Source organism: Mesorhizobium loti R88b, from assembly GCF_013170845.1.
GTDB classification, from domain to species: Bacteria; Pseudomonadota; Alphaproteobacteria; order Rhizobiales; family Rhizobiaceae; genus Mesorhizobium; species Mesorhizobium loti_B.
Genome location: NZ_CP033367.1, coordinates 3,554,941 through 3,610,216 on the forward strand (window position 1 = coordinate 3,554,941; position 55,276 = coordinate 3,610,216).

Below are 55,276 nucleotides of genomic sequence, written 5' to 3' on the forward strand. Positions count from 1 at the left end.
TCGGGGCTCGTTTACCTCTTCGGCGGCGACAAGCTCGCACGCGACGTGTTTTCGCGCATGGTCTATGGCAGCCAGATCGTGCTGATCATTGCACCGGCCGCGACCGGCTTCGCGCTCATGGTCGGCATCACGCTCGGCCTGCCGGCGGGCTATTACGGCGGCAAGATCGATTCCATCCTGTCGTTCCTGGCCAACCTCGTGTTGGCCTTCCCGGTCATCCTGTTGTTCTACCTGCTGGTGACGCCGGGGATCATGGATACGCCGATCCCCTATGCGCTGGCCGGTGTCTTTTTCCTGTTTCCGATCATCTTCTTCAGCGTGCTGTTCTGGACACGCTACAAGAACCGGCCCGACCGGATCTACATCCTGCTCGGCCTGACGCTGATCATCGGCGGCTGGATCTATCTCGGCCTGGTCTTCGACAAGGACCCGCTGCATATCGTCCACATCGATCCCAACCAGCTCAACATCTTCGTGGCGGTGGTGTTCGCCTCCAGCCCGGGCGTGTTCCGCATCGTGCGCGGCCTGGTGATGGACATCAAGACGCGCGACTATGTGGCGGCGGCGCAGACGCGCGGTGAATCGCCCTGGTACATCATGCTGTGGGAAATCCTGCCCAATGCGCGCGGACCACTGATCGTCGATGCCTGCCTGCGCATCGGCTACACCACGATCCTGCTCGGCACGCTGGGCTATTTCGGCCTGGGTCTGGCGCCGGAAAGCCCCGACTGGGGTACCGCGATCAAGGACGCCAGCCGCCTGCTGCGCTCCTTCATACACCCGGCGCTTCCGCCGACATTCGCGCTGATGTCGTTCGTGCTGGGGCTGAACCTCTTGGCCGACTCGCTGCGTGAGCAATCGATGAAGGACTGATTGACGGGCTCCGGCCCGCGTCTGGTAAAATTTGGATTGGAGCGACCCATGAACGAGGCAGTTCGAAATCCCGCAGAACCCATCATAGAGATCGAAAACCTGTCGATCTCCTTCTTCACCCGCAAGGGCGAGATACCAGCCGTCATGGATTTCTCCTGTACGGTCATGCCCGGCGAGGCGATGGGCATTGTCGGTGAATCCGGCTGCGGCAAGTCGACCGTGTCGCTCGGCATCATGCGCGACCTCTCCAACATCGGAAAGATCGTCGGCGGCAAGATCAAGTTCCAGGGCAAGGACATGGGCGAGCTCTCCGACGAGGAGCTGCGCGCCATCCGTGGCAACAAGATCGCCATGATCTACCAGGAGCCGATGGCCAGCCTCAATCCGGCGATGAAGATCGGCCAGCAGCTGATGGAAGTGCCGCTGATCCACGACAAGGTGTCGAAGGAAGAGGCCTATAAAAGAGCGGTCGAAATGGTCCGCTCGGTCAAGCTGCCCGATCCCGAGCGCATGATGCGCTCCTACCCGCACCAGCTCTCCGGCGGCCAGCAGCAGCGCATCGTCATTGCCATGGCGCTGCTGTCGAAGCCGGCGCTGCTTCTGCTCGACGAGCCGACGACCGCGCTCGACGTGACGGTGGAGGCGGGCATCGTCGAACTGGTCAAGGGGCTGGGCGAGAAGTTTGGCACCTCGATGATCTTCGTGTCGCACAATCTGGGCCTCATCCTCGAGACCTGCGACCGCATCACAGTGATGTATTCGGGCGAGGCGGTGGAGACCGGCAAGATCAAGGACGTGTTCGACCGGATGCGCCATCCCTACACGCAAGGGCTGTTCCGTTCGATCCCGCTGCCGGGCGCCGACAAGAATTCGCGGCCGCTGATTGCCATCCCCGGGCAATTGCCGCTGCCGCATGAGCGGCCCAAGGGCTGCAATTTCGGCCCGCGCTGCCACCATTTCGTCGAGGGCGTCTGTAACGCCGCCGAAATCCCGATGATCGAGGTCGCCGGCCATGACGGCCATTTCTCGCGCTGCGTGCGCTTCAACGAGATCGACTGGGAAGCGCTGCCGCCCGGCGCTAAGAAGGTCAATGAGCGCGTCGTGCCCGGCGCGCCGGTGCTCAAGATCGAGGACCTCAGGAAATATTACAAGGTCGGCGGCGGCGAGGTGTTCGGCTCGAGCGAAGGCCGCGTCGTCAAGGCCAACGAGACCATCTCGTTCATGGCGCGCGAATCCGAGACGGTCGCCATCGTCGGCGAATCCGGCTGCGGAAAGTCGACGCTGGCCAAGGTCCTGCTCGGCCTGGAGACGGCAAGTTCTGGCAAGGTCACGCTGGGCAACAAGGAAATCCAGTCGACCGGCATCGAGAAGCGCAGTGTCGACACCGTGTCGTCGATCCAGATGGTGTTCCAGAATCCGTTCGATACGCTGAACCCCAGCCATTCGGTCGGTTCGCAGATCATTCGGACGCTGGAGAAATTCAACGTCGGCAAGACGGTCGCCGACCGCCGCAAGCGCATGCTGGAGCTGCTCGACCTGGTGAAGCTGCCGCGCGCCTTCGAGACGCGCAAGCCGCGCCAGCTTTCGGGCGGCCAGAAGCAGCGCATCGGCGTGGCGCGCGCCTTTGCCGGCGATGCCAAGGTGGTGGTGGCCGACGAGCCGGTCTCGGCCCTCGACGTCTCGGTGCAGGCGGCGGTGACCGAACTGCTGATGGACATCCAGCGCAAGAACAAGACGACGATGCTGTTCATCAGCCACGACCTGTCTGTCGTGCGCTACATCGCCGACCGCGTCGTCGTCATGTATCTCGGCTACATCGTTGAGCAGGGCACGACCGACCAGATCTTCGCGCCGCCCTATCACCCCTATACCGAGGCGCTGCTGTCGGCGATCCCGATCGCCGACACCAGCGTGGTGAAGAAACACATCGTGCTGGAGGGCGACATCCCGTCGGCGATGAACCCGCCATCGGGCTGTCCATTCCAGACGCGCTGCGGCTACAAGAAGCTGGTGCCGGACAATCTGTGCGAAACCAAGGTACCGCCGGTCAAGCATCTCGGCGATGGCCATATGAGCCTGTGCTGGCTGTCGGATGATGTGCTTTCGACGATGGAGCCGGTGATCAAGTTCGACAAGGACCACGCCGCGCATGAGGGCGTGCCGGAAGACGCGGCGCATGGCGAAGGTCCGGGCCTCGTCGGAACACCGCCCAACCGGCCGCATGGCAAGACGGCGAGTTCGGGGGCTGACCAAATCGGGGAGGCCACCGAGGAGAACGAGGCCGTCATGCGCGCCCGTCGTCACGAAGTCCGCGACGATGTTTCGGAAACCGGGGTCTCAAAGCCGAAAGATACGACAAGGCGGCATTAGCCTGGGCAGTGTGTCAGTTACCGCACTGCCTTAGCTGAGCGTCATAGTCGCGGGCCATTTTCTCCGTCGCCCGGGCATAGCCCTGGACGCCGGCGTCGCCACGGTTGCCCCGGCCATAGGCGGTCCAGCCGAGATAGTAGGCGAGATAGAGATTGTAGGTGTCGGTGCGGGCGACGCCGTAAGTGTCCGCGGTCTTGGAATGATACCAGCCGACGAAGTCGACAGCGTCGGCAAACTTGGTCCGCCGCGCCGCCCAATTACCGGTTTCGCGCTGATATTGCGACCAGGTGCCGTCCAGCGCCTGAGAGAAGCCGGTGGCCGTCGAGACGTGCTTCCAGGGAATGAAGCCGAGCAGCTTGGTGCGCGGCGGCCGGGCATTGCTCTTGAAGCCGGATTCCTTGCGCACCGTCGCCATCAGCACGGGCACGGGGACGCCATATGTCCGAGAGGCGCGTTCGGCGGCAGACTGCCAATTGTCGAACCAGCCGTCATTCTGGTCGAAGACGGCACAGACATTGTTGATGTGGCTGGGCCCGGTCGCGCAGGCCGAAAGAGCCAACAGCACACCAACCGCGACAATTTTACTAAAACTCGACCTACGCATTGGATGAGCAATAGGCCGAAATCATAAAAGGAATCTTGCTGTCTCCGTTAACGCTTCGTCCGCCCGAGCGCCAGGGAAAAGGCCATGTTGATATTCCGACGCTCCTTGTCGCTCCATATAAAATGATGCTGCCGAAATGCCGCCTTGGCTAAAATCACGCCTGTAAACGGCGTATTTCTGACAGCTCGCTTTGTTTGCCGAGGCTTTGATGCCTCACATGAACGAGCCAAGACGCAAGCGCGGCGCCGAGCGCACCAGCAACAGGGGGCCAGTGCCCATCCAGCAGCTGCCGCAAAGGCGGGTGACCAATCCCTATCCGCCGATGGCGTTGCTGTCATCAGACCAGATCGAGGCGATCCACCAGGCGTCGATGCACATATTGGAGAATTTCGGCATCGAGGTGATGAGCCCGCGGGCGCTGTCGCTGTTCGAGAAGGCGGGTGCAAAAGTCGATCACGCAACGGCGAATGTCCGCATCGATCGCGGCATGGTCGACGAGGCACTGAAGACGACGCAGTCCAACTATACGCTGACGCCGCGCAATCCGGCCAACACGATCCATCTCGGCGGCAACACCATCAATTTCACGCTCGTTGCCGGGCCCCCCAATGTACATGACATGGAACGCGGCCGCCGCGCCGGCAATCTGCGTGACTATGCGGACCTGACCCGGCTTGCGCAGCATTTCAACTGCGTCCACATGCTCGGCAACCAGGTCTGCGCGCCGGTGGAGCTGCCGGCCAACTCACGCCATCTCGACACCTACTTCACCAATCTGACGCTGACCGACAAGAGTTTCCATGTCTCGGCAATCGGCCGGGGCAGGGCGCTGGACGGCATCGAGATGATGGCGATCGCGCGCGGGCTGACGCTGGATGAGATGCGCGACGACCCCGGCATCGCCACCATCATCTCGGTCAACTCGCCGCGCCGCTTCGACGAGATGATGGCCGAGGGGCTGATGACGATGGCCGAGTTCGGCCAGTCGGTGGCGGTGACGCCGTTCACGCTGATGGGGGCGATGAGCCCGGTGACGCTGGCGGGTGCTTTGGCGCAGCAGAATGCCGAGGCGCTGTTTGGGGTGGTGCTGACGCAGCTGGTGCGCCCCGGCGCGCCGGTTATGTATGGGGCCTTCACCTCCAATGTCGACATGAAGTCCGGCGCGCCTGCCTTCGGCACGCCTGAAAATACCAAGGCCAACGTTGCGTCGGGGCAACTGGCGCGGCGTTACGGGTTGCCCTACCGGACGACGCCTGGCTCCGCCTCCAACGCTGCCGACGCGCAAGGCGCTTACGAAACGCTGATGGCGCTGTGGGGGGCGGTGCTCGGCCATGGCAATCTCGTCTACCACGCCGCCGGCTGGCAGGAGGGCGGGCTGACGGCCTCGTTCGAGAAATTCATCATCGATGTCGAGATGATCCAGCACATGATGGAGTTTTTGCGCCCGATCGAAGTCAACGAGGCTGAGCTTGCCGTCGAGGCGCTGGGCGCGGTGCCGACCGGCGGCCATTTCTTCGGCGAGCCGCACACGCTTGAGCGCTACGCCACCGCCTTCTACCAGCCGATGCTGTCCAACTGGCAGAATTTTGAGGCCTGGCAGGAAGCCGGCAGCCTCGACGCCACGGCACGCGCGACGCGGCTGTGGAAGAAGGCGCTGGAAGATTATGTCGAGCCGGTGATGGATATCGCCGTGCGCGAAGCGCTGGAGGCGTACATGGCCAAGCGCAAGGAAGCGATCGGGCAGGGCGAGCCGTGAAGCCTCCCATCTTGAATCCACTCACCCATCCAACTAACTGATATCAGAGAAAAATCCATGAAATCGCATGCAAAGGTCGTGGTCATTGGCGGCGGTGTCGTCGGGTGTTCCGTGCTGTTCCATCTTGCCCGCCATGGCTGGACCGACGTCGTGCTGCTGGAGCGCGATGAGCTGACCTCGGGCTCGACCTGGCACGCGGCCGGCGGCATGCACACGATCAATGGCGACCCCAATGTCGCCAAGCTGCAGAAATACACCATCAATCTCTACAAGGAGATCGAAGAGCTGTCGGGACAGGCGACCGGCGTGCACCTGACCGGCGGCGTGCTGCTCGCCGCGACCGAGGCGCGGCTGGACTGGCTGCGGGGTGTTGTCGCCAAAGGGCGCTATCTCGGCATCGAACTGGAAGAAATCTCGCCCAGGGAAGCGGCCGAACTGATGCCGCTGCTCGACCCCAAGCAGTTCGTCGGTGCTGTCAGAAACAAGGAGGACGGTCATCTCGATCCGTCCGGCGTCACCCACGCCTATGCCAAGGCCGCGCGGAAGCTTGGGGCGGAAGTGGAGCGCTTCACCAAGGTCGAGCACATTGTGCGGCGGCCCGACGGGATGTGGCGCGTCATCACCAATAAGGGCGAGGTGGTGGCCGAACATGTCGTCAATGCCGGCGGGCTGTGGGCGCGCGAGGTCGGCCGCATGGTCGGGCTCGAACTGCCGGTGCTGGCCATGGAGCACATGTACCTGATCACCGAGGACATGCCGGAGGTGGCGGCGTGGAACGCCAAGACCGGCGAAGAGATCATGCATGCTGTCGATTTCGACGGCGAGCTCTATCTGCGCCAGGAGCGCGGCGGCATGCTGATGGGCACCTATGAGAAGGCCAACAAACCGTGGTCGGAGTTTCAGACTCCGTGGAATTTCGGTCATGAATTGCTGGCGCCCGACATCGACCGCATCGCGCCTTCGCTGGAGGTCGGCTTCCGCCACTTCCCGGCCTTCCAGAACACCGGCATCAAGCAGATCATCAATGGCCCCTTCACCTTCGCGCCCGACGGCAACCCGCTGGTCGGGCCGGTGCGCGGCCTGCCGGGTTTCTGGGTCGCCTGCGGCGTCATGGCGGGTTTTTCACAGGGCGGCGGCGTCGGTCTCGCGCTCTCCAACTGGATGATCGAGGGCGATCCCGGCGCCGACATCTGGGCCATGGATGTGGCGCGCTACGGCGACTGGGCTGGCATGGCCTACACCAACGCCAAGGTGCGCGAGAACTATTCCAGGCGCTTTTCGATCCGCTTTCCCAACGAGGAGTTGCCCGCCGGGCGGCCGCTCAAGACGACGCCGGTCTATGACCTTTTGTCGGCCAAGGGCGCGCAGTTTGGTGTCGCCTATGGGCTGGAAGTGCCGTTGTGGTACGCGCCGGAAGGCATCAAGGACGAGTTCTCGTGGCGGCGTTCCAGCGATTTTTCCCATGTCGGCACGGAAGTTGCGACGGTTCGCAACGGCGTCGGTCTGTCGGAGATTTCGAGCTTCGCCAAATACAAGGTGACGGGCGAGGGGGCGGCTGCGTGGCTAGACCGCATGCTCGCCTGCAAACTGCCAAAGCCCGGCCGCATGACGCTGGCGCCGATGCTGAAGGAAGATGGTAGGCTGATCGGCGATTTCACGCTTGCCAATCTGGGTCCCGATGGCTGGTTCCTCGCCGGCTCCGGCATTGCCGAGCAATACCACATGCGCTGGTTCGAGGCGCATCTGCCTGGCGATGGCTCGGTCCATATCGAGGCGCTGGGCACGAAACTCACGGGCCTGGCGATTGCCGGGCCGAGGGCGCGGCAGGTGCTGGCCAAGGTCAGCCGCGCGGATGTCTCCAATGCAGCGTTTCCGTTCATGGCGGTTGCCAGGATGGATATCGGCATGGCGCCGTGCCTGGTCGGCCGCGTCAGCTACACCGGCGATCTCGGCTACGAGATCTGGGTGGCGCCGGAATACCAGCGCGCCGCGTTCAATGCATTGATGGCGGCCGGCGCGGAGTTCGGCATCGGCCTGTTCGGTTCGCGCGCGCTGAACGCGCTCAGGCTGGAGAAGAACTACGGCTCATGGGGACGCGAATACCGGCCAATCTATGGGCCGCTGGAGGCCGGGCTCGATCGCTTCGTCGCTTATGGCAAGGAGGCGGATTTCATCGGCAAGGCGGCGGCACTGGCCGAGCGCAAGCAGGGCGGCAAACTGCGGCTGCGTTCGTTCATCGTCGAGACTGACGACGCCGATGTCATCGGCGACGAGCCGATCTGGTTTGGCGGCGCCGTGCGTGGCTGGGTGACGTCGGGCGGCTACGCGCATCATTCGAAAAAGTCGGTCGCCGTCGGCTATGTACCGAGGGAGATCGCCGACGAAAGCGACGGCTTCGAAATCGAGCTGCTGGGCAAACGCCATGCGGCGCGCATCCAGGCGGCGCCGTTGTTCGATGCGAATTTCGAGCGGATGCGGGGGTGAAGGCTTACCCCCGGATGGGACTCTTTGCTTTGGAGCAATTCCGGACGGAAAACCGCTCACACTTTTCCTGGAATTGCTCTAGGCCTTGCTGCGATTGTCCAGCGCGAAGGCGCCCGCGCCGGCGAACACCAGATAGAGGAAGATGAAGCAGAAGGAGATCGCCGCATCGCCGCTGTTGTTGACCGGGAAGAAGTCGCGCGGCATGTGCGCCATGAAATAGGCGATCGCCATTTCGCCGGCGAGCAGGAACGCGACCGGACGGGTGAACAAGCCCAGCGCCAGAAGGATGCCGCCGGCGAATTCGAGGATGCCGGCGGTCGTGGTCAGCCCGTTGAGGGCATGAGGCTCGGCGCTGACGGGGAAGTTGAACAGTTTCTGGCTGCCATGCTCGATGAACTGCAGCGCGGTCATGATGCGCAGCACGCCGAGCGCCTGCGGCTGGTATTTGGAAAGGCCTTCAAAAAGCTTCATCTGAAACTCCATTTTCACCCTCCCGGCCCGGCCATAGATTATCGCCGGGCCATGGGACCATTCACTTCCCATGGCATGCTATCAACAATCGGTGATTGGAAATGTTCCCCGGTTCGACCGCTCATGGTGTTCTCGCCAGGGTTGCATTCATATCGCTATGGTTGTATTGACATGAGCGCTCTAAACATGTGGGGTTCGCTGCCATGAAAGTTCCCTTGCCATGAAAAAAATCGTCATCAGCCTGTTCGCACTCCTTGCAGGTACCAGTTTCGCCATGGCGGAGGACGCCGGCTGCGAGGCCTTCAAATGGCCGGTCACGCGCGAGCAGGCGCTGTTTGCCGCACCGCCCGCGACGCCGTCCGGAGCGACGCTGGCGGTGGGTGCCGCCGCGGATCTGGCGCTGGTCCCGACGGAGAAAGCCGGTTTCACGCTACCACCGGAACATGCTCCCCCAGCAGACACGTTCGGTGCCGTCGCCAGCGTGCAGGTGCCGCCCGAGGGCGCCATTCAGATCAGCCTGTCCGGTGAGGCCTGGATCGATGTCATCCAGGGCGGCAAGGCCATCAAGTCGGCCGGCTATAGCGGCGTGAAAACTTGCCCGGGGATACGCAAAAGCGTGCGTTTCAAGCTCGCGGCTGGCCCGGCCACCGTACAGTTCAGTGGCGCGAAAAAGGCTGAGCTGAAAGTCGCGGTGCTGACGCCGGAGTAAGCAGTCCGGGGTAGACGGAGAGCGCTGCTCTCGTGCCCGACGTCTCCCCCACCTTGGGGGAGACCGATTGTTGCGGTGGCTTTGCCGGGACAGTGTTATCGCACTGGCGCCAGAAGCGCGAAATACGCGCCTTGCGGATCTTGGCATTGCACGATCCATTGGCCGGTCGGCACGGCCATCGGACCCATGACGAGCTTGCCGCCATTGTCGGTGACGCGTTTGGCCGCGGCATCGATGGCGGCGACGTTGAAGTAGAACAGCCAGACGGGAACGGCGAGCTGCGGCGGTTTGTTCATGATGCCGCCGCCTGATTCAGGACCCGCCTTGAAGGTCTGGTAGACACCCATTTCACCGATGTCGAAATCACCTGCGCTGGTCCAGCCGAACTGGCTGGAATAGAAGTCGAACGCAGCCTGCCGGTCCGAGGCATAGAGCTCGTGCCAACCGACATGGCCTGGCGTCGTGGCCGGCAGGGTCGGCTGATCCGCGAGATTGGGCTGCAGGAACATGAAGGTCGCACCTTGCGGGTCCGCCACGACGGAGAAGCGGCCGACACCAGGGATATCGTCGGGCTGGCGGTGCACAGCCCCGCCTGCGGCCTGCACCGCCTCAGTCGAGGCATCGACATCCCTGCTGTGGATATAGCCGACCCAGGCCGGCGGCATACCCATCTTGGCGGCGTCATCGGGCAACGTCATCAGCCCGCCGACGCCGCGTTCAGCGGAATTTACAACGATATAGCGCGGCATGCCCGGCGCCTTGTCGAAAGGTTCGGCCGTCCAGCCGACAACCTTGGTGTAGAAGGCTTGGGCGGCGTCGAGGTCTGATGTCATCAGTTCGTACCAGAAGAAGGGCATCGGGGATTTCGGCATGGTCGGTCTCCTCACCGTTCAGCATCGATCGTTGTCCGATCCGTCCAAGGACGTTCCCCGGAACGGAAATCCGACAATCGCCCCAAAACAATAATCTCTGCCCACGACATGCGTTCCCCGGTTGCGTGTCTTGCGGTTTTCGATTTCTGTACGACAAGGGGGTTGTTCATGCGCCAGATGTCGCTCACGCCTGAGCTTGTTGCACTGTGCCATCGGCAAGAGGCGGATCCCGGCCCGGACCCGAGCTGGACCGAACTGACCGACGAGGATTTCCGGAGCCTTGCGATGCGGCTTGCCGTTGAGGCGGATTCGGGGCCGCTCTGGGTGTTCGCCTATGGCTCGCTGATCTGGAAGCCGGAATTCGAATCGGTCGAGCAGCAGCTCGCCACGGCCTTCGGCTGGCACCGCTCCTTCTGCCTCGACATGGTGCGATGGCGCGGCAGTGCGGCGCAGCCGGGGCTGATGATGGCACTCGAGCGGGGCGGGCGCTGCAACGGGGTGATCTACCGTTTGCCAGACGGCGAAAAGCCGGCCCAGATCGAAAGGTTGTTAAGGCGCGAGATCAGCGACCATGAGAGTATCAGCTCGGTCAGGTGGCTGCCGGTGCATACGGCGCAAGGCGCGCTGCGGGCGCTCGGTTTCTGGGTTGGAGTGAAGGGGCGGGGAACATCACCGAATCAGCCATTGGACAAGGTGGCGCGCGTATTGGCCAGGGCCTGCGGCCATATCGGCTCCGGCGCGGAATATCTCTACAACACGGTCAGCCATCTCGAAGCGTTCGGCATCCATGATCGCAATCTTTGGCGGCTGCAGGAGTTGGTGGCCGACGAGGTCCGGGCCATTCATGGCCACGCGCCCAGCCATTCGCCCGAGCTTCAGACGTAGCCTCAGCCACATAACATGAGTAAAAAAATCATGTTATTGTCGAAGGTTTTCAATGGTTTGCGCCGAAAATTGACCAATTGATAAAAAAATAAAACGTGCTAGCCTTCCCCAAAACGAAAACATGGGGAACTGACGATGCCAGAAGGCCAGTTCAAAGAGGGTATTGTCGGCGGCCGGCTCGCGGCCGACCAATACGCGGACAATTTTTCCGACCTTCATCCGCCGCTCGATCATCATGAGGCGCTTGTCGAATCCGACCGCTGCTATTTCTGCTACGACGCGCCGTGCATGAATGCATGCCCGACCTCGATCGACATTCCGCTGTTCATCCGCCAGATCTCGACCGGCAATCCGATCGGCTCGGCCAAGACCATCTTCGACCAGAACATCCTGGGCGGCATGTGCGCCCGCGTCTGCCCGACCGAGACGCTGTGCGAAGAGGTCTGCGTGCGCGAGGTGGCGGAGGGCAAGCCGGTGCAGATCGGCCGCCTGCAGCGCTACGCCACCGATGTCGCCATGGCCGAGAACAAGCAGTTTTATCCGCGCCCGGAGCCAACCGGTAAGACGGTTGCCGTGGTCGGCGCCGGCCCGGCCGGCCTTGCCGCCGCGCATCGGCTCGCCCGTCACGGCCATGACGTGACCATCCTGGAAGCGCGGCCGAAGGCCGGCGGCCTCAACGAATACGGCATCGCAGCCTACAAGAGCGTCGACAATTTCGCCCAGGCCGAAGTCGACTATGTCACCTCGATCGGCGGCATCGACATCCAGAACGGCAAGGCGCTCGGCCGCGACTATCAGCTGTCCGACCTGATCCGCAATTACGACGCGGTGTTCCTCGGCATGGGGCTGGGTGGCGTCAATGCGTTGCGCGCCGATGGCGAGGATGCCGCTGGCGTCACCAATGCGGTGGAATTCATCGCCGAACTGCGCCAGGCCAGTGATCTCTCCGGCCTGCCGGTTGGCCGCCGCGTCGTCGTCATCGGCGGCGGCATGACGGCGATCGATGCGGCCGTACAGTCGAAACTGCTCGGCGCCGAGGAAGTAACGATCTGCTACCGGCGCGGCCAGGAGCACATGAACGCCTCCGGGTTCGAGCAGGATCTGGCCGCCGCCAACGGCGTCACCATCCGCCACTGGCTGCAGCCGAAGCGGGTTGTCGCTGAAGGCGGCAAGGTCAGCGCCATCGAACTCGAATACACTGCGATGAACGGCGACAAGCTTGCCGGCACCGGCGAGACGCTGACGCTTGTCGCCGACCAGGTTTTCAAGGCGATCGGCCAGAGCTTTGTTCCGGCGGCGCTCAACGGCAGCGGTGCGTCGATCGACCTCGAAGCCGGCCGCATCAAGGTCGATGCCGAAGGGCGCACCTCGCTGGCCAAGGTCTGGGCCGGCGGCGACTGCATCTTCGGTGGCGACGACCTGACTGTCTCGGCTGTCGCGCAAGGCCGCGATGCTGCGGAAAGCATCAACAGGAGTCTGATGCAGGGATAGGGATCATGGCCACGGTGGAACCGGGCATCGCCCGTCACTACGAGGTATCGGACCTGGAGCAGCGGATCCTTTCCGTGCTTGCCGACAGGGGCGTGGACATTGCCAATCTGCGTGCCAGCGATCTCGAAGCTGTCGACGAATTCCACATTGGCGGTGTGGTCGCCACGAGGGAACTCGTCAATCAGATGGGGCTGAAGCCAGGGTCCAGGCTGCTCGACATCGGCTCGGGCGTCGGCGGTCCGGCACGTTTCGTCGCCTCGACCGGCGATGTGGACGTCACCGGCATCGATCTTACGCAAAGCTATGTCGACATCGCGACCAGCCTGTCGAACCGAACCGGTATGACCGGCACGACGCACTTCGTGCAAGGCAGCGCGCTGGACATGCCGTTCGACAATGCCAGCTTCGATGCGGCCATGATCCTGCATGTCGGCATGAACCTTCCCGACAAGGCAAAGCTGATGAGTCAGGCGGCGCGTGTGCTCAAGCTGGGCGGCATCTTTGCCGTCTATGATGTGATGCGCCTGAAAGACGGGGCGCTGACCTTTCCGCTGCCATGGGCAACGGATGAGAGCATGTCGTTCGTCTCGACGCCGGACGATTACCGTTCGGCTGCTGCAGCTGCCGGCTTTTCCGTCATCGAAGAACGCCCTCGTGGTGCCTTTGCCATTGATTTCTTCGCCTCTGTCCGCGCCGGCATGGCCGCCGCGCAGGCAGAGGGTAAGAAGCCGCCCAATGTCGGGCTCATCATGGGCGAGAACGCCCGCACCAAGATCGCCAATCTCACCGCCGCGCTTGAAGGCGGCATTCTTGCACCCGTCGAATTGATCCTTCGTTTCGGCTGAAAGGGACCTGTCATGGCAGACATCCGCAACAATTTCGTCGGCATCAAATCGCCCAACCCGTTCTGGCTTGCCTCGGCGCCACCGACCGACAAGGCCTATAATGTGATCCGCGCCTTCAAGGCAGGGTGGGGTGGTGTGGTGTGGAAGACGCTGGGCGAGGAAGGCCCGCCTGTCGTCAACGTCAACGGCCCGCGCTATGGCGCGATCTGGGGTGCCGATCGGCGCCTGCTCGGCCTTAACAACATCGAGCTGATCACCGACCGCGACCTGCAGACCAATCTGCGCGAGATGAAGCAGGTCAAGATGGACTGGCCGGACCGGGCGCTGATCGCCTCGATCATGGTTCCCTGCGAGGAGGCGAGCTGGAAAGCCATCCTGCCGCTCGTAGAGGAAACCAACGCCGACGGCATCGAGCTCAATTTCGGCTGCCCGCATGGCATGTCGGAGCGCGGCATGGGTGCCGCCGTCGGCCAGGTGCCGGAATATATCGAAATGGTGGTGCGCTGGTGCAAGCAGTACACGCGCATGCCTGTCATCACCAAGCTGACGCCCAACATCACCGATATCCGCAAGCCCGCGCGGGCAGCGCACGCGGGTGGAACAGATGCGGTGTCGCTGATCAACACCATCAACTCGATCACCGGTGTCGACCTCGACAGTTTCGCACCGATGCCGACGATCGACGGCAAAGGCTCGCATGGCGGCTATTGCGGCCCGGCGGTGAAGCCGATCGCCATGAACATGGTGGCCGAGATCGCACGCGATCCTGAAACCCGTGGTCTGCCGATCTCGGGCATTGGCGGCATCACCACATGGCGCGACGCGGCCGAGTTCCTGGCGCTCGGCGCCGGCAACGTGCAGGTCTGCACGGCGGCGATGACCTACGGCTTCAAGATCGTGCAGGAGATGATCGCCGGCCTCGAAAACTGGATGGACGAGAAGGGCCACCGCACGCTCGACGACGTCATCGGCCGCGCCACGCCCAACGTCACCGACTGGCAGTATCTCAACCTCAACTATATCGCCAAGGCGCGTATCGACCAGGACGCCTGCATCAAGTGCGGCCGCTGCCACATTGCCTGCGAGGACACCTCGCACCAGGCGATCACCAGCATGGTCGACGGCGTCAGGCATTTCGAGGTGATCGAGGCCGAGTGTGTCGGCTGCAATCTCTGCGTCAATGTCTGCCCGGTCGACAATTGCATCACCATGGAGCCGCTGGCGGTCGGCGCGATGGATGAGCGCACCGGCAAGCCGGTGTCGCCGATCTATGCCAACTGGACCACGCACCCGAACAACCCGATGGCCAAGGTGGCGGCGGAGTAGGGGCTGCCTTCGCAGAATGCGGGTTCCTCGCTCCGATCGACGTCTACGCCATGCACACATCTTCTGTGACTGGCATGACTGATCTGCCCGAGGCTTGATTGCCACGTGGTTCCCCCAATCCGTCGCTGCTTCGCAGCGCCACCTTTCCCCCTCCGGAGGGAAAGGAATGGAGCCTTGCTGGACGAGCGTTGACGGCAAAAAGCCTGGCGCCTTTCCTCTACCCCGTCGATCGGGGGAGAGGTGGCTCGGCGAAGCCGAGACGGAGTGGGGGTCGACCAGCGCGGCATAAGACAATGCATGCGCCAGGCTGCCATGCACGCCATCGCCAAAGACCAACTGCCTGGAAATGTGGGCATGTCGTAGCGCTTTGCGGGGTGCGAGGAACCCAAGTCCTGTGAAGCCATCGCGAACATGTGGATTTCCGCACTTTCCTATTGCAGATAAAAAATATCCACGATAAGACATATCCATGAATTGGAGATCGGCATCATGAAGCTGGGCGAGGGCGTTGAGGCGGCCATCCACTGCGCGGCCACGCTGGCGAGCGTCGAGAGCAACAGCACCATGCCGGGTGCTGCTCTTGCCGAGTCATTCGGCCTGTCGCCGAGCTATCTTCTGAAGCATCTCAACATGCTGACGGCCGCGCGCATCCTGGAGTCGGTGCCGGGGCCGGCGGGCGGCTACCGGCTGGCGCGGGCCGCCGAACGGATCACGCTGCTCGACATCGTGCTGGCCGTCGAAGGGCGCGAACCGGCGTTTCGCTGCGGCGAGATCCGCCGCAACGGTCCGGTCAAGATCGATGCCTCGGCCTATGTCAAACCCTGCGGCATCAATGCCGCGATGTTGAAGGCGGAGCGCGCCTATCGGGCAGCACTCGCCGAAACAAAGCTGTCCGACATCGTGGCGGACTATGCGGCGCAGGGCGATCCGAGATCGTTTGCCGCGAGCTGTGCCTTTGTCGCACGCCACCAGCGGCCGCAGAAATCCAGTTCAAACCCGCAAAGCCCAAAGCAGATGTAAAGGACATCAAGATGAAACAGAGGATGCAATTTTTCGCCAAGGCGCCCGAGATCATGAAGGCGGTGTCGGCGCTCAACAAGGCGGTCGACGAATGCGGGCTCGAGGTCAGCCTGCTGCACCTGATCAAGCTCAGGGCCTCGCAGATCAATGGCTGTTCCTATTGCGTCGAGATGCATAGCCGCGAGGCCAGGCGCGATGGCGAGACCGAGCAGCGGCTCTATCTCGTCGCGGCCTGGAAGGAATCGCCGCTGTTCTCCGAACGCGAGCGCGCCGCCTTGGCCTGGACCGAAGCCGTGACCCTGATTGCCAACAATGGCGTATCGGACGAGCTCTATGCCCGTACTCTCGAGCATTTCTCGGAAGAGGAACTGGTCAAGCTGTCCGTTGCGCTCGGCATGATCAACACCTGGAACCGGCTTTGCATTCCGTTCCAGGCCATTCATCCGATGCCGGCGGCCAAGGCGGCCTGATTGTCCTGACGTGTTTCGGAGCGCTGTCGAGAAGGCGGCGCTCCGACTGTTTTTAAGGGGAGAATTTGATGCCTGTCGATTTGCCTTCGACCTTGTTGTTTCTCGGTCGCCTGTTGCTTGGCGGCGCTTTCGTCTTCGCCGGCCTGCGCAACATCCAGAACGCGGCCTTTCTGACCGGGCTGATGGCCGCGCGCGGCGTGCCGCAGGCGCGGCTGGCGCTGTGGGCCGGCATCGTCCTGCAGGTCATCGCCGGCGTGCTGGTGATGGCAGGCCTGTGGACCGCGCTTGCCTGCGCGGTGCTGGTGCTGTTCCTGATCGCCGCCACGCCGATGTTCCACAATTTCTGGGACCACCAAGGCCCGGACCGCGCAGCGCGCATCAACGGCTTCGTCGGCAATGTTGCGCTGGGTGGTGGTTTCCTGACGCTGATTGCGCAGTCGCTTTAGAAGGGCTGGCGGCGATCTTGGCCCGCCGCCATTTCCCTATGCTGCAAACCGCAGCCCGCCATCGCAGGTCAGCACCTGGCCGGTCATGAAGCCGTTGGAGACGAGGAAGGCTATCGCCGAGGCGACGTCTTCGGCGCGGCCGATCCGCCCGACGGGCGTCTTGCCGGCATATTCGGCAAAGACCGCATGCCGCTGCTCGTCGGGTAAAAAGTCCCACCACGGCGTGTCGATGACGCCGGGCGCTACGACGTTGACGCGCAGCGGCTTCAACTCGACCGCCAGGATCGGCGTCACGGTCAGCAGCATGCCGTTGACGGCACCGATACCGGCGACACCGGGCATGGTGACCTGAGCCGACACCGCCGAGATGAAGGTGACCGATCCGGATTTGTTGAGCGTCGGCAAGGCGGCCTGCAAGCAGGACAGTTGCGGCCGCACCTTCTCCTCGACGCCGCTGCCGATATCGGCAAGGTCGAGTGTCGCGAACGGGCCAAGGCCCTTGCCGCCGCTCGCGGCCAGAACGAGGTGGTCGAACGGGCCGAGGCGCTCGAAGAACTGGCGCACTTCGTCCGGCTTCGAAGCATCGAACGCCGCCTTGTCGGCGGCGCCGCCGAGGCTTTTCCAGGCACTGTTAAGCTTGTCCTGGTTGCGCCCGGTGATCGTCACCTTCATGCCCGGCCCAATCAGCTTGCGCGCGGTCGCCAGGCCGATGCCGGACGAGCCGCCGATGATGACTGTGTGTTCGGTTCTGCTGGTCATGAATTCTGCTCCTTCGATTCTTGGGAAACCGGGCCGACAAGGTCGAGGCTCAGGCTTCGCAATTGTTGTCGTGCCTTGGCGTCGTAGGCCTGGGCGTCGGCGCGGGATTCGCGCAGGCCGTCGAAATAGAGGCCGCTGCGCCCCTCGAGCGCGGATGAGGTGGCGAGGTTGACGATGGCGTCGGCGCCGGTCTCCACCGAGCTCCATGGCGTCACGCCGGCCTGCCGGACCATGGTGGTGTTCATGTAGCTTGCCGGATGCAGCGCGTTGACGGTGATGCCGGTGCCTTTCAACTCTCCCGCCAGATCGACGGTGAACAGGATCTGCGCCAGCTTGCTCTGGCAGTAGGCGCGCACGCCGCTATAGCCATGGGTCAGCATGACATCGCCAAAATCGATCGCCTGCTGGCCGGCCGATGCGACGTTGACGATGCGCGCCGGGGCGCTGGCCTTCAGCAGCGGCAGAAGTTCCGAGGTCAGCAGGAAGCCGGCGAGGTAGTTGACGGCGAAGCGCAGTTCGTAGCCGTCGGCGCTGATCTGCCGTTTGGCGCCTGCTGTACCGATGCCGGCATTGTTGATGAGGATGTCGAGCCGGTCCGTTCGGGCGCGGACGGCCTCGGCGATCCGGCGTACCTCGGCCAGCGAGGCGAGGTCGGCGGCGAAGAACTCGGCCTTGCCGCCGGCGGCTTCGATTTCGGCCACGGCCGCCTTGCCGCGCGTGGCATCGCGGCCGTGCACCAGCACCCGGGCGCCGGCGGCACCCAGCCTTTGCGCCACGACGCGGCCGACGCCGTCGGTCGAGCCGGTGATGAGGATTGTCTTGTCTTTCAGGTCCATGTCGGGAGCCTCCTGTCTGTTGCTCCAAACGCAAGATGGGACGTCTGATTGATCTCAAACAGTTCAAACTTTATCCTGGTACCAGTACTGCTATAATAGGGCATGGACGCTCCCTCTCATTCCGCTGAAGACACCCGCCGGCGCGAACTCGGCGCATTCCTGCGCTCGCGGCGCGAAAGGTTGACGCCTTCGGCAACCGGCATCGCGACCGGTCTCAGGCGGCGCACGCCGGGCCTGCGCCGCGAAGAGGTGGCGATGATCGCCGGCGTTGGCACCACCTGGTACACCTGGCTGGAACAGGGCAGGGATGTGCGCCCTTCGGTGGAGGTGCTGACGGCGCTGTGCGGGGCGCTGCGCCTCGATGCCGCCGAAAAGCGGCATCTGTTCACGCTTGCCGGCCGCCAGCAGCCCGAGCGACGGCGCATTGGGCCGGCAAAGCTCGAAGGCCCCTTGCTGCATATGCTGCAAAGCCTGGTCCTGCAGCCTGCCTATATCGTCGGCCCGCGCTGGGACGTGCTGGCCTGGAATGCCGGGGCCGTCGCCATTTTCGGCGACTATGGGCAACTGGAGGGGGACGCCCGCAACATCATCCACGGCGTGTTCACCGATCCACACCGGCGGCATTTGCTGGTGGACTGGGAACAATTGGCGCGCGCAACCCTTGCTGCGTTTCGCGCCGAGAGTGCGAAATATGTCGGCGATCCGGATTTCGAGCGGCTGATCGCGCTGATGATGCGCTCAAGTCCCGAATTCCGTGAATGGTGGCCGCAGCGCGATGTCGTGCACCGCCTGTCCGGCATGAAGCATATCCGGCATCCCATCGCCGGCGCGATGGTGTTCGAGCATATGAGCCTGTCGATCGATGACGGCTCGGACATGAAGCTGATCGTCTACACGCCGCTTGCCGAGCAGAACTCGATCGCCAAGCTGCAGGCTTTGCTGGATGCGCTGCCGGCCGAGCGACGCAGCGCTTGAGCCATCGCGGCGGAGGTCAGCCTTTCGGCTTCAGCCCATCCAGGAACAGCTGCTCCAGGAACCGCGCCGCATCCTCGAAGCGGCCGTCGCCGCCGCGGTTCGGCCCCAGCACGGCGCGCACCTGGACGTCGAAATCGGCATAATGCTGCGTCGTTGCCCAGATCGAGAAGATCAGGTGCCACGGGTCGGTGCGAGCGATCTTGCCGGCACGCATCCAGCCCTTGATGACTGATGCCTTCTCATCAACGAGCGTCTTCAGCTCGCCGGCCAGCAGCGGCATGATGCGCGGTGCGCCCTGCAAGATCTCGTTGGCGAACAGCCGGCTCTCGCGCGGAAAGTCGCGCGCCATCTCCAGCTTGCGCCTGATGTAGCTCCTGAGTTCGGTCATGGGGTCGCCGACGTCGTCGAGTTCGCGCAGCGGCGCCAGCCAGGTGTCAAGCAGGCGCTGCATCAATGTCTCGTGGATGTCTTCCTTGCGGCGGAAATAATAGAGCAGGTTGGGTTTCGACATGCCGGCGGCTTCGGCGATCTGGTCGATGGTCGAGCCGCGGAAGCCGTTGGTGGAGAACACTTCGAGTGCTGCTTCCAGGATGAGCTCGCGCTTTTCCTGCTGGATGCGGGTGCGGCGAGGGGCTTCCGTGCCGGTGTTCACCTTTGCGAACCCTCGTGTTGCCAAATCTCGCATTCAAGGTCATCTGGACCAATTCTCTGGACCAGTTTTTCTCCGAGCTGTGGAACGCACTTCTGGAGCCGCATTTCCGCTAGTAATCCCTTGACCGCCGACAGGGCGGTGCTAACGTTTGTCCAATCGGTCAAAAATTTGCGTAGCATGAAAGCGCGGCAAAGACCAAGCGTTGGACGCACCGAAACAGTTCACAAGGGGAAGTCCTGCTCATGTCCAACCGGCTGAAAGTCACGCCGAACGATCTCAGCGCATTTTGGATGCCGTTCACCGCAAACCGGCAGTTCAAGCAGGCGCCACGCATGTTCGTGTCCGCCAAGGATATGCATTACACCACCAGCGATGGCCGCAAGGTGCTGGACGGCACCGCCGGCCTGTGGTGCGTCAATGCCGGTCACTGCCGGCCGAAGATCACCGAGGCGATCCAGCACCAGGCCGCCGAACTCGACTATGCGCCGGCCTTCCAGATGGGCCACCCCATCGTCTTCGAACTGGCCAACCGCCTGGTCGACCTGGCGCCCAAGGACATGGACCATGTGTTCTTCACCAATTCCGGTTCGGAATCTGTCGAGACCGCGCTGAAGATGGCGATCGCCTATCATCGCGTGAAGGGCGAGGGCTCGCGCACCCGCCTCATCGGCCGCGAGCGCGGCTATCACGGCGTCAATTTCGGCGGTATCTCGGTCGGCGGCATCGTCACCAACCGCAAGATGTTCGGCACGCTGCTTGGCGGCGTCGACCATATGCCGCACACGCATTTGCCGGAAAAGAACGCCTTCACCAAGGGCGTGCCGGAATATGGCGCGGAGCTGGCCAACGAACTGGAGCGCATCGTCGCGCTGCATGACGCCTCGACCATCGCCGCCGTCATCGTCGAGCCGGTCGCCGGCTCCACCGGCGTCATCCTGCCGCCGAAGGGTTATCTGCAGAAGCTGCGCGAAATCTGCACCAAGCACGGCATTCTGTTGATCTTCGACGAGGTCATCACCGGTTTCGGCCGCCTCGGCACGCCATTCGCCGCCGACTATTTCGGTGTCACGCCCGACATCATGACCACCGCCAAGGGCGTCTCCAACGGCGTCATCCCAATGGGCGCGGTGTTCGTGAAGAAGGAAATCCACGACGCCTTCATGACCGGCCCCGAGCACATGATCGAGTTCTTCCACGGCTACACCTATTCGGGCAATCCGATCGCGTGCGCGGCGGCGCTGGGCACGCTCGACACCTACAAGGAAGAGGGCCTGCTCACCCGTGGCGAGGAACTGGCGCCCTATTGGGAAGATGCGCTGCACTCGCTGAAGGGCGAGCCGAACGTCATCGACATCAGAAACATCGGCCTGATCGGCGCGATCGAACTGGCGCCGATCGCCGGCCAGCCGACCAAGCGGGCCTTCTCGGCCTTCGTCAAGGCGTTCGAGCGCGGCGCGCTGATCCGCACCACCGGCGACATCATCGCGCTGTCGCCGCCGCTGATCATCACCAAGGGCCAGATCAACGAACTGATCGACCATGTGCGTGAAGTGCTGAGGTCGATAGACTAACCTGTTTCCATCGGCCGGGCGGCGGGAACCGCCGCCCGGCCGATGTCATGAGTGAGAGGATGTTGAATGGCCGCGCCCGGCGAGAATCTGCGAATCAATTCAGACCGTTTGTGGGATTCGCTGATGGAGATGGCGAAGATCGGCCCCGGCATTGCCGGCGGCAACAACCGCCAGACCGTGACCGACGAGGATGGCGAGGGCCGGCATCTGTTCAAGCGCTGGTGTGAGGCAGCCGGGCTCGAAATGGGCCTCGACGAGATGGGCACCATGTTTGCCCGCCGCGAAGGCACCGATCCCAGCCTGCCGCCGGTCTATGTCGGCAGCCATCTCGATACGCAGCCGACCGGCGGCAAGTATGACGGCGTGCTCGGCGTGCTGGGCGGGCTGGAAGTGGTGCGCTCGCTCAACGATCTCGGCATCAAGACCAAGCATCCGATCGTCGTTACCAACTGGACCAACGAGGAAGGCTCGCGCTTTGCCCCGGCGATGATGGCGTCCGGCGTGTTCGCCGGCGTGCTGGAGCAGGCGGACGTGTACCAGCACACCGATAAACAGGGGAAAAAATTCGGCGAGGAGCTGGAGCGGATCGGCTGGAAGGGCACCGAGAAGGTCGGCGACCGCAAGATCCACGCCTTCTTCGAACTGCATATCGAGCAGGGGCCGATCCTCGAGGACGAAGACATCGACATTGGCGTCGTCACCCATGGCCAGGGCCTGAAATGGCTGCAGGTGACGCTGACCGGCAAGGAAGCCCATACCGGCTCGACACCGATGCCCAAGCGTCGCAATGCCGGGCTCGGCATGGCCCGCGTGATCGAACTGGTGCACGAGATCGCCATGGACTACCAGCCGGACGCCGTCGGTGCGGTTGGCCACATGGAAGTGTTCCCGAATTCACGCAACATCATTGCCGGCCGCACCGTCTTCACCATCGATATCCGCTCACCCGAGAAGGAAGTGCTGGATGCGATGGATGGGCGCATCCGCGAAGGCATCGACACGATCTGCGAGGCGCTCGACATCCAGTACAAGATCGAGCAGGTCGGCGCCTTCGACCCGGTGACCTTCGATCCTGGCTGCGTCAAGGCAATCCGCGATGCCGCCGAACGGCTCGGCTATACGCACCGCAACCTCGTCTCGGGAGCCGGCCATGACGCCTGCTGGATCAACCGCGTCGCGCCGACCGCCATGGTGATGTGCCCCTGCGTTGACGGGTTGTCACACAACGAGGCCGAGGAAATCACCAAGGAATGGGCTTCGGCGGGCGCCGACGTGCTGTTCCATGCGGTGGTGGAGACGGCTGTCATCGTGGAGTGAGCTTAGAAATCTACCTTCCAAACGCCGCTCGTAATGAAGCGCGAAGAGAACAAGGGAACGATAAAAATGACCAAAGTCATCAAGAACGGCACCGTCGTCACCGCCGACCGCAGCTGGAAGGCCGATGTGCTGTTCAGCCACGGCAAGATCGTCGCCATCGGTTCCGACCTGCATGGCGACCATGAGTACGACGCCACCGGCTGCTATGTCATGCCGGGCGGTATCGACCCGCACACCCATCTCGAAATGCCGTTCATGGGCACCTATTCGGCCGACGATTTCGAATCCGGCACGCGCGCAGCACTTGCCGGCGGGACCACGATGGTTGTCGATTTCTGCCTGCCGGCGCCGCAGCAATCGCTGTTAGAGGCCTTGCAAATGTGGGACAACAAGACCTCGAAGGCTGCCTGCGACTATTCCTTCCACATGGCGATCACCTGGTGGGGCAAGCAGGTGTTCGACGAGATGGCCACTGTCGTCGACAAGGGCATCACCTCGTTCAAGCACTTCATGGCCTACAAGGGCGCGCTGATGGTGGATGACGACGAGATGTATGCGTCGTTCCAGCGCTGCGCCGACCTTGGCGCGCTGCCCTTGGTGCATGCCGAGAATGGCGATGTGGTTGCAGCGCTGTCGCAAAAACTGCTCGCCGCCGGCAATAACGGCCCCGAGGGCCACGCCTATTCACGCCCACCGGAAGTGGAAGGCGAGGCGACCAATCGCGCCATCATGATCGCCGACATGGCCGGCGTGCCGCTCTATGTCGTGCATGTCTCCTGCGAGCAGGCGCATGAGGCCATCCGCCGGGCGCGTCAGAAAGGCATGCGGGTGTTCGGCGAACCGCTGGTCCAGCACCTCACGCTCGACGAGACGGAGTATTTCAACAAGGACTGGGACCACGCGGCGCGGCGCGTGATGAGCCCGCCCTTCCGCAACAAATTGCACCAGGATTCGCTCTGGGCCGGTCTGCAGGCCGGGTCGCTGCAAGTGGTGGCAACCGACCATTGCGCCTTCACCACCAAGCAGAAGCGCAACGGTATCGGCGACTTTACCAAGATCCCGAACGGCACCGGCGGGCTCGAAGACCGTTTGCCGGTGCTGTGGACCACCGGTGTCAACACCGGCCGGCTGACGATGAACGAGTTCGTCGCGGTGACCTCGACCAACATCGCCAAGATCCTCAACATGTATCCGAAGAAGGGTGCCATCGTCGAAGGCGCTGACGCCGACATCGTCGTCTGGGATCCCCTGCGAAAGAAGACGATTTCTTCGAAGAAGCAGCAGTCGGTCATCGACTACAATGTCTTCGAAGGTGTCGAGGTGACCGGCCTGCCGCGCTTTGTGTTCTCGCGCGGCGAACTGTCGATCGAGGAAGCCGAAGTTAAGGCCAAGCCGGGCCACGGCCAATTCGTCGGCCGCGAGCCGAACGCGGCGGTCAACCGGGCGCTGTCGACGTGGAAGGACATCACCGCGCCGCGCAAGGTGGAACGCACGGGCATTCCGGCGACGGGCGTCTGAGCTTGGCGCGATCCGCCGCGCTCATCTCCCTGGTCTTGGCGACAGTTGCCGGTGGTCCGGCAACTGCGGCCGGCGTGCTTGCCGGCTCCTGGGGCAATGATGAAGGCTGTGCCGGCGTGAAGGCCGGCCACCAGGACAGTGATGCCTATATCGTTCTGACGGCGGAAGGCATCGAGACCTATGGCAGTGGCTGCCGTTTCACGCAGCAATTTATGGCGTTGCCGGGTGCGCAATCCGTGAGTTCGACTTGTTCCGCCGAGGGTGAGGCGGGGACGACGACCGAAACCATCGTGGTCACCAACAAGGGAGAGGATGGCTTCTTCGTTACCATTCCCGGCCTTGAGGAACTGGGGCCGCTGCAATCATGTTCTTGAATTTGGACAATGGGGGAATGAGCATGCGTGGTTTTAGTCTGTCTGTTGCGATGGCTGTCGTTTTGGCTGCTGGCCAGGCTTTCGCGGCAAATATCGATCTGTCCAAGCCCTATGGCGACAAATATGGCTGCATCAACCGCAACGGTCAGGAAGTCGCGGCTGATCAGATGCTGCTTTTGACTGACAAGGAACTGACCACCGCCGCCAGCGCCTGCACGTTCACGAAGACGCAAGCGCAGGCTGACGGATCGCTGGTGGTGACGGCGACATGCGAGGCGGAAGGCGAAGACGGACAGGAGCCGACCAATTTCACCATCAAGCGCAGTGCCAAGAACGCCAAGAAGCTGACGATCACCGACGCAGACGGCAACGTCATGGGCGAAGTCTCGCGGTGCAAATGACGGCGGTCCCGTCAGCCTCAGGCGACCAGCGCATCCAGTTCCGGCAGCAGGACGACGCTTTCCTGTTCGTTGGGATCGGTGCGGGCAATGACGGCCGAGGACGGAGCATTGCTCAGATTGGCCGGCAGATGCGGCACGCCGGCCGGAATGTAGAAGAGGTCGCCGGCCTTGACGATGATATGGTGCTCGAGCCGGTCGCCATACCAGGTATGGACCTCGCCGGAGAGCACGTAGATCGCCGTTTCATGGTTCTCATGCAGATGCGCCTTGGCGCGGGCGCCGGGCGGCAAGGTGAGAACGTGCATGCATATGCCCGAGGAGCCGACCGACTCCTTGGCAATGCCGGCGAAATAGGTCAACCCCTGCTTGCCTTCATAAGTGCTTTCAGGGCGGATAAGATGACAAGTGGGTTTGGGCGACATCGGGGAACTCCGGGCGTCGATTTGAGTGGGACAGAGACCAATGGGACTGGGCGAGTGGAAAACAACAACACGATAAAAGCAATCGGAATCCGGTTTGCGCCGCAGGGGCGGGAACAGGCAGGCAGCGGCCGATGACGGGGATTTCGCCAGCCGTCGTCGCGGCAAGCAAACTTGGCCTCACCTTCCAGACCAATGACGGGCCGGTGCAGGCGCTGTCCAATGTCGACCTGACGATCGGCAAGGGGGAGTTCGTCTCCTTCATCGGACCTTCGGGCTGCGGCAAGACCACACTGCTGCGCGTCATCGCCGATCTGGAGAAGCCGACTTCCGGCACGATTTCGGTCAACGGTATGACACCGGAACAGGCGCGCGAAAAGCGCGCCTATGGCTATGTCTTCCAGGCGGCCGCCCTGTTTCCCTGGCGCACCATCGAGCGCAATGTCGGTCTGCCACTGGAGATCATGGGCCTGTCCAGAGCCGAGCAGTCGGAGCGCATCAAGCGCACGCTCGACCTCGTCAATCTCTCGGGTTTCGAGAAGAAATATCCCTGGCAGTTGTCGGGCGGCATGCAGCAGCGCGCCTCGATTGCGCGTGCGCTGGCCTTTGACGCCGACCTGCTTTTGATGGACGAGCCGTTCGGCGCGCTGGACGAGATCGTGCGCGACCATCTCAATGAGCAATTGCTGGAACTGTGGGGGCGGACCAACAAGACCATCTGCTTCGTCACCCACTCGATTCCGGAAGCTGTGTATCTCTCGACGCGGATCGTCGTGATGTCGCCGCGACCTGGTCGGGTCAGCGACATCATCGAATCGACGCTGCCGAAAGAGCGGCCGCTCGACATCCGCGAAACGCCGGAGTTTTTGGCGATCGCCGCGCGGGTGCGCGATGGGTTGCGGGCAGGGCATAGCTATGATGATTGAGGGCGCGCACGATGAGCTTCCTCCTCTCCCCATCGGGGAGAGGGTGGCCGGAGCGAAGCGGAGGTCGGGTGAGGGGGCGGCCACCCGCGCCTTCGTCATCCTAGGGCGGAGCAAGGAGCGAAGCGACGCGGCGCAGACCCTAGGATCCATGCCGTTACCTCGACGCTCCGCAGCGGTGCAAAACAGTGCTCCCTACGCAGTGCGTTGGAAGGCGAACATTCTCGACCGCTTATACCCCTCGGCCAACGTCACGGAATGGATCCTAGGGTCTGCGCGACGCTTCGCGTCGCTCCGCCCTAGGATGACGAAAGACCGGCAGCGCCGCTTTCTGCAGTTGCGGTTGGGAAGGGCCCGCTAAATGGACACCTTCCGCGACAAGCTCGTGCCCGTCACGTCCATCCTCCTGGGCGTCGTCATCCTCTGGTACGTCTTCGCCGTCATCCTCAACGCGCCGTTCCAGCGCGATCTCGACCGCCGTGCGAATGAGACTTCCACCTTCAGCGAGCTCATCGGCAAGACGCTGTCGCAGCCGAAGCCGACGCTGCCGGCACCACATCAGGTGGCTGTGAATTTCTTTGAGAACACCTTCCTGCGGCCCATCAATTCGAACCGCAGCCTCGTCTACAATGCCTGGGTGACGCTGTCCTCGACGCTGCTCGGCTTCGCCTTCGGCACGGCGCTCGGCATCATCATTGCGGTCGGCATCGTGCATGTGGCGACGCTGGACCGCAGCCTGATGCCGTGGATCATCGCCTCGCAGACGATTCCGATCCTGGCGGTGGCGCCGATGATCATCGTCGTGCTGGGGGCGGTCGGCATCAGTGGCCTGATTCCGAAAGCGATGATTTCGACCTATCTGTCGTTCTTCCCGGTGACGGTGGGCATGGTGAAGGGGCTGCGCTCGCCCGAGATCATGCATCTCGACCTGATGCACACCTATAATGCCAGTCGTATGCAGACCTTCTGGAAGCTGCGTGTGCCGGCCTCGGTGCCTTTCCTGTTCACCTCGATGAAGGTGGCGGTGGCGGCGAGCCTGGTCGGCGCCATTGTCGGCGAACTGCCGACCGGTGCGGTCGCCGGCATCGGCGCCAAGCTGCTCGCCGGCGCCTATTACAGCCAGTCGATCGATATCTGGTCGGCGCTGGTCGCCGGCTCGATCGTGGCGGCGCTGCTGGTCATGGTGGTCGGCATTGCTGGCCGCCTCGTCGATCGCGCCATGGGCGGGAGGCCGGCATGAACTGGCTGAAGCCCTCCTGGCAAGCGGCGCTGACCATTGTGCTATGCCTGACTGCAATCGCGCTCGGCGCAATGTCGAAACCGGAAGCGGCGGCACTTGCCGACCCGACGGCTGCTATCAATTACCCCTATCTCGGAACGAAGGGTTTAATGCTCGGCTTGGCCGTGCTGGCGGCACTGATCTCGATGGTCAGGATTGCGCCGCTTGCGGAGGCCGTGGTGCTATTCATCGGCGCCCATCTCGTCGCCTGGCTGCTGATCTCGGGCATTGCCGGTTTCGAAGGCACGGCATTGGCGCCATATTTCCTGCTGCTGGCGGCAGCGTGGTTGCTCGATTGGCGTTGCGTAGCGGTGCTTTCATCACTGCGGCCTCTTGGCAGCTCTGAGCGGACGGCGTTGCGCCTGCTCATTCCGGCCATCTTCGGCGCCTGGATCCTGATCATCTGGGAAGCCGTCACCCGCGGTGCCGGCATTCCCTTCATCCTGCTGCCGCCGCCGAGTGCGATTGGGGTGCGGATCGCCAACTCCCTGCCGGTGCTCGGCGCCGATGTGCGGCAGACGATCTTCAAGGCGGTGCTGTTCGGCTATGTCGTGGGCAGCGGCGCCGGCTTCATCACCGCGATCCTCGCCGACCGCGTGCCGTTCCTGCGGCGCGGGCTCTTGCCGATCGGCAACATGGTCTCGGCGCTGCCGATCATCGGCGTCGCACCCATCATGGTGATGTGGTTCGGCTTCGACTGGCAGTCCAAGGCGGCAGTCGTCATCATCATGACCTTCTTCCCGATGCTGGTGAACACAGTCGCCGGGCTTGCCGCGTCAGGTCATATGGAGCGCGACCTGATGCGCACCTATGCGTCTGGCTATTGGCCAACGCTCATCAAGCTCAGGCTGCCGGCCGCCGCGCCCTTCATCTTCAACGCGCTGAAGATCAATTCGACGCTGGCGCTGATCGGCGCCATCGTCGCCGAGTTCTTCGGCACGCCCGTGGTCGGCATGGGCTTCCGCATCTCCACCGAGGTCGGGCGGATGAACATCGACATGGTCTGGGCCGAAATCGCAGTTGCAGCTCTTGCGGGTTCGGTCTTTTATGGCGTGGTCGCTCTTGTCGAAAGAGCCGTCACGTTTTGGCATCCCTCTGTCCGTGGTGGATAGGGGCGGTGGGTTTAAGGGCACTAACTTCAGAGGGTAAAAGAATGAAAAAACTGATTATTCCGGTTCTGGCCGGCGCGATGTCGCTGGCCGCGTTCCAGGCAATGGCCGCCGACAAGGTGACGTTGCAGCTGAAATGGGTCACGCAGGCCCAGTTTGCCGGCTACTATGTCGCCAAAGCCAAGGGTTTCTATGAGGCCGAGGGCCTCGATGTCGACATCAAGCCGGGCGGCCCCGATATCGCGCCCGAGCAGGTGATTGCCGGCGGTGGCGCCGATGTCATCGTCGACTGGATGGGCGGTGCGCTGGCCGCACGCGAAAAAGGCGTGCCGCTTGTCAACATCGCCCAGCCGTTCAAGAAGGCCGGCATGGAACTGGTCTGCCCGAAGGATGGCCCGATCAAGACCGAAGCCGACTTCAAGGGCCATACGCTCGGCGTCTGGTTCTTCGGCAACGAATATCCGTTCTACGCCTGGATGAACAAGCTCGGCCTGAAGACCGAAGGCGGCCCGGACGGCGTCACCGTGCTCAAGCAGAGCTTCGACGTGCAGCCGCTGATCCAGAAGCAAGCGGATTGCATCTCGGTCATGACCTACAACGAGTACTGGCAGCTGATCGACGCCGGCTACAAGCCGGAACAGCTGACCGTCTTCAACTACTCGGCGATGGGTAACGACCTGCTTGAGGACGGCCTCTATGCGTCGGAAGACAAGCTCAAGGATCCGGCCTTCGAGGACAAGATGGTGCGTTTCGTGCGCGCTTCGATGAAGGGCTGGAAATACGCCGTCGACAACAATGACGAAGCGGCAAGCATTGTCATGGACGGCGGCGGCCAGGACGAGAACCACCAGAAGCGCATGATGAGCGAAGTCGCCAAGCTGATCGACAATGCCGACGGCAAGCTCGATCCGGCGACCTACGAGCGCACCGCCAAGGCGCTGCTCGACCAGAAGATCATCACCAAGGAGCCGAAAGGCGCCTACACCACCGCCATCACCGACAAGGCTGTGAAGTAAGCCTACCAGTCATCCTGATTTCGAAAGCGGCGCCTTTGACAAAATGTCAGAGGCGCCGTTCCTTTATGGTGTTCATGACGAAGCTGGTCTCGATCGAGGCGACGCATTTCAGCCGTGCGATCTTCTCCTTGATGAAGCGCTCATATTGTTCGAGGCTGCCGGTCACCACCTTCAGCACATAGTCGCGCGAACCGGTGACGAGGTGACATTCCAGCACTTCTTCCCAGCCGCGGATCGCGTCTTCGAACATGACGATCTCGTCCTCGTTCTGGCGGCTGAGGCGGATGGTGGCGATGGCGACCATGCTCCAGCCGAAGGCGGCGGGATCGACCAGCGTCGTGTAGCCTCTGATGACACCGGTCTCCTCCAGCCGCCGCACGCGCCTCAGGCAAGGGGATGGCGAAAGGCCAATGCGCTCGGCAAGCTCATTGTTGGTGATGCGCGCGTCGGCTCGCAATTCCCTGAGAATTCGGAGGTCGAAATCGTCGGCTATCTTCTGCTGCACTTTTTATCGCTCCCGGCAGTTTGTTGCTTGGATGCAGCCATGCCAGGCCAAAAATAGCAAGGACTGGCCGATCGGGATCGCATAAATTGCGGCACGAAACCTTTCAGAAGCAGGAAAAGCCATGACCGCTCCGCGTCCGTCGAAAACCCATATCGGCAACCACAAGCTCCATCCGGAGACGCTGATGCTGAGCTATGGTTTCGATCCGCAGCTTTCCGAGGGCGCTGTCAAGCCGCCGGTGTTCCTGACCTCGACCTTCGTGTTCAAATCGGCGGAGGAGGGGCGCGACTTCTTCGACTACACGTCCGGCCGCAAGGAGCCGCCAAGCGGCACCGCGTCGGGTCTGGTCTATTCACGCTTCAACCATCCCAACAGCGAGATCGTCGAGGACCGGCTGGCGATCTATGAGGGGACGGATGCCTGCATCCTGTTTTCCTCGGGCATGTCGGCGATCGCAACGACACTGCTCGCCTATGCCCGCCCGGGCGACGTCATCCTGCATTCGCAACCGCTCTATGGCGGCACCGAGACGCTGCTGACGCGCACGCTTTCCGGCTTCGGCATCGGCGCTGTCGGCTTTGCCGATGGGGTCGACGAGACGGCGGTGCGGGTGGCAGCCGATGCCGCGGTCGCGAAGGGGCGTGTTTCGGTGATCCTGATCGAGACACCGTCGAACCCGACCAACAGCCTGGTCGACATCGCGCTGATGCGGAAGATCGCCGACGAGATTGGCGCCAGCCAAGGCTCGACGCCGATCATCGTTTGCGACAACACGCTGCTTGGTCCGGTGTTCCAGCGGCCGATCGAACATGGCGCTGATGTCTCGGTCTATTCGCTGACCAAATATGTCGGCGGCCATTCCGACCTGATCGCGGGTGCGGCCATGGGCAGCAAGGCGGTCACCAAGCCAATCAAGGCGTTGCGCGGCGCCATCGGCACCCAGCTCGACCCGCATTCCTGCTGGATGCTCGGCCGCTCGCTGGAGACGCTGTCGATCCGCATGGAACGGGCCAACGACAATGCGCGTGTGATCGCGGAATTCCTACGCGACCATGCCAAGGTCGAGAAGGTGCATTATCTGCCGTTCCTCGGCGAGGATACACCTGCGGCGCACGCCTATCGCGCCCAATGCAGCGGCGCCGGCTCGACCTTCTCCTTCGACATCAGGGGTGGACAGAAGGCTGCGTTCGCCTTCCTCAATGGACTGCAGATATTCAAGCTGGCTGTAAGCCTCGGCGGTACGGAATCGCTCGCCAGCCATCCGGCGGCCATGACCCATTCCGGCATTCCCTTCGACGTGCGCCAGCGCATAGGGGTGCTGGAAACCACGGTCAGGCTGTCGATCGGTGTCGAGCATCCCGATGATCTGATCGCCGACCTGACGCAGGCACTGGCGGCGGTCTGAGCTCTCTGCCCCAGGAAGCCGGGTGAATCGCCCTTATCGTGCGGGCAATCACAAAAACGTGTGCCGGGATACATTACGCCGCCCAACCGTTGCGCTTAAGGCATGCGCGCGCCTCGGTTGGGGCGTGACGTATGTGAAAATCCAATCGGAGGTTCTTCATGCGCACACACTCTTTCCTGCCAGTGCTTTCGGCACTGGCCGTTTCGACCGCTTACGTGTTCGCCTCACCGGCCATGGCCGAGGTGGTGAAGTACAAAGCGACGCTCGATGGCAGCCAGCAAAGCCCGGCCGTGACAACCAAGGGCAAGGGCACCGCGACGTTCACCTTCGACACGACCAAGAAGAAGCTCAGCTGGAACGTCAAATATTCCGGCCTCAGCGGGCCGGCGATCGCAGCGCACATTCACGGCCCGGCGGCGATGGGTGCGAATGCAGCGCCGGTCATCCCGTTCAAAGGCAAGCTGAAGAGCCCGATCAAGGGTTCAGCCGAACTGACCGACGCGCAGGCCGCCGACTTGGCGGCCGGCAACTACTACGTCAATGTCCACACCGCCGCGAACAAGGATGGCGAAATCCGCGGCCAGATCGAGGCAGCGAAGTAGCGCAAGCCGCGCCTACACAAAAGGGGCGGGTGACCGCCCCTTTTTTCGTCAGGCCTTGTCGCGGATTTGGGTCATGGTCCGGGTCGGCGTGATCGCTTCCGGATCGAGCCTGATTTCGACGATCGCCGGCTTGCCGCTGGCGCGGGCCCGCTCGAAGGCGGCGGCGAAATCGGCCGTCTTCTCCACCGTTTCGCCATGGCCGCCATAGGCGCGAGCAAGGGCCGCGAAATCGGGATTCCTGAGATCGGTGGCGACGACACGGCCGGGATATTCGCGCTCCTGGTGCATGCGGATGGTGCCGTAGATGCCGTTGTTGACGACAATGACGATGATCGGCAGGTCGTACTGGACGGCGGTGGCGAACTCCTGGCCGTTCATCAGGAAGCAGCCGTCGCCGGCAAAGGCGATAACCTCGCGATCCGGGTGCAGTGCCTTGGCGGCGACGGCGGCCGGCGTGCCATAGCCCATCGAGCCGGAGGTTGGCGCCGCCTGCGTGGCGAAGCGGCGGGAGCGGTGGAAGCGATGCACCCAGGTGGCGTAGTTGCCGGCGCCGTTGGTGAGGATGGCGTCGTCGGGCAGCACCTTTTCCAGATAGTTCATAATCGGCCCCATCTGGACGGCGCCAGGCCCGGTCTCAGGCGGCGTCGACCATTCGAGATAGGCGGCGTGTGCTTTCGCTGTCTCATCTGCCCAGGACGGCGTGCCGGCCGGTTTGCGCCTGGCAAAAGCCTCGACGAAAGCCGAGGGCGAGGCGTTGATCGCCAGCGTCGGCCGGTAGACGCGGCCGAGCTCGCCGGCGTCCGCGTGGACATGGACCAGCGTCTGGTCGGGGTAGGGGCTTTTCAGCAGCGTGTAGTCGGAAGAGGGCATTTCGCCCATGCGGCCGCCGATCAGCAGCACGACGTCGGCTGCCTTGATCCGCGCCGCCAGCTTGGGGTTGATGCCGATGCCGACGTCGCCGGCATAGTTCGCATCAAGATGGTCGAACAGCATCTGGCGGCGGAACGAGCAGCCGACGGGAAGTGACCATTTTTCTGATATGGCGCGCATCCGGGCCACCGCTTCCTCGTCCCAGCGCGTACCGCCGAGGATGACAAAGGGGCGTTTCGCGCCGTTAAGCAGCATTTCCAGCGCGTCAAGTTCGGGCTCGCCGGGATAGGTCTCGACCTGCGTGTGCGGCAAGGCAGCCGGCGCCTCGACGACGCTGGTGAGCATGTCCTCGGGCAGTGAGATGACAACCGGGCCGGGGCGGCCGGATGTCGCCACCGCGAAGGCGCGGGTGACGAATTCCGGGATGCGCGAGGCGTCGTCGATTTCGACCACCCATTTGGCGATGTCGCCGAAGAACCTCTTGTAATCCACCTCCTGGAACGCCTCGCGCTCCTTGGCGTGGCTGGCGACCTGGCCGATGAACAGGATGAGCGGGATCGCATCCTGCATGGCGATGTGGATGCCGGCCGACGCATTGGTGGCGCCGGGGCCGCGGGTGACGAAGCAGATGCCGGGCTTGCCGGTCAGCCGACCCTGGCAGTCGGCCATCATCGCGGCACCGCCTTCCTGGCGGCAGACGATGGTGCGGATTTTGGAATCGTGCAGCGCGTCGAGCACCGCGAGGTAGGATTCGCCCGGCACGCAAAAAATGCGGTCGGTGCCGTTCGCTTCCAGCGCGTCGACGATCAGTTGTCCACCGGTCTTCATTTCGCTGATCTCTCCAGTTCGGCAAGGATTTCGTCAGTGTGCTCGCCAAGACGCGGCGAGGGGCGTTCATAGACCAGCGGTGTTTCAGACATCACCATCGGCGCGCGCACCGAAGGCAGAAGATTGCCGTGGCCGTCGTCGAGGTCGAGCCGCATGCCGCGCGCGATTGTCTGCGGGTCGGCGAACATCTGGCCGATCGTGTTGATCGGGCTCGCCGGCACGCTTGCCGCTTCGAGCTTTGCCAGCAGCGGGTCGCGATCCCACGTCTTCAGCGCCTCGATCATGCGCTCGCGCAGCTTGACCCGGTTGGCGACCCGGGCAGGGTTGGTGGCAAAGTCGGGATTGGTCGACAGCTCATCCAGCCCGACGGCAGCGCAGAATTTGGCAAACTGGCCGTCATTGCCGACCGCCAAAATGATGTGGCCGTCCCGGACCGGCACCACCTCGTAAGGCGCGATGTTCATATGCGCATTGCCCATCTGCACCGGTGACTTGCCGGAGACGAGATAGTTGAGGTTCTGGTTGCCGAGCGCAGAAATCTGGGTGTCGAACAGCGCCATGTCGATGTGCTGGCCTTCGCCGGTCTGGTCCGCATGGCGCAGGGCTGCCTGGATGGCGATGACGGAATAGAGGCCGGTGAAGATGTCCGAGATGGCGACGCCGGCCTTTTGCGGTTCGCGGCCGACCTCGCCGGTGATCGACATCATGCCGGCCATGGCCTGGATGATGAAGTCGTAGCCCGCGCGCGGCGCGTAAGGGCCGTCCTGGCCGAAGCCGGTGATCGAGCAATAGACGAGACGCGGGTTGATCTGGCGCAGGCTGGCGTAGTCCAGCCCGTATTTCTTTAGCCCGCCGAGCTTGAAGTTCTCGATCAGCACATCGGATGTGGCGACCAGCCGGCGGATGGTTTGCGCACCCTCCGGCGTCGAAAAATCGATGGCGATGGAGCGTTTGCCGCGGTTGCAGGAATGGTAATAGGCCGCCGACAGGTTTTCGCCATTATGGCTCATGACGAAGGGCGGGCCCCATTTGCGCGTGTCGTCGCCGCCATCGGGGCTCTCGACCTTGATGACATCAGCGCCGAGATCGGCAAGCAATTGTCCGGCCCAGGGCCCGGCAAGGATGCGGGCGAGTTCGACGACGCGGACGCCTTTCAGGGGAGGTTCGGCCATAAATCACCAGAATTGGTCGGAACCGCAGCCTCTATCAACACCTTGTGCCGCTGTCACGGCCCTAGCGATGGGCCAAAGGGCCGGTTTGCAATAGATACGGGTCGTTACTTCAGGACGCCGTCGGCCCAGGCAGCGAAATCATTCATGATGACGTCGCGGTTCACCTCGTTCAGGCTTTCGTGGCGGGTCTCGGCATAAACCTTTGAAACGAGATTCGAAAAACCCATCTTGCGCATGCGATTGGCGAGGTGGGTGGTGCCCTTGCCGTAGTCGGAAGCCGGGTCTTTCTCACCGCCGATGACGGCGACGGGCAGGTCACGCCGGACGGCGGCAAAGCTGGCATCCTTGCCGCCGTTGAGCGCCATCGAGACCACCTCGCGCCACATTGAGACAGAGGCGTCCCAGCCGCAGAGCGGATCGGCAATGTATTTCGCCACCTCAGCCTCGTCGCGCGACAGCCAGTCGAACAGCGTGCGATGGTTGGGCACGGCCTTGCCCCAAGCCTGGAAGGTCAGCTTCGGCAGCAGGCGCGACGGGACATCGGAGCCCAGCCGCATCCGTTCCCAGGCGAGGATGCCGAGTGCCACCTGTCCAAGCAGGCCTTGAGAAAAATTGCCGTTCCATATCGCGGCGGCATGGACACGCGGCGAATGGGCCAGAAGGTAGTTCAGCGCCACGGACGCGCCCATCGAATGGCCAAAGAGGATAACCGGCAGGCCCGGTTGTTCGGTGGCGATGAGATCGTGAATCGCATTGACATCGGCGATCACCTTGGCCGGGCCATCCCTGTCGGCGAATCTGCCGAGCGGCGCGTCGGGCGCCTTGGTCGCGCCGTGACCGCGATGGTCGTGGACATAGATTCGGAAGCCGCGCGCGGCCAGGAAATCGGCAAAGCGGGCATAGCGCGCGGCGTGCTCGGCCAGTCCATGGTTGATCTGGACGACGGCGCGTGGCTGGCCATCGGCTTGCTTGACGAAGAGATTGAGGTCGGCGCCTGTCGGTGAGCGGACCGTGCGCTGCTGGCTGAATGGCATGGCCGCTTGATCTCCCCCTTATCCTGATGTGGTTTGCGCCGCGGCCGATTTTGCGTCAATCCGCTTTGCCTGCTTTTTGCGCAACGATGTTTCTTGCGTTTGGTCGGAAAAGTATCGCAATTCTGACATGGAGACAGCTTCACTCTGTCACCCACTTTCTTCAGCCGGGGATTTGCTCATGCGCATTGCTGTTGTTTTCGGATTGGCCATGGCGGCATCGCTTGCCGGTGCCGCGCATGCCGAGGTCAAGCTGAGCGGAACCTTCGTTTCCGATGCTGCCTGTCCGGCAACGCAAGCCATCAAGAATGGCAAGAACCCCGGCAATGTCTCGACTGACGCCGGGCAGAGTTATCAGCTGCTGGCCGGCAACAAGGACACGCCGACGCACTACCTCATCCTGGTGCCGGGAGCCGATCCCGAGCGCCGCTGGGTGAAGGTCAGCTGCGGCCATCTCTCGGGCAGCAGTGCAGCGACGCCGCCGGTAGCGCCGGCCGGGCAAGGCAAGCCGGCTGCGTCGGGCAAACCTGAATATGTCTTTGCGCTCAGCTGGCAGCCGGCCTTCTGCGAGACCAAATCCAACAAGACCGAATGCAGGGCGCAGAGCCCGAACGAGTTCGATGCCACCAATTTCACCTTGCACGGCCTGTGGCCGCAGCCGAACGGCAATTTCTATTGCCAGGTGCCGGCAAGCGACAAAGCCAATGACAATCCGGCCCACTGGAATGACCTGCCGCCGGTCAATCTGGACGCCGGTACCCGCAAGGAGCTCGATCAGGTGATGCCGGGCACGGCTTCCCAGCTTGAGCGGCATGAATGGATCAAGCACGGCACCTGCTACGGCAAGAGCCAGCAGGAGTATTTTTCCGACGCGCTCGGCCTGATGCGGCAGGTCAACGGCTCGCCGGTGCGCGATCTCTTCGTCAAGAACATTGGCGGCAAGCTGACGGCGGACCAGATTCGCGGCGCCTTCGACCAGGCCTTCGGCGCTGGAGCAGGGGACCGCGTGCGGGTCTCCTGCGTCATCGACCCGTCGAGCGGCAGGCGGCTGATCGGCGAATTGACGCTCGGCCTTGCCGGCCCGATCAGCCCGAACAGCTCGCTCAAGGATTTGCTGCTGGCTTCGGTGCCCACCAACAAGGCCGGCTGCCCGACCGGGACCGTCGATGCAATCGGTTTTCAATAAATCTTGAAGGTTGACCGGCGGGCTGTCGCTCGGTCGTCGAGCAGTGTTATGCTGGATCGAACATCATTCAGCGGGGGCGGGCAATGGATGGTTTGACGGGGAGCGCGTTGGCGCGGTTGGCTTTCTGGGCCAAGGGCATGGTGGCGATCAACAATGCCCGCATGGAATGGCCGGGTTTTTCCTACAATGACGCCGAGTGGGCGCGGATGCGAACGCTGTCGGAGCCGATCGATGCCACCACCTATCAGTTTTTCACCGTCGTCAATGCGGTGATCTTCATCGCCATCGCGGCTCTCGGCATCTTCTGCGTCTTCCTGCCGCTGGCAATGGTGTTGTTTCCCATACCCGCGCAAACCAGCGCGCTGAAATTCTCGATGCTGCTGGCGGCTTGCGCCTTCCTCATCATCGGCCTCGGCCTGCCGATCTCGATGCGTCTCTCCGCCATGCTGGTGGGTGGCAAGAAGGTGCGCGAGGCACTGGTGCCTGTGGCAGGCGACCAGGCGCTGGCGTCGAAGGTGTCGTGGCAGATCAACCGCATCATGCTGATCATGTGCGGCCTGCTGGTGCCGGGCATCCTGCTGTTTATCGCCTACGACATCCAGGCCGGACCGATCATCACCGCGCTGAAATGGGTGGCAATCGTGCTGATGGCGGTCTCGACGCTGACCGGCGTTGCGCGGCAGAGAAAATCCTAGAAAGTTAGAGTGGTTCACCGTTTCATGGAAACGGTGAACCACTCTAACTCTTTGTTTTGACGCAATTCCGGACGGAAAACCGCTCACACTTTTCCTGGAATTGCTCTAGAACTGCGCTGGCTTGGTCCACGCAATCGCCGTGTCCGGCTCATGGCTGCCTGGCTCGCCGACGATCCGGTCGCGTCCTGTCGATTTCGCCTTGTAGAGGCGCTGGTCGGCGAGCGCGAACAGGTCCCCAAGACAGGTTGTCGTTTCGCTGACGGTTGAGACGCCGGCGCTGACGGTCAGCTCGAAGCGGCTTGTGACGGTCGATGCCTTGACCGCGTAGCGGATGCTTTCGCCAAACAACCTGGCCACCGGATGCGGGCGCGAACTGAGGATGGCGAATTCCTCGCCGCCGATCCGGAACACCTGATCCTCGGCGCTCGCCACTTCCCTGAGCAAGGCCGCAACGGCTTTCAGCACCTTGTCGCCCTCGGCATGGCCGAAACGGTCGTTGATCGACTTGAAATGGTCGACATCGATGATCAGCAGGCTAAGCGGCCTGGCGGTGCGCAGGCTGACCTCGACGGCTGCCTCACCGTCGGCGTCGAAGCGCCCGCGATGCAAAAGGCCGGTCAGGCCGTCGCGGCCGACATGCTCGACCAGCGCTTCATAGCGCTCGCGATAGGTCAGGGTCTCGAAAATGTCGGTCAGGCCGCGCGGCAGCGGGACGTCGCGGGCCTCGAACCATCTGAGATAGGCGACAAGCATGGCGCTGAAGGCCAATGCCGCCGCCATCTTGGCGAACCAGCCGCCGAAGAAGACCGCGATCGGGGCGCCGGCAACGAAATGCAGCGCGGTGAAGAAGCCGGCCTGGTCGAAGGTGAGCACGCAGGCGACGCAAATCAGGATGCGCGCGAACTGCGCCTGGCGCAGATGCCGGCCAAGCTTTTCATAGAGCAGGATGATCAGGATGGCGTCGATGAACAGCAGCGTCGTGCCCCACACCATCAGCCAGCCCATCTCGTCGATGAAGCCGATGTCGGGCATCTTGCCGTCTGGCAGGGGCGCGATCGCATGCATGCGCAGCAACAGTCCCAGACCGATCATCAGCGCATTGCCAAGCAGCAGGCCATAGATCGGCTGGCGCACGGTGGCGGCGTCTTCCTTGATGTAGAGCAGGAGCAACATCACCAGCTTGCCGGAAAACAGCACGGCCGAGCCCGGCGAGACCAGGCCGAACGGCAGGGCGACATAGAAGACGCTGGCGAGATAGGTTTCCAGGAAATGCATGGCGCCGAGCGCGCAGATGAAGACGCCGAGACCAATGCGCTTGCGGAACCGGAAAAGCGTCACCATGACACTGAAGTAGACGACCGCTTCGGCAAGGAGCAGGAAACTGTTCAGCACTGCCGTCGATCCGATCTCTCGCTCGAAATCGCGATAATCCAGCGATTCCACCCCGATCCTGTTTTGACGCGCAAGGATTAACCAGAGATTTCAGCGCGCCTTGGGACCGGTGGAAAACTTCGCTGTTCGGCAAACACTTCCCCGTGTGCCCGAACTGAAGCGGCAAAAGCGATTGCCGTTCGGCCCCGCATCGCCTACATAGCGGCCAACCTCCATTCAATCCGACAAATCCAGTCATTTTTCAGGGAAAAGCGCGCGTGGCACGCCAGTTCATCTATCACATGGCCGGCCTCAACAAGGCCTATGGCACCAAGAAGGTGCTCGAAAACGTTCATCTGTCCTTCTACCCCGACGCCAAGATCGGCATCCTCGGCCCCAACGGCTCGGGCAAGTCGACGATCCTCAAGATCATGGCCGGGCTCGACAAGGAATGGAGCGGCGAGGCGTGGCTGGCCGAAGGCGCCACCGTCGGCTATCTGGCGCAGGAACCGGTGCTCGATCCGGAAAAGACCGTGTTCGAAAACATCATGGAAGGCGTCGCCGCCAAGACCGCCATCATCGAGCGCTACAACGAATTGATGATGAACTATTCCGACGAGACGGCCGACGAGTCGGCCAAGCTCCAGGACGAGATGGACCGGCTGAACCTGTGGGATCTCGAGCAGCAGGTCGAGATGGCGATGGAAGCGCTGGGCTGCCCGCCCAAGGATTCGGAAGTCACCAAGCTGTCAGGCGGTGAGCGCCGCCGTGTCGCGCTCTGCCAATTGCTGCTGCGCCAGCCCGACCTTCTGCTGCTCGACGAACCGACCAACCATCTCGACGCCGAAACCACGGCGTGGCTGGAAAAGCATCTGCGCGCCTATCCGGGCGCGGTGATGATCATCACCCACGATCGCTACTTCCTCGACAATGTCACGGGCTGGATACTCGAACTCGATCGCGGCCGCGGCATTCCTTATGAGGGCAACTACACCAAATATCTCGAAGCCAAGGCCAAGCGGCTCAAGCAGGAGGGCCGTGAGGACGATGCCCGCCAGCGCGCCATCGGCCGCGAGCGCGAGTGGATCCAGTCGAGCCCGAAGGCCCGGCAGACCAAGTCCAAGGCGCGTATCCAGGCCTTCCAGGACCTTTTGGAAGCAGCCGACAAGCGGCGTCCGAGCGATACGCAGATCGTCATCCCGCATGGTGAGCGGCTCGGCAATGTGGTGATCGAGGCGGAAGGCCTGTCGAAGGGTTTTGGCGACACGCTGCTGATCGACGGACTGGAATTCAAGCTGCCGCCGGGCGGCATTGTCGGTGTCATCGGCCCGAACGGCGCCGGCAAGACGACGCTGTTTCGCATGATCACCGGCCAGGAAAAGCCCGATGCCGGTTCTGTGCGCATCGGCGAAACGGTCAAGCTCGGCTATGTCGACCAGAGCCGCGACGCACTCGATCCGTCAAAGACGGTGTGGGAAGAAATCTCGGGCGGCGCAGAAGTGGTCAAGCTCGGCAAGTTCGAGGCCAACACGCGGGCCTACTGCGCATCGTTCAACTTCCGTGGCGGCGACCAGCAGCAGAAGGTCGGCAATCTCTCCGGTGGCCAGCGCAATCGCGTGCATCTGGCCAAGATGCTGAAGACCGGCGGCAATGTGCTGCTGCTCGACGAACCGACCAACGATCTGGATACGGAAACGCTGGCAGCACTCGAAGACGCGCTGGAAAATTTCGGTGGCTGCGCCGTGATCATCTCGCACGATCGCATGTTCCTCGATCGCCTGGCGACGCATATCCTCGCCTTCGAAGGCGACAGCCATGTCGAATGGTTCGAAGGCAATTTCGAGGACTACGAGCAGGACAAGATCCGCCGGCTCGGCCCCGAAGCCGTCAACCCGCACCGCATGACCTACAAGAGGCTGACGCGGTAAGGGACAAACCGGGCGGCGAATTCTCAAGGCGATATGAGGAGCTCACATGGCTGATTGGTCCGCCGCCCAGTATCTGAAATTCGAGGACGAGCGCACGCGGCCCGCGCGTGACCTTGTCGCGCAAGTGCCGGTTGATTTCCCGCGCCGGGTCGTCGACATCGGCTGCGGGCCGGGCAATTCGACCGAGCTGCTGGTCGAGCGCTGGCCGGATGCGCAGGTAAGCGGCTTCGACACCTCTCCCGACATGATCGAAAAGGCGAGGGCGCGGCTGCCCAATGTCAGCTTCGACCTCGCGGATGCGTCGACATGGCAGCCGGCCGAGCCGGTCAATGTGATCTTCGCCAATGCGGTGTTCCAGTGGCTGCCCACGCATCCGGCGGTGTTTCAGCGGCTGATGGGTTTTCTGGCACCCGGCGGCGCGCTGGCTGTCCAGATGCCCGACAACCTGCTTGAGCCATCGCATCAGGTGATGCGCGAGACCGCGGCCGAAATGCCGTTCGCCGCGAAGATGGAAGGCGCAGCACGTGGGCCGTTGCCGCCGGTGTCGTTCTACTATGACCTGCTATCGCCACTCTCCGACCGGCTCGATATCTGGCATACGGCCTACAATCATCCGCTGGCCGATGCCGAGGCGATCGTCGAATGGGTGAAGTCGACGGGGCTGAAGCCCTTCCTTGATCCGCTCGATACAGAGGAGCGCAAGCTGTTCCTCGACAGCTACACCGCCAAGGTCACCCAAGCCTATCCCAGAACCGCGAACGGCAAGGTCTTGCTACGTTTCCCGCGAATTTTCATTGTCGCCAAGCGGGCCGGTTAGGAAAGAATATCCAACTCACCTCGGCCGAGCTGCGGCCGCTTGACCCGGTTTCGCGGCCATGGCCAACTCCTCACGCGGGTCATGGCGGCCCGCGTGGGCAGGGGGGTAATGATGACTTTGAAAAGATTGCTTTACGGCGGCGGCGTCTGCGCGGCGGCACTTCTGGCGTTCTCGGTTTCAGCCGAGGCCAAGCGGGCGCGCTGCTTCACCACGGATGACGGCTATTTCGCGTGCAGCTATCGCGCGATCGATGATGCCGGCAGTTTCCGAATCTCGGCGCCGGGTTATCCGACCTATGTGCTGGAGATCGACGGGCCAGGCTTTGCCTATGGCTATGTCAATCTTGGCCGCCGCAACGTGCCGTTGCCGGGACAGTATGTGCGCAGCCGAGACGACGGCGCCTGCTGGAACAACCCGCAGACCAACACCAAGCTGTGCGCCTGGTGAAGCCAGGTTCAAGCCGGCGTAAACTGTTGCCTTAAGCTGGCGTAAACTGGCGCGATGAGAAAAAGTGTTGCGCCGAAGCGTTTCGGCGCCCACATGAAAACCGCAACGCCCGCGGATGGGACTGACTGAAACATGCATCGCGTCATCATCAGCGGCATCGGCGCTGAAATTCCTGGACCTGTCATCACCAATGAAGAGCTGGTCGAGAGCTTCAACAGCTGGGTCGACACGGAGAATGCGCGGCGCCAGGGCACCGACGAGCCGCTCCTGCAGAAGTCCGACGCCGACTTCATTGTCCACGCCTCGGGTGTGAAATCCCGTCATGTCATCGAGCGCGAAGGCATTCTCGATCCGACCCGCATGACGCCGCGCATTCCGGCGCGGCCCGACGATGCGTTGTCGCTGGAGGCAGAGTTCGGCGTCGCTTCGGCCAAAAAGGCGCTCGACCATGCGGGCCTAAAACCGTCGCAGATCGATCTGATCATCTGCTCGGCCTCGCACCATCAGCGGCCCTATCCGGCGATCGCCATCGAAATGCAGGAGGCGCTGGGCACGACGGGCGCCGGCTTCGACATGGGGCTTGGCTGTTCTTCCGCTGCCGCCGCTCTTCACATGGCAGTCAACCTGGTGCGCTCGGGCGCGCACAAGCGCATTCTCGTCACCACGCCGGAAATCATCACCGGCCATCTCAATTTCCGCGACCGCCAGACCCATTTCATCTTCGGCGACGCCTCGGTGTCGATGGTGGTGGAGGGCCTTGCCCAGGGCGACAAACGGCCGGGGCGTTTCGAGGTGCTGGACACGCGCCTCTGGACGCAGATGTCGAACAACATCCGCACCAATCTGGGCTATCACACCCGCACCGCCCAGGATGATCCCTACATGATCAACCTGGAAGGCAATCTGATCAAGCAGGTCGGCAACAAGGTGTTCAAGGAAGTCACGGTCGCCGGGCAAAAATTCATCGTCGAGTTCCTGGCCGAGCACGGTCTGACGCCGCAGGCCGTCCGGCGCTTCTGGCTGCATCAGGCCAATGCGCGCATGAATGCGATGATCCTGAAACTGTCCTTCGGCCACGATGTCGACCACGATCGTGCGCCGATGGTGCTGGAACGGCTCGGCAACACGGCGGGCGCCGGCGCCATCGTCGCGCTGTCGGAGAACCATGCCGATATGAAGCCCGGTGATTTCGGCTTGATCTGCGCCTTCGGCGCGGGGTATTCGATAGGCGGCGCGCTTATCCGCATGCTTTAGGCATTTCGATATCGAGATGACGCTGGCCTGAAAGGGCCGTCGGACTTTCGAAATCCGCCCAGCGCCGCTTCGCGCCCGTCTTTCCACTCCCGTTCAGCCTGACCTGACCCTCGCACAGCCTGTGTCGGGGGTACTTCAGCTTGAACCAGCGCGATCTCGTTTCACAAAGGAGGTTTTCCGATGATCGATGCCCGATGCAGTTGCGGCGCTCTCTCGCTGACGCTGCCAGGACCTTCAAAACTGGTGGTCGCCTGCCATTGCCTTGACTGCCAGCGCAGAACTGGCGCGCCCTTTGGCGTCGGCGCCTTCTATGCGGCCGATGCCGTTGCCATTTCCGGAACGCAGAAAGAGTTCACCCGCGATGCGGCAAGCGGCGGCAAGGTCCACTGCTACTTTTGCCCAAACTGCGGCTCGACGGTCTATTGGAAGGCCGACAGGCTGCCGTCGATGATCGGCGTCGCGATCGGAGCGCTGGCAGACCCGAAAAACCCACGTCCCGTCAGGTCGATTTTCGAGCAGTCGAAACATGATTGGGTTCAGGTCGACGGCGCTGTCGATCATTTTTGGCAAAGCAGCGCGGCAGGGAAGTCCAGTTGAGCCGGCGTTCGACGCCGTGTCAGGCCGGCGCGAAGGGGACCAGCATCGGAACCCGCCTGGCATAGTCGTCATAGGCGCTGCCGAGTTCGCCGCGCAGGAAACGTTCTTCGAGCTTTGCTTTCATGACGATGCCGATGACCAGAAGAATGGCCCCGGCGACGCCCCAGATGGTGCCTTTTGCCGCCATGGTGGCCAGGAGGCCCAGCAGCAGACCGGTGTAGATCGGGTGACGGACGAGGCCGTAGGGGCCAGTGTCGATGACGCGGTGCTCAGCTTTAGCCGTCACCGTCCCAGACCACAGCCGGCCCAGATGCAGGCGCGCCCACCAGGAGAAGGCGAGGCCGATGGCGACCAGCACGACGCAGATCCAGGCCTCGGCCAGGCTCGGAAACCACAGGCGAAAGCGGCCGACATAGCCATGCGCAGGAATGAAGAACAGGATGATGCCAAGCACCAGCACCGCCCGGTAGGGGGCCTCGGCCCGGAAGCCGGCGCGTTTCTGCGCCTGGTCGGCCCAGAACGCAGCCGCGGCCCACGACACGACCCAGATCAGCCAAAGCAGCACCATTGCCGTTCCGGGACGCATCATGAACCTCCGCCGACCTGTCTGGACCGTCACCATGAAGCCGGCACAGCGCGGCAGCAATGCGGCGGCGCCGGGGAACGGCTTTCCTGAGGTAAGAAGATCGTGATCTTCGCTCTCATTCAGCCGAACAGCTGAACATCCATTGCACGCCATACGCGTCGACCAGCATGCCGAAGCTGGTTCCCCAATATTGCCGCGCCAGGGGTACGGCGATCCGGCCACCGGCGGCCATGCGATCGAACAGCCTCCGCATCGCAGCCAGCTCGTCGAATTCCAGCATCATGGAGGAGCCTTTCATCGGCTCCGCATCGTCATTGTCGGAGGCGTGGAACAGCACGCCCGGACCCTCGAAACGCGCATGCAGGATTTTTCCACGCATGGTTTCGGTTCGCACCGGCATGTTGTTGTCGCCCCAGCGCAGCAGGATCGTTGCCCGGCCAAGGCCGCACTGTTCGTAGAAGGCCAGTGCCGGCTCGCAATCGGTGGTGAAGAACAGCGAAGGGGAGAGCCGCATTCTATCTTTCCCTATCAGGTCAGTGCGCGGCGGTGGCTGCAGCGATGAGCGCGTCGCCGGTATATTGCCTGTCGCCGATGCCCCAGCCGCCATCGGGCGCGTTGACGATGTTGATCCAGGTGTTTTCAGGCTTGTGCCCGGGCACGCAGAGTTCGGCGACAATGCCGGCGGCATTGGTGATGAAGGCGTTGCGGGCTTCAACCGAGCCAAGGCCGATATTGGGCAATTTCAACTCGACCATGACAACGGGCCGGTTGGCGCCGCCAGCATAGATGTGGCGCGGCGGCAGGACGTGGACGGTGCCGCCGACTATCGCGGTGAAAAATGAATTGCCGGTAGCGCCTGACGCCTCGATGAGAGCAGCACTCAGGCGCGGCAGGATCTCGCGCTCTCCGACCTCTGTCAGTACGCCTTCCGGCGCGGTCACGGTGATTGGCATTTGGGCTCTCCTTGTCCTTGGGTTGCACGGCTTTGGCGGGAGCTTCCGGCTTGCCATGTTTCGTATCAATTGTTACGTTATGCGAAGCAAGCAAGTCAACAGGTTTCGTATCGATCACTATGAATAATTTGGAAAAGGCTAGGGGTGGTCGTCCCCGTGCGTTCGATCCCGACCGGGCGCTGGATGCGGCGATGCATCTGTTCTGGGAGCATGGCTATGAGGCGACGTCGCTGGCCATGCTGCGCGAGGCGATGGGGCTGACGCCGCCGCAGATCTACAACGCCTTCACCGACAAGGAGACTTTGTTTCGCAAGGCGCTGACGCGCTACCACGCGACGGAGATCGGCTTTGCGCTGGACGCGCTGAGCGCGCCGGTATCGACGCGGGAGGCGATCCGGCGGTTGCTGCTCGGCGCCGCCGAGGCCTATTCCAGGCCGGGCAAGCCTGGAGGCTGCCTTTTCGTCAGCGGTGCGCTGGCAGCGTCACCGCAGGCGCAAGCCATTGCCGATGAGCTCAAGGCCTATCGCAAGGCGAGTGAAGCGGCGATCGCGGAGCGGTTGGCCAAGGGCAGGACGGCGGGCGATCTGCCCGAAAACCTCTCGGTCGAAGGCCTCGCCAAATACCTGGCCGGCGTCATGAACGGCATGTCGATCCAGGCGCGGGACGGCGCCTCGGTCGAAGAGTTGCGCATTTTGGCCCAAATCGCCCTTGCGGCCTTGCCGGGCGAAGGGCAAAAACGGAGAGCATGATTCAAGGACAGAACGCCATGCTGGATCTCTTCCCCGAGGCGGAGAAGCCGGTCGAAATCATCCCGGCCAAGAAACTTTCCGCTCGCGCCGCAGCGCTCTATGTCGCGCCAGCGGATCACTTCCAGACACGTCCGGTGGAGGAATTGCGGCTCGGCTTCGACGGCATTTCGGGAGACTTCCATGCCGGGCCGACGCGCCGCTCGGGCGGGCGCGAGCCCTGGTATCCGCGCGGCACCGAAATGCGCAATGAGCGCCAGCTTTCGATCGTGGCGGAAGATGAACTCGCCATTGTCGCCGAGCGGATGGGGCTGGCCGAGATCAAGCCGGAATGGATCGGCGCCAATCTGGTGGTCGAAGGCTTGCCAAAACTCTCCATGCTGCCGGCCGGCACGCTGCTGTTCTTCAAGGGCGGCGTGACCCTCAAGGTCGACGCACAGAACGGGCCATGTCGCCTCGCCGGGCGATCGACCGCTGAAAATGCGGGGATGGCCGACATTGAAGCCGGCGCGCTGCTCTTTCCCAAAGTAGCCAAGCGGCTGCGCGGTCTCGTCGCCTGGGTCGAGAAGCCGGGCACGATCAGGGCCGGCGAAGAGATTTCGGCGCGGGTGCCGGAGCAGTGGATTTATCAGGCGTAGCCGCGCGTTTTGTCGTGGCCTGAGGGCAGGGGCTGCGCCGCCGCCTATGCGGCGGCGTAGCAAAAGCCGCTAGCTTCAGTCCTTGCGGTTCTTCTTCGCGCCTTGCGCCATGATGGACACGTGGTCCCACTTGTCCCAGGTGGCGAGGCGGTTGGCGTATTCCTGGCGGATCATCGGCAGGCCGCCATCGCCGAAGAACACGCGCAGCGGCGGCTCGGCGGCGTCGACGATGGCCAGCATCGCAGGACCGGTGGCCTCGGGATCGCCAGCGACCGAGTTGGCGCGGCGCTCGGCCATCTTGGCGCGGGCCGGCGCGTAGGCCTCGATCGGCTTGGAGACCTTGGCGGAGGCGCCCGACCAGTCGGTGGAGAAGCCGCCCGGCTCGACCAGCGTGACATGGATGCCGAATTCCGCGACCTCGATGCTGAGCGACTGGCTGAAGGCTTCCAGTGCCCATTTCGAGGCGTGGTAGAGGCCGAGCGAGGCAAAGGCGTTGACGCCGCCGATCGATGAGATCTGGATGATGTGGCCGGAGCGCTGCGCCCGCATGATCGGCAATGCGGCCTGCGTGACCCAGAGCGCGCCGAACACATTGGTTTCGATCTGGTCGCGGGCTTCCTGTTCGCTGACTTCCTCGATGGCGCCGAAATGGCCGTAGCCGGCATTGTTGATGACGACGTCGAGCCGGCCAAAGCGCTTGTGGGCTTCAGCGACAGCGGAATCGACGGCCTTCTTGTCGTTCACGTCGAGCTTTATCGCGGCGATGTTGTCGCCATACTTTTCGACGAGATCGGCGAGCGTGCCGGCGTCACGGGCGGTCGCGGCAACGCGGTCGCCACGCGCCAATGCGGCTTCTGCCCAGACGCGGCCAAAACCCTTCGACGATCCGGTGATGAACCAAACCTTTGATGTCATGATGTGGAATCCTTGCCCCTGCGGGCGTGATTTTCGGGTGAAAGCGGAGGCTTCTCCGCTTTCGGGCATATACGGCCTGTCGCGTGATTTTCCAGAGGCGAGGGGAAATCTTTTTGAACAAGCCGTCTAGCTATCAGGGGTAATTCACCTGGCTCGACCACGCCGGGTGATCATGCTTTTGCCAATAGAGCGCCATCAGCCGGCTGGTGATCGGCCCGACCTTGCCTTCGGCGATCGCCGCGCCATCGATCTCAGTCACCGGCATGATGCCGCCGGCGGTCGAGGTGATGAAGACCTCGTCGGCCGCCTTGAGCGCGGCGACGCTGACATCGGCAGCCTTTGCGACGAGCCCTTCCTCGCCACTGAGATCGAAGACGGTGCGCCTTGTAATGCCGGGCAGCACGCCGATGGCCGGCGTCGACAGTTTGCCGTCCTTGACGCAGAAGACGTTGAAGCCCGGGCCCTCGGCGACATTGCCGTTGAAGTCGAGAATGAGCGCTGTCTCGGCGCCGCGGTCATAGGCGTCGTAGAGGCCGCGCACGAGGTCGAGCCAGTGGTAGTTCTTGATCGCCGGATCGATCGAGGCCGGCGGGATACGCATCTTGTCGCTAACGGCCACGTGCAGGCCGCGCTGCAATTGTTCTGCATTGGCGACCGAGCCGAACGGCACGGCGAACGCCATGAAACGGTTGATCGCGTGGCGCGGGTCGCGGCTGAAGGTCGGCGAAGCGCCGCGCGTGCACAGCATCTCAACATAGGCGGCGCGATGGCCGGAAAGTGCTGTGCAATTGTGCAGGATCTCGGTCACCTCGTCGCGATCGAAGGGAATTGTCATGCGCAGCTTTTCCAGCCCGCCGAAAAAGCGGTCGAGATGCAGATCGAGGCGGAAGAAGCGGCCGTTCCAGACATGGACGGTGTCGTAGGTGGCGTCGGAATGCAGAAAACCCCAATCCAGCACCGACACCTTGGCTTGCGACATCGGCAAATATTGGCCGTCGAGGAAGGCGATGCCGTCGGGATAGGAATGCGGGTCGACGTGGCGGTCGCTCACTGCGGGCAGTGGTTTTGAAGCCCGTGTTGCCGTCGTCTGGTCCATCGAAGCCTCCTCTCGCACAAGGCGGATCAGTAGCCTACCGGCCCCGGACAGGGGGCATAGAGCCAGCCGCCCGGTGCTGTTCGTCCTCCACAACGAACGGGCTCGATACATCAGATTAGAGTTGCCTTATGGTCGTGGTCGCTGAGTTGGAGGGGGATATGGGTAGGCTTGGGATCGTTATCGCAGTTTTGTCGATTTTCGCCGCCGCGAGCGAGGCCAGCGCGCAATGCGCGAAGGAGGGCGACGAACTCTGCCAGAATGGCCAGACCTATCGCTGCGAGAAGACCGGCAGCGAATTGACGCCGATCTTCCAGAACGTGCCTTGCGTCGTGAATGTGCCGGCGCCGTCTCTGATCGGCACCTGGGTCGGCAGCGGCCACCAGAGCCCTGCCGGCGATGCCGGCGCCGACTGGTCGATCGCCATGACGATTGGGGATGGCAGTGCGTCGATCGATTATCCCTCACTCGGCTGCGGCGGATCGTTGTCGCAGACGTCGAGGGATGACACGTCGGCACAATTCCATGAGAGCATCACCTACGGCCAGGACAAGTGCATCGATGGCGGCGACATCACCGTCCGGTTCTTCAAGGGGAACCTGTCCTGGACCTGGGTCGGCCAGGCCGAAGGGCAACCGTACAATGCGATCGCCGTGCTGACCCGGCAATAGCCGGTTCATTCCTCCTCCTCATCTGCGTCGAGCAGGCGTGTCGCGCGCCAGCGGGTAAGCACAATGTTGGTCTGCTCGATGACGAAGAACCGCGCCGAGTCGCGGTCATAGCCCTCGGCCAGCAGTTTTTCGTAGTCGGTGTGCATGTGACGGATATGGGCAATCGCCGCCAGCCATACTGCGATCGTCGGCGGCAAGGTCTTCATATGCAACGAGCCGGCATCAGTGCGGATCTTTTCCATGTCGGCATAGGGCGCCAGCGGCAGCAGTGCTGTCAGCGCCTTGGCGATGGCTCGGCGGCGGCCGGTCGGCGCCGTCATGGCAGGACCCGGTTGGGCTCATCGCGCCCTTCGATGGTCGCCTCGGCAAAAGCATCGGTCGAGGCGAAATAAGGCTTGATGTCAATGACCGGCGTGCCGTCAAGCACGTCGATGGCATCGAGATCGATGCGTCCGGTGGCGATGTCCAATCCGACGAGCCTAGCCACATGCAGGCCGACCGGGTTTGGCCGGGCAGGGGAGCGCAGGCCGAATACGCCTTTGGCTTCAGCCGCATGGCGGGGTTTCTGCACAATCAGATTCCGCGGCGCGTGGTGCAGCCAGGACAGGATGATGACGTGGCTGGCGCGCTCCAGGCCCTGCAGGCCGCTGCGATAAGGCGGGTCGATGGTCAGCACCGCCGGTTGCCCGGTCTCGCGGGCCGCGCGCATGTTTTTCGGGCAGCTCTCCCGCGTCACCCAAGGCGAGGCGATGCGGCCGATGAAGACGATGCTTCCGTCCGCCGGCATTGTTGCCGGATCTTGCTCCAGCCTCTGCTCGCCTTCGCGCGCCTCGAACATTTCGCGGGGCTCGGTGATTCCAGCCATCTCTACCTTGGTGCCTGTCACTGTCCCAACCCCACTACACATTTTTGGGCGCCATGCAGCGGGAAATCACGCATGCGGCATTTTCTTGTCCGGGAGCGACATTGCGCTTGCAAGGTTTTGAAAATCGACATAAACATATGTTTATATCTTTTTCAAAGTGAATGCGCTGAAATGAGAATACGCTGATGCATGTCTCGCTCGACACGATGGTGGATACGTTGAAGGCTGCGGCCGAATCCAGCCGCCTGCGCATATTGGCACTGTTGTCGCGCGGCGACCTTACCGTTTCCGATCTTACCGAAATTCTCGGCCAGTCGCAGCCACGTGTCTCGCGCCACCTGAAGCTTTTGCTCGAGGCAGGGCTGATCGGCCGCTACCAGGAAGGATCGTGGGCCTTCTTCCGTTTGTCTGATGCCGATTCAGCGCGTGATTTCGTCATGGGGCTGGTTTCCAGCATTCGCGGTGCCGATCCGCAGGTCGAGCGCGATCTCGAGCGGCTGGCTTCGGTCAAGCGCAAGCGGCAGGACCGGGCGACGGAGTATTTTTCCGTGAATGCCGCAAGCTGGGATCATATCCGCTCGCTGCACGTGCCGGATCGCGCCGTCGAGGCCGCGATGCTGAAGCTGGTCGGCAAACGGCCGTTCCAGTCGATGCTCGATCTCGGCACCGGGACTGGCCGTCTGCTCGAAATCTTCTCGCCGCTCTACCGACGCGGCGTCGGTATCGACATGTCGCGCGAGATGCTGACCGTGGCGCGCGCCAATCTCGACAAGGCCGGCATTTCGAACGCGCAGGTGCGGCAGGGCGACATCTTCTCGCCGCCGGTCGAGCGCGATGCCTTCGATCTCGTCACCATCCACCAGGTGCTGCACTATCTCGACGATCCGGCCCGCGCCATCCACGAGGCGGCGCGGCTGTTGCGCCCGGCGGGCCGGCTGGTCATCGTCGATTTCGCGCCGCACACGCTGGAATTCCTGCGTGATGAGCATGCGCATATGCGGCTAGGCTTTTCCGACCGCCAGATCGGCGAGTGGTTCACTGAAGCCGGCCTCGATCTCGAGGATGCCCAGGAGTTCGAACCGCGCGGCGGCAATGAGGCCAGGCTCACGGTAAAACTCTGGCTTGGCCGCGACAGGCGCCTCTTGATCGCCGATCCCGCCAATGAGCAGACCAAAGTGAACTCGATAGGGGAAATCGCCTGATGAACCAGTTCCGCTTTTCCCGCCGCCCCGACATTGGCGACAAGGTCAAGGTTTCCTTCGAATTCTTCCCGCCCAAGAATGACGAGATGGAGGCAAGGCTGTGGGACACGGTCACGCGGCTGGAGCCGCTGAAGCCGAAATTCGTCTCGGTGACCTATGGCGCCGGCGGCTCGACGCGTGAGCGCACCGCGCGCACAATCAACCGCATCCTGAAGGAGACCAGCCTGACGCCTGCGGCGCACATGACCTGCGTCGACGCCGCGCGTCATCAGGTCGACGCGGTGATCAAGGAATTCGCCGACATGGGCGTGAAGCGCTTTGTCGCCTTGCGCGGCGATCCGGCCGCCGGTGTGGGAACCGCCTATCGCCCACATGCGGACGGCTACGCCAATGGTGCCGAGTTGGTCGGCGCACTGAAGGAGGCCGGCGATTTCGACATTTCGGTCTCGGCCTATCCCGAGAAGCATCCGGAAAGCCCGGACTTTGCCACCGACATCGACATGCTGAAGCGCAAGGTCGACAATGGCGCTACGCGGGCGATCACCCAGTTCTTCTTCGACAATGATCTCTACGAGCGCTATGTCGAGCGCGCGCGCCGGGCGGGCATCTACATCCCGATCGTTCCAGGCATTTTGCCGGTGCACAATTTCACCCAGGTCGCGAATTTCTCGGCACGCTGCGGCGCGCTGGTGCCGGCATGGCTGGCCGAGCGGTTCGACGGCCTGCAGAACGATCCACAGACGCATGCGCTTGTGGCGTCCGCGGTGGCCGCCGAACAGGTTCTCGACCTGGTCGAGCGCGGGGTGGGGGATTTCCACTTCTACACGATGAACCGCGCCGACCTCGTCTTCGCCGTCTGCCACATGATCGGTATCCGCTCGCACGAGACGGAAGTGGCGGGCTCTGCCGCTGCATAGGTCCGGAAAGGCCTCTGAAATGCAAAAAAGGCCGGGTAAAAACCCGGCCTTTTGAATTGGTTAGATTATTTTGCTGCTGGTCTTCCCCGTCTTGGCGGGTTCAGGGAAGAAAGCCCATAATAAGGGCCCCGATGAAGGCGAACGCAGCACAAATCATCAATGCGTTGATAGGCCTCGTAAGTCCCATGACATAGCCTCCTCTTAAAGAGCTATGCCTAGGAGTCTAGGTTCATTTGTGCCACAGGCAAGCGGAAAATGTGCTGCATTGCGACGTGATTGTGAAATTTGCGACCCAGGTTTTGACGTTAGCCGTTGAAACTTCTCGGCAAAAACCCGCTTCAAGCCTGTGAATAAATTGTGGCGGGACGGTGTCGCCACGATGTCATGGCAGCGCTACCGCCGCGAAAATCGTCTTCGATTTTCGCGTCAAGTGTCGCCACGATGTCATGGCAGCGCTACCTCTGCGCAAGTCGCCTCCGACTTTCGCGCCAAGCTGAACGCGCGGCGCTCTAACGTTTTCCGAGGACACGTCCGTCGATCGTGAGAAGACCAAGCGCGATCAACACCACGCCGCCGATCTCGAACAGCTCCAGCCGCTCGCCCAGGAACAGAAAGCCGAGCAGAAGGGCGCTGGCCGGCACGATCAGCGTGACCAGCGAAGCGTTGGTGACACCGGCCGAGGCGACGAGGTTGAAGTAGAGGACGTAGGCGAAGGCGGTCGACAGCAGCGCCAGCGCCAGCACCGCCGCCCAGACCGGCGGCGAGGCGGAGAACAGCCCGGCCGGACCATGCACGAAGAGCACGATCGGGATCATGATGATGGTTGAGGCGGTCATTTGTCCGGTGGCGAGAACCGGCGAGGGCACGCCCTTGAAGCGGCGGGCGATCATGAGCGCAACGGCATAGGACAGGGAGGCGCCGATCAGCGCGAATTTGGCCCAGACCGGTCCGCCAAGCCCGGCAAGCAGGCCGGGACCGATCATGACAGCTGTGCCGGCGACGCCGAGCCCGATGCCGGCGAGCTTGTTCCAGGACAGCTTTTCGTCCGATGTCAGCGCATTGGCGAGGATCAGCGTCCAGAATGGCGTCGTCGCATTGAGCACCGAGGCGACGCCGGCGCCAAGCTCCGTCTGGCCGGCAAAGATCAGCGAGAACGGCACGACATTATTGGTGAAGGCCAGCAGGAAGAACAGGCCGGCATGCGGAAGGGCGAGGCGGAAGGACGGGCCGCGCAGGCCGAGATAGATCTGCAGCGCGATGGCGGCGATGCCGACGCGAAACAGCACCAGCACCAGCGGGTGAAGCTCCGCCACCGCGATGCGAGCGAAGAAGAACGAGCCGCCCCAGATCGCGCCAAGCAGCAGCAATTGCCCCCAGTCGGTGAGCGTCATCGGTCCGCGTGGTGTTGATGTCGCAGTCACTGCCATGCGAATCGTCCTCCCCAAGACGCGCTGAATGTCAGCCAGTCAGACACACGGCATATCGGGTCTGCCGACAAGGGCCACCCGAAACATGATCGCTGGCAAACGGTGCTGCCAAAGACCTATCGCCGCTGCGTCAGCACTGCGAGACACAGAATTGTTTTCATTAGCCGCTAGCTTGGATTAATTGTGCGCAGCCGAGGTCGAGGATTCGTCAATGCAGCGATTCGAGAATGCCCGCGAGGCGGCACTGGCGCTTCGTCCGGACGATCCGGTCTATTGCTTCCGCCCGCAGGTGCTGAAGGCCGATGCCAGGCAGTTCATGGGCATGTTTCCCGGCAAGACCGCCTATGCGGTCAAGACCAATGGCGAGCCGATCGTGCTGAAGGCGCTGGTCGAGGCCGGTGTCACCGCCTTCGACGTGGCTTCGCCCGGCGAGTTCGCCGCCGTGCGCGCGGTCTCGCCCGATGCCGAGATGCTCTACATGCATCCCGTCAAGGCGCAGTCTGATATCAAGCTGGCGCTGGAAAAATACGGCATCCGCGTCATTTCGCTCGACCATGAGGATGAGATCACCAAGGTGACGCGGGTGGTGCGGGCACTGGACATCGATCCGGGCACGATCAGCGTGTTCGTGCGGGTGCAGACCAAGGGCCACGCCGCTTACGAACTGTCGAAGAAGTTCGGCGCCGGGCCTGCCTATGCCGTGGAATTGGCGGAGCGGCTGAACCGCACGGGCTACAAGGTTGGCCTATGTTTCCATGTCGGCAGCCAGATCGAGGATCCCGAC

The 55,276-nt window shown here is 62.8% G+C and carries 57 protein-coding genes (2 of these 57 running past the window's edge); 37 read left to right on the forward strand and 20 right to left on the reverse strand.

All coding sequences use genetic code 11. The annotated features are described in order from the left end of the window. Window positions 1-873, forward strand: partial view of an ABC transporter permease gene (locus EB235_RS17375; RefSeq protein WP_027029794.1) — the 3' portion only. 285 nt of this gene lie to the left of the window's left edge; 873 of the gene's 1,158 nt are visible here — the last part of the coding sequence; its start codon lies beyond the left edge, outside the window; it ends in the stop codon at window positions 871-873. Between the two features lie 48 nt (window positions 874-921). After that, the gene (locus EB235_RS17380) at window positions 922-3,243 is read left to right on the forward strand and encodes a dipeptide ABC transporter ATP-binding protein (protein ID WP_027029793.1); all 2,322 of its coding nucleotides are present in this window, start codon (window positions 922-924) and stop codon (window positions 3,241-3,243) included. A 13-nt stretch (window positions 3,244-3,256) separates the two neighbouring features. On the opposite strand, the gene EB235_RS17385 is transcribed toward EB235_RS17380, so the two are convergent. Further along, a complete protein-coding gene (locus EB235_RS17385; protein ID WP_027029792.1) occupies window positions 3,257-3,847 on the reverse strand; it encodes a transglycosylase SLT domain-containing protein in 591 nt (196 codons plus the stop codon). 217 nt (window positions 3,848-4,064) lie between these two features. Between EB235_RS17385 and EB235_RS17390 the strand changes: the two genes are divergently transcribed. Together EB235_RS17390 and EB235_RS17395 are read left to right on the forward strand one after the other, a co-directional pair. After that, the gene (locus EB235_RS17390; RefSeq protein WP_027029791.1) at window positions 4,065-5,603 is read left to right on the forward strand and encodes a trimethylamine methyltransferase family protein; all 1,539 of its coding nucleotides are present in this window, start codon (window positions 4,065-4,067) and stop codon (window positions 5,601-5,603) included. Between the two features lie 57 nt (window positions 5,604-5,660). Then, a complete protein-coding gene (locus EB235_RS17395; RefSeq protein WP_027029790.1) occupies window positions 5,661-8,087 on the forward strand; it encodes a GcvT family protein in 2,427 nt (808 codons plus the stop codon). A gap of 78 nt (window positions 8,088-8,165) precedes the next feature. On the opposite strand, the gene EB235_RS17400 is transcribed toward EB235_RS17395, so the two are convergent. Next, window positions 8,166-8,558: a DoxX family protein gene (locus EB235_RS17400; RefSeq protein WP_027029789.1), complete on the reverse strand. Its 393-nt coding sequence runs from the start codon at window positions 8,556-8,558 to the stop codon at window positions 8,166-8,168. Between the two features lie 220 nt (window positions 8,559-8,778). On the opposite strand from EB235_RS17400, the gene EB235_RS17405 reads away from it, so the two are divergent. Further along, window positions 8,779-9,267 (forward strand): hypothetical protein, encoded by a 489-nt coding sequence (locus EB235_RS17405; RefSeq protein ID WP_027029788.1) that lies wholly within the window; start codon window positions 8,779-8,781, stop codon window positions 9,265-9,267. A gap of 95 nt (window positions 9,268-9,362) precedes the next feature. Here the strand turns inward: EB235_RS17405 and EB235_RS17410 are convergent, their stop codons facing one another. Then, complete coding sequence (locus EB235_RS17410) at window positions 9,363-10,139, reverse strand: VOC family protein (RefSeq protein ID WP_027029787.1); 777 nt, start codon at window positions 10,137-10,139, stop codon at window positions 9,363-9,365. A gap of 168 nt (window positions 10,140-10,307) precedes the next feature. On the opposite strand from EB235_RS17410, the gene EB235_RS17415 reads away from it, so the two are divergent. The 7 genes from EB235_RS17415 (at window position 10,308) to EB235_RS17445 (ending at window position 16,622) form a co-directional block, all read left to right on the forward strand. Further along, entirely contained in the window at window positions 10,308-11,024 is a 717-nt protein-coding gene (locus EB235_RS17415; protein WP_032925430.1) for a gamma-glutamylcyclotransferase, read from the forward strand. Between the two features lie 135 nt (window positions 11,025-11,159). Next, a complete protein-coding gene (locus tag EB235_RS17420) occupies window positions 11,160-12,515 on the forward strand; it encodes an NAD(P)-dependent oxidoreductase (protein ID WP_027029785.1) in 1,356 nt (451 codons plus the stop codon). A gap of 5 nt (window positions 12,516-12,520) precedes the next feature. After that, complete coding sequence (locus EB235_RS17425) at window positions 12,521-13,360, forward strand: class I SAM-dependent methyltransferase (RefSeq protein ID WP_027029784.1); 840 nt, start codon at window positions 12,521-12,523, stop codon at window positions 13,358-13,360. A gap of 12 nt (window positions 13,361-13,372) precedes the next feature. Next, window positions 13,373-14,686: an NAD-dependent dihydropyrimidine dehydrogenase subunit PreA gene (gene preA, locus EB235_RS17430; protein ID WP_027029783.1), complete on the forward strand. Its 1,314-nt coding sequence runs from the start codon at window positions 13,373-13,375 to the stop codon at window positions 14,684-14,686. Between the two features lie 489 nt (window positions 14,687-15,175). Beyond that, window positions 15,176-15,706, forward strand: coding sequence for an RrF2 family transcriptional regulator (locus tag EB235_RS17435; protein WP_027029782.1), 531 nt, complete (start codon window positions 15,176-15,178; stop codon window positions 15,704-15,706). 11 nt (window positions 15,707-15,717) lie between these two features. Then, window positions 15,718-16,176 (forward strand): carboxymuconolactone decarboxylase family protein, encoded by a 459-nt coding sequence (locus EB235_RS17440; RefSeq protein WP_027029781.1) that lies wholly within the window; start codon window positions 15,718-15,720, stop codon window positions 16,174-16,176. Between the two features lie 68 nt (window positions 16,177-16,244). After that, window positions 16,245-16,622 carry a DoxX family protein gene (locus EB235_RS17445; protein WP_027029780.1) on the forward strand — a complete coding sequence of 126 codons (378 nt, stop codon included), beginning with the start codon at window positions 16,245-16,247 and terminating at the stop codon, window positions 16,620-16,622. 36 nt (window positions 16,623-16,658) lie between these two features. Here EB235_RS17445 and EB235_RS17450 read toward each other — a convergent pair whose 3' ends face one another. Further along, complete coding sequence (locus tag EB235_RS17450) at window positions 16,659-17,381, reverse strand: SDR family oxidoreductase (protein WP_027029779.1); 723 nt, start codon at window positions 17,379-17,381, stop codon at window positions 16,659-16,661. Next, window positions 17,378-18,217, reverse strand: coding sequence for an SDR family oxidoreductase (locus EB235_RS17455; protein ID WP_027029778.1), 840 nt, complete (start codon window positions 18,215-18,217; stop codon window positions 17,378-17,380). The genes EB235_RS17450 and EB235_RS17455 overlap by 4 nt, the downstream gene beginning before the upstream one ends. A gap of 102 nt (window positions 18,218-18,319) precedes the next feature. Here EB235_RS17455 and EB235_RS17460 point away from each other — a divergent pair, with 102 nt between their 5' ends. After that, entirely contained in the window at window positions 18,320-19,192 is an 873-nt protein-coding gene (locus tag EB235_RS17460; protein ID WP_027029777.1) for a helix-turn-helix transcriptional regulator, read from the forward strand. Between the two features lie 16 nt (window positions 19,193-19,208). On the opposite strand, the gene EB235_RS17465 is transcribed toward EB235_RS17460, so the two are convergent. After that, window positions 19,209-19,844, reverse strand: a complete 636-nt coding sequence (locus EB235_RS17465; protein WP_027029776.1) for a TetR family transcriptional regulator C-terminal domain-containing protein — start codon at window positions 19,842-19,844, stop codon at window positions 19,209-19,211. A gap of 242 nt (window positions 19,845-20,086) precedes the next feature. Here EB235_RS17465 and EB235_RS17470 point away from each other — a divergent pair, with 242 nt between their 5' ends. The 5 genes from EB235_RS17470 (at window position 20,087) to EB235_RS17490 (ending at window position 25,025) form a co-directional block, all read left to right on the forward strand. Next, window positions 20,087-21,415, forward strand: a complete 1,329-nt coding sequence (locus EB235_RS17470) for an aspartate aminotransferase family protein (RefSeq protein ID WP_027029775.1) — start codon at window positions 20,087-20,089, stop codon at window positions 21,413-21,415. A 66-nt stretch (window positions 21,416-21,481) separates the two neighbouring features. Further along, window positions 21,482-22,732, forward strand: a complete 1,251-nt coding sequence (locus EB235_RS17475) for a Zn-dependent hydrolase (protein WP_027029774.1) — start codon at window positions 21,482-21,484, stop codon at window positions 22,730-22,732. 66 nt (window positions 22,733-22,798) lie between these two features. Beyond that, window positions 22,799-24,250 (forward strand): dihydropyrimidinase, encoded by a 1,452-nt coding sequence (gene hydA / locus EB235_RS17480; protein WP_027029773.1) that lies wholly within the window; start codon window positions 22,799-22,801, stop codon window positions 24,248-24,250. Window positions 24,251-24,252: 2 nt separating this feature from the next. After that, window positions 24,253-24,624: a hypothetical protein gene (locus EB235_RS17485; RefSeq protein WP_027029772.1), complete on the forward strand. Its 372-nt coding sequence runs from the start codon at window positions 24,253-24,255 to the stop codon at window positions 24,622-24,624. Between the two features lie 23 nt (window positions 24,625-24,647). Then, window positions 24,648-25,025: a hypothetical protein gene (locus EB235_RS17490; RefSeq protein ID WP_171878146.1), complete on the forward strand. Its 378-nt coding sequence runs from the start codon at window positions 24,648-24,650 to the stop codon at window positions 25,023-25,025. Window positions 25,026-25,042: 17 nt separating this feature from the next. On the opposite strand, the gene EB235_RS17495 is transcribed toward EB235_RS17490, so the two are convergent. Beyond that, window positions 25,043-25,447: a cupin domain-containing protein gene (locus EB235_RS17495; protein WP_032925428.1), complete on the reverse strand. Its 405-nt coding sequence runs from the start codon at window positions 25,445-25,447 to the stop codon at window positions 25,043-25,045. A 131-nt stretch (window positions 25,448-25,578) separates the two neighbouring features. On the opposite strand from EB235_RS17495, the gene EB235_RS17500 reads away from it, so the two are divergent. From EB235_RS17500 to EB235_RS17515, 4 genes are all read left to right on the forward strand, one after another. After that, on the forward strand, window positions 25,579-26,370 hold the full coding sequence (locus EB235_RS17500) for an ABC transporter ATP-binding protein (protein ID WP_027029769.1): 792 nt from the start codon (window positions 25,579-25,581) through the stop codon (window positions 26,368-26,370). 358 nt (window positions 26,371-26,728) lie between these two features. Next, window positions 26,729-27,607: an ABC transporter permease gene (locus EB235_RS17505; RefSeq protein WP_027029768.1), complete on the forward strand. Its 879-nt coding sequence runs from the start codon at window positions 26,729-26,731 to the stop codon at window positions 27,605-27,607. After that, a complete protein-coding gene (locus EB235_RS17510; protein ID WP_027029767.1) occupies window positions 27,604-28,758 on the forward strand; it encodes an ABC transporter permease in 1,155 nt (384 codons plus the stop codon). Before EB235_RS17505 ends, EB235_RS17510 begins: the two co-directional genes overlap by 4 nt. 41 nt (window positions 28,759-28,799) lie before the next feature. Beyond that, a complete protein-coding gene (locus EB235_RS17515) occupies window positions 28,800-29,771 on the forward strand; it encodes an ABC transporter substrate-binding protein (protein WP_027029766.1) in 972 nt (323 codons plus the stop codon). A gap of 46 nt (window positions 29,772-29,817) precedes the next feature. On the opposite strand, the gene EB235_RS17520 is transcribed toward EB235_RS17515, so the two are convergent. Then, window positions 29,818-30,276 carry an Lrp/AsnC family transcriptional regulator gene (locus EB235_RS17520; RefSeq protein WP_027029765.1) on the reverse strand — a complete coding sequence of 153 codons (459 nt, stop codon included), beginning with the start codon at window positions 30,274-30,276 and terminating at the stop codon, window positions 29,818-29,820. 121 nt (window positions 30,277-30,397) lie between these two features. On the opposite strand from EB235_RS17520, the gene EB235_RS17525 reads away from it, so the two are divergent. Continuing rightward, window positions 30,398-31,681 (forward strand): cystathionine gamma-synthase family protein, encoded by a 1,284-nt coding sequence (locus EB235_RS17525; protein WP_027029764.1) that lies wholly within the window; start codon window positions 30,398-30,400, stop codon window positions 31,679-31,681. Between the two features lie 158 nt (window positions 31,682-31,839). Next, entirely contained in the window at window positions 31,840-32,283 is a 444-nt protein-coding gene (locus EB235_RS17530; RefSeq protein WP_027029763.1) for a CHRD domain-containing protein, read from the forward strand. Window positions 32,284-32,331: 48 nt separating this feature from the next. On the opposite strand, the gene EB235_RS17535 is transcribed toward EB235_RS17530, so the two are convergent. The 3 genes from EB235_RS17535 to EB235_RS17545 form a co-directional block, all read right to left on the reverse strand. Beyond that, window positions 32,332-33,981 (reverse strand): thiamine pyrophosphate-binding protein, encoded by a 1,650-nt coding sequence (locus EB235_RS17535; protein WP_027029762.1) that lies wholly within the window; start codon window positions 33,979-33,981, stop codon window positions 32,332-32,334. Next, window positions 33,978-35,153: a CaiB/BaiF CoA transferase family protein gene (locus tag EB235_RS17540; protein ID WP_027029761.1), complete on the reverse strand. Its 1,176-nt coding sequence runs from the start codon at window positions 35,151-35,153 to the stop codon at window positions 33,978-33,980. Before EB235_RS17540 ends, EB235_RS17535 begins: the two co-directional genes overlap by 4 nt. A gap of 104 nt (window positions 35,154-35,257) precedes the next feature. Beyond that, window positions 35,258-36,187, reverse strand: a complete 930-nt coding sequence (locus EB235_RS17545; protein WP_027029760.1) for an alpha/beta fold hydrolase — start codon at window positions 36,185-36,187, stop codon at window positions 35,258-35,260. 178 nt (window positions 36,188-36,365) lie between these two features. On the opposite strand from EB235_RS17545, the gene EB235_RS17550 reads away from it, so the two are divergent. Together EB235_RS17550 and EB235_RS17555 are read left to right on the forward strand one after the other, a co-directional pair. Beyond that, on the forward strand, window positions 36,366-37,370 hold the full coding sequence (locus EB235_RS17550) for a ribonuclease T2 family protein (RefSeq protein ID WP_027029759.1): 1,005 nt from the start codon (window positions 36,366-36,368) through the stop codon (window positions 37,368-37,370). 83 nt (window positions 37,371-37,453) lie between these two features. Further along, on the forward strand, window positions 37,454-38,065 hold the full coding sequence (locus tag EB235_RS17555) for a hypothetical protein (protein ID WP_155256311.1): 612 nt from the start codon (window positions 37,454-37,456) through the stop codon (window positions 38,063-38,065). 105 nt (window positions 38,066-38,170) lie between these two features. On the opposite strand, the gene EB235_RS17560 is transcribed toward EB235_RS17555, so the two are convergent. Beyond that, window positions 38,171-39,457: a GGDEF domain-containing protein gene (locus EB235_RS17560; protein ID WP_032926298.1), complete on the reverse strand. Its 1,287-nt coding sequence runs from the start codon at window positions 39,455-39,457 to the stop codon at window positions 38,171-38,173. A 257-nt stretch (window positions 39,458-39,714) separates the two neighbouring features. On the opposite strand from EB235_RS17560, the gene ettA reads away from it, so the two are divergent. The 5 genes from ettA (at window position 39,715) to EB235_RS17585 (ending at window position 44,479) form a co-directional block, all read left to right on the forward strand. Next, on the forward strand, window positions 39,715-41,364 hold the full coding sequence (gene ettA, locus EB235_RS17565) for an energy-dependent translational throttle protein EttA (RefSeq protein ID WP_027029756.1): 1,650 nt from the start codon (window positions 39,715-39,717) through the stop codon (window positions 41,362-41,364). A gap of 46 nt (window positions 41,365-41,410) precedes the next feature. Then, on the forward strand, window positions 41,411-42,181 hold the full coding sequence (tam, locus tag EB235_RS17570) for a trans-aconitate 2-methyltransferase (RefSeq protein WP_027029755.1): 771 nt from the start codon (window positions 41,411-41,413) through the stop codon (window positions 42,179-42,181). 111 nt (window positions 42,182-42,292) lie between these two features. Continuing rightward, window positions 42,293-42,628: a hypothetical protein gene (locus EB235_RS17575; protein WP_027029754.1), complete on the forward strand. Its 336-nt coding sequence runs from the start codon at window positions 42,293-42,295 to the stop codon at window positions 42,626-42,628. A gap of 132 nt (window positions 42,629-42,760) precedes the next feature. Beyond that, on the forward strand, window positions 42,761-43,882 hold the full coding sequence (locus EB235_RS17580; protein ID WP_027029753.1) for a beta-ketoacyl-ACP synthase III: 1,122 nt from the start codon (window positions 42,761-42,763) through the stop codon (window positions 43,880-43,882). Window positions 43,883-44,062: 180 nt separating this feature from the next. Next, window positions 44,063-44,479, forward strand: a complete 417-nt coding sequence (locus tag EB235_RS17585) for a GFA family protein (protein ID WP_027029752.1) — start codon at window positions 44,063-44,065, stop codon at window positions 44,477-44,479. 19 nt (window positions 44,480-44,498) lie between these two features. On the opposite strand, the gene EB235_RS17590 is transcribed toward EB235_RS17585, so the two are convergent. The 3 genes from EB235_RS17590 to EB235_RS17600 all read right to left on the reverse strand — a co-directional run bounded on the left by EB235_RS17590 (window position 44,499) and on the right by EB235_RS17600 (window position 46,018). Continuing rightward, window positions 44,499-45,068, reverse strand: a complete 570-nt coding sequence (locus EB235_RS17590) for a methyltransferase family protein (RefSeq protein ID WP_245268774.1) — start codon at window positions 45,066-45,068, stop codon at window positions 44,499-44,501. Window positions 45,069-45,180: 112 nt separating this feature from the next. After that, entirely contained in the window at window positions 45,181-45,579 is a 399-nt protein-coding gene (locus EB235_RS17595) for a VOC family protein (protein WP_027029750.1), read from the reverse strand. A gap of 19 nt (window positions 45,580-45,598) precedes the next feature. Further along, the gene (locus EB235_RS17600) at window positions 45,599-46,018 is read right to left on the reverse strand and encodes a hypothetical protein (protein ID WP_027029749.1); all 420 of its coding nucleotides are present in this window, start codon (window positions 46,016-46,018) and stop codon (window positions 45,599-45,601) included. A 191-nt stretch (window positions 46,019-46,209) separates the two neighbouring features. On the opposite strand from EB235_RS17600, the gene EB235_RS17605 reads away from it, so the two are divergent. Both EB235_RS17605 and EB235_RS17610 read left to right on the forward strand, forming a co-directional pair. Continuing rightward, window positions 46,210-46,767: a TetR/AcrR family transcriptional regulator gene (locus tag EB235_RS17605; protein WP_245268773.1), complete on the forward strand. Its 558-nt coding sequence runs from the start codon at window positions 46,210-46,212 to the stop codon at window positions 46,765-46,767. 17 nt (window positions 46,768-46,784) lie between these two features. Next, window positions 46,785-47,402: an MOSC domain-containing protein gene (locus EB235_RS17610; protein WP_027029747.1), complete on the forward strand. Its 618-nt coding sequence runs from the start codon at window positions 46,785-46,787 to the stop codon at window positions 47,400-47,402. Between the two features lie 75 nt (window positions 47,403-47,477). Here EB235_RS17610 and EB235_RS17615 read toward each other — a convergent pair whose 3' ends face one another. After that, window positions 47,478-48,317 (reverse strand): SDR family oxidoreductase, encoded by an 840-nt coding sequence (locus EB235_RS17615; protein WP_027029746.1) that lies wholly within the window; start codon window positions 48,315-48,317, stop codon window positions 47,478-47,480. Between the two features lie 133 nt (window positions 48,318-48,450). Beyond that, entirely contained in the window at window positions 48,451-49,413 is a 963-nt protein-coding gene (locus EB235_RS17620) for a D-amino acid aminotransferase (protein ID WP_027029745.1), read from the reverse strand. A 158-nt stretch (window positions 49,414-49,571) separates the two neighbouring features. Here EB235_RS17620 and EB235_RS17625 point away from each other — a divergent pair, with 158 nt between their 5' ends. After that, window positions 49,572-50,081: a hypothetical protein gene (locus EB235_RS17625; RefSeq protein WP_027029744.1), complete on the forward strand. Its 510-nt coding sequence runs from the start codon at window positions 49,572-49,574 to the stop codon at window positions 50,079-50,081. Window positions 50,082-50,086: 5 nt separating this feature from the next. Here the strand turns inward: EB235_RS17625 and EB235_RS17630 are convergent, their stop codons facing one another. Then, complete coding sequence (locus EB235_RS17630; protein ID WP_027029743.1) at window positions 50,087-50,401, reverse strand: DUF2293 domain-containing protein; 315 nt, start codon at window positions 50,399-50,401, stop codon at window positions 50,087-50,089. Then, window positions 50,398-50,919, reverse strand: a complete 522-nt coding sequence (gene tsaA, locus EB235_RS17635; protein WP_032925425.1) for a tRNA (N6-threonylcarbamoyladenosine(37)-N6)-methyltransferase TrmO — start codon at window positions 50,917-50,919, stop codon at window positions 50,398-50,400. Before tsaA ends, EB235_RS17630 begins: the two co-directional genes overlap by 4 nt. A gap of 212 nt (window positions 50,920-51,131) precedes the next feature. Between tsaA and EB235_RS17640 the strand changes: the two genes are divergently transcribed. Both EB235_RS17640 and metF read left to right on the forward strand, forming a co-directional pair. After that, window positions 51,132-52,148 carry an ArsR/SmtB family transcription factor gene (locus EB235_RS17640; RefSeq protein WP_027029741.1) on the forward strand — a complete coding sequence of 339 codons (1,017 nt, stop codon included), beginning with the start codon at window positions 51,132-51,134 and terminating at the stop codon, window positions 52,146-52,148. Then, window positions 52,148-53,065: a methylenetetrahydrofolate reductase [NAD(P)H] gene (metF, locus tag EB235_RS17645; protein ID WP_027029740.1), complete on the forward strand. Its 918-nt coding sequence runs from the start codon at window positions 52,148-52,150 to the stop codon at window positions 53,063-53,065. The genes EB235_RS17640 and metF overlap by 1 nt, the downstream gene beginning before the upstream one ends. A 509-nt stretch (window positions 53,066-53,574) precedes the next feature. Here the strand turns inward: metF and EB235_RS17650 are convergent. Beyond that, window positions 53,575-54,492 (reverse strand): DMT family transporter, encoded by a 918-nt coding sequence (locus EB235_RS17650; RefSeq protein ID WP_027029739.1) that lies wholly within the window; start codon window positions 54,490-54,492, stop codon window positions 53,575-53,577. A 211-nt stretch (window positions 54,493-54,703) separates the two neighbouring features. On the opposite strand from EB235_RS17650, the gene EB235_RS17655 reads away from it, so the two are divergent. After that, window positions 54,704-55,276 carry the 5' portion of an alanine racemase gene (locus EB235_RS17655; protein WP_027029738.1) on the forward strand. Its footprint extends 648 nt past the window's final position, so the window shows 573 of its 1,221 coding nt (coding positions 1-573); the start codon lies at window positions 54,704-54,706; its stop codon lies beyond the right edge, outside the window.

Excerpts from the sequence above, each read along its gene's own strand:
- EB235_RS17455 (WP_027029778.1), bottom strand. The coding sequence starts at position 18,217 with ATGGACCTGAAAGACAAGACAATCCTCATCACCGGCTCGACCGACGGC.
- EB235_RS17490 (WP_171878146.1), top strand. The coding sequence starts at position 24,648 with ATGCGTGGTTTTAGTCTGTCTGTTGCGATGGCTGTCGTTTTGGCTGCT.
- EB235_RS17410 (WP_027029787.1), bottom strand. The coding sequence starts at position 10,139 with ATGCCGAAATCCCCGATGCCCTTCTTCTGGTACGAACTGATGACATCA.
- hydA (WP_027029773.1), top strand. The coding sequence starts at position 22,799 with ATGACCAAAGTCATCAAGAACGGCACCGTCGTCACCGCCGACCGCAGC.
- EB235_RS17535 (WP_027029762.1), bottom strand. The coding sequence starts at position 33,981 with ATGAAGACCGGTGGACAACTGATCGTCGACGCGCTGGAAGCGAACGGC.
- EB235_RS17380 (WP_027029793.1), top strand. The coding sequence starts at position 922 with ATGAACGAGGCAGTTCGAAATCCCGCAGAACCCATCATAGAGATCGAA.
- EB235_RS17530 (WP_027029763.1), top strand. The coding sequence starts at position 31,840 with ATGCGCACACACTCTTTCCTGCCAGTGCTTTCGGCACTGGCCGTTTCG.
- EB235_RS17395 (WP_027029790.1), top strand. The coding sequence starts at position 5,661 with ATGAAATCGCATGCAAAGGTCGTGGTCATTGGCGGCGGTGTCGTCGGG.
- EB235_RS17440 (WP_027029781.1), top strand. The coding sequence starts at position 15,718 with ATGAAACAGAGGATGCAATTTTTCGCCAAGGCGCCCGAGATCATGAAG.
- EB235_RS17495 (WP_032925428.1), bottom strand. The coding sequence starts at position 25,447 with ATGTCGCCCAAACCCACTTGTCATCTTATCCGCCCTGAAAGCACTTAT.
- EB235_RS17470 (WP_027029775.1), top strand. The coding sequence starts at position 20,087 with ATGTCCAACCGGCTGAAAGTCACGCCGAACGATCTCAGCGCATTTTGG.
- EB235_RS17420 (WP_027029785.1), top strand. The coding sequence starts at position 11,160 with ATGCCAGAAGGCCAGTTCAAAGAGGGTATTGTCGGCGGCCGGCTCGCG.
- EB235_RS17550 (WP_027029759.1), top strand. The coding sequence starts at position 36,366 with ATGCGCATTGCTGTTGTTTTCGGATTGGCCATGGCGGCATCGCTTGCC.
- EB235_RS17610 (WP_027029747.1), top strand. The coding sequence starts at position 46,785 with ATGCTGGATCTCTTCCCCGAGGCGGAGAAGCCGGTCGAAATCATCCCG.
- EB235_RS17425 (WP_027029784.1), top strand. The coding sequence starts at position 12,521 with ATGGCCACGGTGGAACCGGGCATCGCCCGTCACTACGAGGTATCGGAC.
- preA (WP_027029783.1), top strand. The coding sequence starts at position 13,373 with ATGGCAGACATCCGCAACAATTTCGTCGGCATCAAATCGCCCAACCCG.
- metF (WP_027029740.1), top strand. The coding sequence starts at position 52,148 with ATGAACCAGTTCCGCTTTTCCCGCCGCCCCGACATTGGCGACAAGGTC.
- EB235_RS17475 (WP_027029774.1), top strand. The coding sequence starts at position 21,482 with ATGGCCGCGCCCGGCGAGAATCTGCGAATCAATTCAGACCGTTTGTGG.
- EB235_RS17505 (WP_027029768.1), top strand. The coding sequence starts at position 26,729 with ATGGACACCTTCCGCGACAAGCTCGTGCCCGTCACGTCCATCCTCCTG.
- tsaA (WP_032925425.1), bottom strand. The coding sequence starts at position 50,919 with ATGTTCGAGGCGCGCGAAGGCGAGCAGAGGCTGGAGCAAGATCCGGCA.
- EB235_RS17605 (WP_245268773.1), top strand. The coding sequence starts at position 46,210 with ATGCATCTGTTCTGGGAGCATGGCTATGAGGCGACGTCGCTGGCCATG.
- EB235_RS17580 (WP_027029753.1), top strand. The coding sequence starts at position 42,761 with ATGCATCGCGTCATCATCAGCGGCATCGGCGCTGAAATTCCTGGACCT.
- EB235_RS17415 (WP_032925430.1), top strand. The coding sequence starts at position 10,308 with ATGCGCCAGATGTCGCTCACGCCTGAGCTTGTTGCACTGTGCCATCGG.
- EB235_RS17400 (WP_027029789.1), bottom strand. The coding sequence starts at position 8,558 with ATGAAGCTTTTTGAAGGCCTTTCCAAATACCAGCCGCAGGCGCTCGGC.
- EB235_RS17450 (WP_027029779.1), bottom strand. The coding sequence starts at position 17,381 with ATGACCAGCAGAACCGAACACACAGTCATCATCGGCGGCTCGTCCGGC.
- EB235_RS17595 (WP_027029750.1), bottom strand. The coding sequence starts at position 45,579 with ATGCGGCTCTCCCCTTCGCTGTTCTTCACCACCGATTGCGAGCCGGCA.
- EB235_RS17460 (WP_027029777.1), top strand. The coding sequence starts at position 18,320 with ATGGACGCTCCCTCTCATTCCGCTGAAGACACCCGCCGGCGCGAACTC.
- EB235_RS17585 (WP_027029752.1), top strand. The coding sequence starts at position 44,063 with ATGATCGATGCCCGATGCAGTTGCGGCGCTCTCTCGCTGACGCTGCCA.
- EB235_RS17620 (WP_027029745.1), bottom strand. The coding sequence starts at position 49,413 with ATGGACCAGACGACGGCAACACGGGCTTCAAAACCACTGCCCGCAGTG.
- EB235_RS17615 (WP_027029746.1), bottom strand. The coding sequence starts at position 48,317 with ATGACATCAAAGGTTTGGTTCATCACCGGATCGTCGAAGGGTTTTGGC.
- EB235_RS17500 (WP_027029769.1), top strand. The coding sequence starts at position 25,579 with ATGACGGGGATTTCGCCAGCCGTCGTCGCGGCAAGCAAACTTGGCCTC.
- tam (WP_027029755.1), top strand. The coding sequence starts at position 41,411 with ATGGCTGATTGGTCCGCCGCCCAGTATCTGAAATTCGAGGACGAGCGC.
- EB235_RS17405 (WP_027029788.1), top strand. The coding sequence starts at position 8,779 with ATGAAAAAAATCGTCATCAGCCTGTTCGCACTCCTTGCAGGTACCAGT.
- EB235_RS17625 (WP_027029744.1), top strand. The coding sequence starts at position 49,572 with ATGGGTAGGCTTGGGATCGTTATCGCAGTTTTGTCGATTTTCGCCGCC.
- EB235_RS17385 (WP_027029792.1), bottom strand. The coding sequence starts at position 3,847 with ATGCGTAGGTCGAGTTTTAGTAAAATTGTCGCGGTTGGTGTGCTGTTG.
- EB235_RS17555 (WP_155256311.1), top strand. The coding sequence starts at position 37,454 with ATGGATGGTTTGACGGGGAGCGCGTTGGCGCGGTTGGCTTTCTGGGCC.
- EB235_RS17640 (WP_027029741.1), top strand. The coding sequence starts at position 51,132 with ATGCATGTCTCGCTCGACACGATGGTGGATACGTTGAAGGCTGCGGCC.
- EB235_RS17525 (WP_027029764.1), top strand. The coding sequence starts at position 30,398 with ATGACCGCTCCGCGTCCGTCGAAAACCCATATCGGCAACCACAAGCTC.
- EB235_RS17510 (WP_027029767.1), top strand. The coding sequence starts at position 27,604 with ATGAACTGGCTGAAGCCCTCCTGGCAAGCGGCGCTGACCATTGTGCTA.
- EB235_RS17600 (WP_027029749.1), bottom strand. The coding sequence starts at position 46,018 with ATGCCAATCACCGTGACCGCGCCGGAAGGCGTACTGACAGAGGTCGGA.
- EB235_RS17575 (WP_027029754.1), top strand. The coding sequence starts at position 42,293 with ATGACTTTGAAAAGATTGCTTTACGGCGGCGGCGTCTGCGCGGCGGCA.
- EB235_RS17435 (WP_027029782.1), top strand. The coding sequence starts at position 15,176 with ATGAAGCTGGGCGAGGGCGTTGAGGCGGCCATCCACTGCGCGGCCACG.
- EB235_RS17445 (WP_027029780.1), top strand. The coding sequence starts at position 16,245 with ATGCCTGTCGATTTGCCTTCGACCTTGTTGTTTCTCGGTCGCCTGTTG.
- EB235_RS17390 (WP_027029791.1), top strand. The coding sequence starts at position 4,065 with ATGAACGAGCCAAGACGCAAGCGCGGCGCCGAGCGCACCAGCAACAGG.
- EB235_RS17650 (WP_027029739.1), bottom strand. The coding sequence starts at position 54,492 with ATGGCAGTGACTGCGACATCAACACCACGCGGACCGATGACGCTCACC.
- EB235_RS17545 (WP_027029760.1), bottom strand. The coding sequence starts at position 36,187 with ATGCCATTCAGCCAGCAGCGCACGGTCCGCTCACCGACAGGCGCCGAC.
- EB235_RS17630 (WP_027029743.1), bottom strand. The coding sequence starts at position 50,401 with ATGACGGCGCCGACCGGCCGCCGCCGAGCCATCGCCAAGGCGCTGACA.
- EB235_RS17515 (WP_027029766.1), top strand. The coding sequence starts at position 28,800 with ATGAAAAAACTGATTATTCCGGTTCTGGCCGGCGCGATGTCGCTGGCC.
- EB235_RS17540 (WP_027029761.1), bottom strand. The coding sequence starts at position 35,153 with ATGGCCGAACCTCCCCTGAAAGGCGTCCGCGTCGTCGAACTCGCCCGC.
- EB235_RS17590 (WP_245268774.1), bottom strand. The coding sequence starts at position 45,068 with ATGATGCGTCCCGGAACGGCAATGGTGCTGCTTTGGCTGATCTGGGTC.